Below are 53,375 nucleotides of genomic sequence, written 5' to 3' on the forward strand. Positions count from 1 at the left end.
GGGGCATCGCCTCCCGGCTGCTCCGTCACGCCCTGACGGACCTCTTCCCCGACCGCCCCGTCACGGTCACCACGGGCGCGGCCAACACCCCCGCCGTGACCCTGTACACCCGCATGGGCTTCACCCGCGGCCAGGACTTCTCCCCCGCCCCGGGTCTGACCATGGCGTCGTTCACCTCCCGCCCCTCCGGCGTGTGAGGAGCGGGGGCAGCGCCCCCGGCAACGGCGCCGCACCCTAGTCGTCGCCCGGCAGCACGTCCGCAGGATCGAACGCCTCGTCGAGGGACTTCATCAGGCGGTCCCGCTCCACCTCGTCCAGCGGGACCGGGGTCACGTCCGTGGCGTCGGCCAGCCGCCGGAAGCCGCCCCGGCGCTGGAGCCGCCCGCTGACCCGGATCGGCAGGCCCACCAGGTGCGCGTGGCCCGCCACCCGGTACGCCTCCTCGTCGAGCACGGCCCGGACGTACGGGACCTCCGCCCCGGCGAGGACCCGCAGCCGGACCGTGCCCCCGCCGCCCGGGGCCGAGCGGCGCATGCGGACCACGGCGCCCGCGAGCCGGACGGGAACGGCGGGCTCGTCACGGGTGAAGCGGGCCGCCGCCTCCCGGAGCACGGGCAGGTCCCCGGGCGAGAACTCCACCGGCTCCGGCCGGGCCGCGCATCCGGCCGGGACCCCGGCCGCCGGTGCCCAGGCCAGCGCGACCCGGGCCCCCTCCGATCCCCCCACCAGCGCGATCAGCGCGTCGGCCAGCTCCCGGCTGACCCCGGCCTGCACGGCGGCGTCGAAGGCCTCCATCCCGCCCGTGGCCCGCCGGTAGTCCACCGCCTCGCGGGCGGCGTGCAGCGCGTGGTGCAGCCGCGTCACCGTCCCCCGGCCCCCGTCCACCGGGACGTACGCGGTCAGCCGCCGCCCGCCCGGCGAAGGCCCCACCAGCACCCCGTCCAGGGCCCGTTCGGCCTGCTTCCGGTGGCGGGCGCCGTAGTACCCGGCCCTTGCCCGGTCCGCCAGCGCCCCCGCGAGCAGGAGCTGGCGGGCCGCCGAGCGCAGCTGCTCCTGCACAGTCCACGCGGCCTCGCCCCGGAGCCCGTACGGCCCCTCCGGGATCTCCCGCTCCCAGCGGATCTCGTCGCTCGGCACGCTCAGCCCGTAGAGCACCTCCCGCGCGGACGGCAGGGCGCTGCGCGAGAGGGCGGTCAGCGCCTCCTCCAGCAGGTCGGCGCAGTCGGGGAAGGTCCGGCTCTCGGGGACGAGCAGGCTGGTCGCCGGGGTGGTCCCCGGGCGGGCGGCGGGCGGGGTCCAGCGCCCGTACCGCCCGGCGGCGCCGCCCCGGCGGAGCCAGCCGTGCCGGTGCAGGAGCGCGCCCAGCACGGCCGGGTCCACCTGCGCGGGATCGGGCGTGCCGGGGCGGGTGAAGTCCGCGTACCCCAGGGGTTCCTGCGAGGACAGGGGTTCGAGGTCCGGTGAGTGCCAGTGCATCAAGGTGTCCCTCCCGACCCGACCCGGGTCATGATCGCGCACAGCGCCCGGTCGTCGAAGATCCGCGCGGTCGGTATCCGTACGGTGGTCCGGCGGCGGCCCGTGACGGGCTGTCCGGCGAGGTTGGTCCAGTAGCAGCAGTGCCGCAGGTCGAGGCGGTCGTGACCGGCGGACAGCCACTGGTCGCGCTCGCGCGGGACGAGCATCACCACGAGGATCTTGTGGACGGCGACCGGGGTGCGCGCCAGCTTCACGAGGTGCTCGTTGTCGAGGGTGAAGCCGAAGGTGGGTCCGGCCGGTCTCGGCGGTATCTGGTAGGTCGCCTTCAACTGCACCTTGATGGTGACTTCGTCGTCGACGACGTGTTCGGGAGCGCCGTGGCTGACGTGCCAGTCGATGCCGTTGTCCGGGAAGGGCTGGGAGAGCGAGCAGCCGGCCGCGGCGGCGACGGCGTGCAGGTATCCCACTTGAAGGGTCTCCATGCAGGCGGTGGTGGCGAGTGTGCCGCGCAGCGGTCCGCTTCGCGGATCGATCTGCCCCTGCAGCACCCCGCCCTGTTCGGGCTGCGCGAGCGCCATGGCCGGCTCCCCATGCCTTCCGGGCTCTGCCGTGGGTGGTGGGTGGGGTGACGGCCGATCACCTGTGCGGTCCCCCAAGGAAGTTGTCTCCGCAGCCGGGCCCCCGCAAACGGCGTACGGGGCAAACAGCCCGGGTATCACCGAAGCGGGCGAGGGTGGCACGTTCCGAGGCGGCGGCGCCCGGGTGCCCCCATCTGCCGACCGGGGACGAGGAGTTCGCCATGACACGCTGGTACGAGGGCCCGCTGGCCGCATTCGACACGGAGACCACCGGGGTGGACGTGGAACAGGACCGGATCGTGTCCGCCGCGCTCATCGTGCAGGAGTGCGCGGGCGGCCGGGTCCGCTCGACGCGCTGGCTGGTCAACCCCGGGATCCCGGTGCCGCCGGGGGCCACGGAGGTGCACGGCCTCACCGACGAGCACCTCCAGCGGCACGGGCGCTGGCCGGCGCCGGTCGTGGAGGAGATAGCCCGCGCCCTCGGGGAGCAGCAGGTGGCGGGCCGGCCGGTGGTGGTGATGAACGCTCCGTTCGACCTGACCCTGCTGGACCGGGAGTTGCGCCGGCACCGGGCGTCGTCGCTGTCGCGGTACCTGGACAACCGGCCGCTGACCGTGCTGGATCCGCGGGTGCTGGACAAGCACCTGGACCGGTACCGCAAGGGCCGCCGGACACTGACGGACCTGTGCGCGCACTACGGGATCGAGCTGGAGGGCGCGCACGACGCGGCGGCGGACGCGCTGGCCTCGCTGGAGCTCGTACGGGCGGTGGGGCGGCGGTTCGCGGGGCGGCTGGAGCGGCTGACCCCGGCGGAGCTGCACACGCTCCAGCAGGTCTGGCACGCGGCTCAGGCCCGCGGGCTCCAGGCGTGGTTCGCGCGGCAGGGCACCCCGGAGTCGGTGGATCCGCACTGGCCGCTGCGGCCGGACCTGTCGACGGCGGCATGAGCGGCACGGAAAGGCCCCGGAGATGCGGAAGGCCGGTCCGTCATCAGACGGACCGGCCTGTCCCGGTGGGCGATACTGGGATCGAACCAGTGACCCCTTCGGTGTGAACGAAGTGCTCTCCCGCTGAGCTAATCGCCCGGGAACGCACTGAACAATACAGAAGCCCCGGGGCTGGTTCAAACCGCTTCCGGGGAAGCGGCCAGCCGGGCCGCGAGAGCCTGCCGGCCGGCCCGCATCATCAGCGTGTGGTTGAGGCGGAACAGCGGCCGCCCCGGCACCGCGAGCCGCCGCAGCAGGGGCAGGCGCACCTCGACCTCCTGCTCGTACAGCGCGCGTGTGCGCGCCCCGCCGCCGGGTCCGCGGCGGGGGCGTACGGTCCACCGCGCCCAGCCCTCGATGTCGCCGTGGAGCGCCACCTCCAGGACGCCGCGGCGCGGGTCGCGGAGCAGTTCGGTGGCGGTGACGTGGAGGGCGTACGGCAGCACCGACCGGACCAGGGCGGTGCCGCTGCGGCCGTCGACGGCCTCCACCCGGCGGAACTGGGGCCACCAGCGCGGGTACTCCCCCACCCGTTCCAGTACGGCGTAGACGCGGGCGGGCGGCGCGTCGAGGTCCCACACGCTGCGGAAGCGGTAGCGGCTCCAACGGTCCCCGCGGCTCTGGTCCATGGGCCCAGTCTGTCCCCCGGCCCGGCCGCGTACGCCCGGTTCCGCGACACCCGTGCGTACTCAGGGCGGATCTGAGTACGCACGCCCATGTCCTGACCGGGTGACGGGCGCCACACTCCGCATCATGGACAAGTCCCTGCCGCCGGCCGAGGAGCTGGCGCTCATCGACCGCGAACTGGCTCAACTCGACTCCCGGCGGCTGTACCTGCTGGCGCGGCGGGACTGGCTGCTGCGGCTGCTGCACGGGTACGGCCCGGCTCCGGCCGGGTGGGGCGCTGCGGCGGGCCCGGGCGCCCCGGCCGGGTGGGGGGCTCCGCCGCCCGCGAAGGAGACGTCGGCCCCGAGTGCGCAGAACGTGCTGCTCGCCCTGGGCGCGGTGCTGCTGGCGGTGGCCGCGCTGGCCTTCACGCTGGTGAGCTGGGGCTCGCTCGGGATCGGCGGGCGCTCCGCCGTGCTGGCGGCGGTCACGGCGGCCGCGCTGGGCGCGCCCGTGGCGCTGCTGCGGCGGGGGCTGCGGTCGACGGCCGAGTCGGTGGCGGCGGTCGGCCTGCTGCTGACGGTGCTGGACGCGTACGCGCTGTACGCGGTGGCCCTGCCGGACACGGACCCGGTGGGCTACGCGGCGGCCGCGACCGCGGCGGGGGCGGCGCTGTGGGCCGGGTACGGGTGGGCGCTCGCCCTCCGGGCCGGGCCGGAGGGTCCCGCAGGGCGGGTGCCCGCGCTGCGGATCCCGCTGCCCGCTGCGGTGCTGGCGGCCCAGTGGCCGCTGCCGCTGGCGGCGCTGGCCGCCGGGGCCGGGCCGCTGGGCCTGGGCTGGGCGCTGCTGGCGACGGCGGTGCTGGACGCGGCGCTCGCGCTGCGGGTCCGGGCGGGGTGGGCGGTGGCGGCGTGGGTCCCGGCGGCCGTGCTGGGTGCGGGTGCCCTGCTGACCGGGGCCGGCCGGTCGTGGGCGGCGGCCTCGGTGGCCGGCGCGCTGGCCCCGGGGGCGCTGCTGCTCGCGGTGGCCGCGTTCGGGGTGGCGGTGACGTGGTGCCGGCCGCGGCTCCGGGCGGCCGCGTCGGCGGGTGGCCTCGCGGCGGTGGCGGCGCTCGGCGGTGCCGTGCGTCCGGAGCTGGATCCGGGCTGGGTGGTGGTGGCGCACCTGCTGCTGGCGCTGCCGCTGCTGGCGGCCGTACGGGCGGCCGGACTGCCGGAGCCGGTCCGGCGGGGGCTGTGCGGAGCCGGGGCGCTGGTGGCGGCCCTGGCGGCGCTGGCGGCGTGGTCGGCGGTGGTTCCGACGCTGCTGGTCCGGGTCGGGGTGCTGGACGAGGTGTGGGCCGCGTCGACCCCGGCGGCGGATCCGTACTGGCCGGGTGCGGCGGTACCGGTGGTCCTGCTGGTCGCGGCCGGGGCCGCCCGGTGGCTGTCGCGGGCGCTCCCGCGGCCCCTGCTGCCGGTCGTGGCGGTGACGGCGGCCTGGGCCGGTCTGTTCGCGGCCCCGGTACTGCTGGGCTTCCCGGTGGCGGTGGTCCTCGCGGTGCAGTCGGCGGTGACGGCGGGCGCGGGGGCGCTGGCCCTGCGGTCCCGGGCGCGGGGCACGGCGGTCGCGGCGGGCGTCTGCGCGCTGGCGGGGGCCGCGAACGTGTCCCTGGGCGCGCTGGACGGGCGTACGGCGACCTTCGCGGTGTGGGGGCTGCTGGGGGCGGGCTGCGCGGCGGGGGCGGCGTACGGGGCCGCTCCGCGCCTGACCCGGTCCTGGGCGGCGGTGTGCGCCGTCGGGTACGCCACGGCGGTGCTGGTGGCGGTGTGCGCGGCGGTGCCGCTGGCGCCGGGGTGGTGGGCGCTGCCGGTGCTCGCGGTCCCGGCGGCGGTGGCCGCTCTCGGTCCGCGGCTGGGCGGCGTCCGGGTGGCGGCCGAGGGGTCGGCGGCCGTGGCCGGAGGTGTGGCGGTGGCACTGGCCCTGGCGGCCGGGCGGGCGGGGACGGTGGCCCTGGTGCTGGCGCTGGCCGGGGTGATCTGCGCGGGCGCGGCGGTGCGGGCGGACCGGCGGCAGCTGGGCTGGGCCGCGGGGGCGCTGTTCGTCCTGGCCACCTGGGTGCGGCTGGCGGAGGCCTGGGTCACGGCCCCGGAGGCGTACACGCTGCCGGTGACCGTGCCGGCGCTCGCGGTGGGCCTGCTGCGCCGCCGCAGGGATCCGCGCTGCCCGTCCTGGACGGCGTACGGCCCGGGGCTGGCGGCGACGCTGCTGCCGAGCCTGCTCGCTGCCTGGGGGGACCCGCACTGGCTGCGCCCGCTGCTGCTCGGAGCGGCCGCGCTGACGGTGACCCTGATCGGCGCACAGCGGAGGCTGCAGGCCCCGCTGCTGCTGGGCGGCGCCGTGCTGGCCGCGGTGGCCCTGCACGAGCTCGCCCCGTACGTGGTCCAGGTGGTGGGCGTGCTCCCGCGCTGGCTGCCGCCGGCGCTGGCGGGCCTGCTGCTGCTGGCCGTGGGCGCGACGTACGAGAAGCGGCTGCGCGAGGCCCGGCGGCTGCGGGACGCGCTGGGGCGGCTCGGGTGACGCCAGAGGCCCGGAGACTAGAAAGTCTCCGGGCCTCTGGTCCGGGTGGGCGATACTGGGTTCGAACCAGTGACCCCTTCGGTGTGAACGAAGTGCTCTCCCACTGAGCTAATCGCCCGGACGCACCGCAAACATTACCGCATGTCAGCGGCGCTCCCGACCATCACTGGTCCTCGAGGTTCCAGGGCAGCACGAGCCCGTACTTCCACAGGTAGAAGCCGATCAGCGCGCCCGCGACGACGAGCCCGACGGTGGTCAGGACGAGGTTGCGGCGCCGGACCTTGGGATCGAGCGCCTTCTGCGCGGCCTCGGTGACCTTGCGCTTGGTCCAGCGCAGGACGAGGTGGGCCCAGGCGAACTCGGTCGCCCAGATCGCCAGCCCCGCGAAGATGGCGACCCAGCCGGGGCCGGGCAGGACGAGCATGGCGACACCGGCGGCGATCACCGCGAGGCCGACGACGAAGACGCCGACCTGCCAGCTCAGGTGCAGGGTCCGGCGGGCCTTGACGAAGGCGGGTGCCTTCGACACGTGCGGCGTCTCTTCGGCTGCCGACTCGCTGTTGGCGGACTCATTGGTCTCGCGGTCACTCCCCGTATTCATGACTCCGAATCTACCCGAGCCGGATACACGCGCGAACGGTGGTTTGGATCCGCCGTCCGAGGGACCCAGAGGTCCGCAAAACGGTCAGAGGGGTTTACAACGGCACCGTAGGTGGCATGTCGATTTCGCCGACGTGCGAATCCCCGAGCGCACACTGAGCGAAAGGCCCTGGCGCTTATGAACACCACGGTCAGCTGCGAGCTGCACCTGCGCCTCGTTGTGTCGAGCGAGTCCTCACTGCCTGTTCCCGCGGGCCTGCGGTATGACACGGCCGACCCCTACGCCGTGCACGCCACCTTCCACACCGGCGCCGAGGAGACGGTCGAATGGGTATTCGCCCGCGACCTCCTCGCGGAGGGCCTCCACCGGCCCACCGGTACCGGCGACGTCCGCGTCTGGCCGTCCCGCAGCCACGGTCAGGGCGTCGTCTGCATCGCCCTGAGCTCACCGGAGGGAGAAGCACTGCTCGAAGCACCTGCCCGAGCACTCGAGTCGTTCCTCAAGCGGACGGACGCCGCGGTTCCACCAGGGACCGAGCACCGGCACTTCGACCTCGACAAGGAGCTCTCCCACATCCTGGCCGAAAGCTGAGCCAGGCCGACAGCCGCTCGACACCGTCCGACTCGGGGCGACGGTGTGGGCCGGACAACGACATACGGCAGTACCGGCGCTGTTCCCGCGGAAGCCATCCGCGGGGACGGCGCCCGCATGCGTGGGGGCACCCCGTGAAAGGGACCGGCTAGAGTCCTCCCCCAGCGGCGGCACTGGCCCGTCGCCGCAGGCCCGGCCCCTGAGGGAGACCCCGTGCAGATCCCCCACGACACCCGTCGCGCGCTCGACGTCGTCGTCGCGCTGGTGAACACCGCGGCCGAAGCGGACCACCCCGACGGACTGGCGGACATCGGTGCGCTGCGCGCGTTCGTCAGGGAGTACGCGATCAGCGACGTCGGCGAGCTCGGCGCCCGCGACCTGTCCGGGGTCCGCGCGGTGCGCGGCAAGTTCGCCCAGGTCTTCGCAGCACCGAACTCCCGTGCGGCGGCCGGACTGATCAACGAGCTGGTGGCGACGGCCGGAACCACTCCGCAGCTGACCGACCACGACGGCTACGACTGGCACGTGCACTACTTCGCGCCGGGCGCCTCCGTGGGCGACCACCTCGCGGCCGACGGCGGCATGGCCCTGGCCTTCATCGTGGTCTCGGGCGAACAGGAGCGGCTGCGCCGATGCGAGGCCCCGGACTGCCGGCGCGCCTTCGTGGACCTGTCCCGCAACCGGTCCCGGCGCTACTGCGACAGCCGGACCTGCGGGAACCGCCTGCACGTGGCGGCGTACCGGGCCCGGCGCAAGGAAGCCGGCGCCGGGGCGTCAGAGCAGGAAGAGATCGTGCACGGCGGCGAGCAGCAGCAAGGTGCCGATCACTCCTAGGAAGATCATCAACGGCGGCTGGGACAGCGCGAAGAGGCAGCCTCGCGGCTCCTCGGCGACGGGGGCGGGGACCGGCGCGGGAACGGACGGCTCACCCTGCGATGTGTCGAGCATGTCGGGCCGATGATGGCGCAGCGCGCTGCCATCCGTCCCTCAACACGCCAACATCCGGGCGGCAGTTCGCCCGATCTTGTGGGCGGGCCGGTCAGATCCCGTGCTTCTTGAGGATGGCCTCGATGTCGGAGAAGTCCTCCCCGGCGGCCGGGGGGTTCTGCCGGGTGCCCGGACGGGGCCGGGAACCGGCGTCGAGCGAGGGCGCGGAGGCGGCCGGGGCCACGGCCTCCCGGGCGGCCCCCTCGGCCCCCCTGCCGAGGCGGCGCCGTTCCACGACGCGGGTGGTGAGGAGCAGCAGCCAGGCCAGCCCCAGCAGGCCGAAGCCCGCCCAGACCACCGGCTTGAAGACCATCCCGGACACCCACTCCACGACGCCCGTCATCACCAGGCCCACGGGCACCAGTGCGTACGCGGCGATCCGCGTGGCGGCCAGGAAGCGCTTGCGGTAGGCGGTCAGTGCGGCGATGCCCAGGCCCGCCGCGGACACCGCGGAACACATCGTCTCGGCGAGCATGCGGTCCTCCAGAGCTGGGCGGTCCTTCCCTGTCCATCGTGCACCGGCGCCCGCCGTCGCGGCCAGGCCCGGGCCCCTGCGCGGACGGATCTCCGGGACATCTCCGGGTCACGTCTCCTCCCCAGGTCCCAGGCGCCGGGCCACGGGTCCGGGTCGGCCGGGGGACACGGGGCTGGGAGAATGTCCACATGACCGATTCCGTGATCCTCGACGTCTGGTGCGAACTCCAGTGCTCCGACTGCCACAGCGCCCTGGAGGACGTCCGCGCCCTGCGGGCCCGCTACGGCGACCGGCTGGACATCCGGCTGCGCCACTTCCCCCTGGAGAAGCACAAGCACGCCTTCGCGGCGGCGCAGGCCGCCGAGGAGGCCGTGGAGCAGGGGCAGGGCTGGCCGTACGCGGAGGCCGTACTGGCCCGTGCCGCCGAGCTGGGGGAGCGCGGTGAGCCGGTCCTGCTGGACGTGGCGCGCGAACTCGGCCTCGACGTGGAGGAGTTCGACACCGCTCTGATCGACGGGCGGCACATCCTGATCGTCGACGCCGACCAGGCCGAGGGCAAGGCGATCGGTGTGAGCGGCACGCCGACGTACGTGATCGGCGGCGAGCGCCTCGACGGCGGCAAGAGCCAGGAGGGCCTGCGCGCCCGCATCGAGGAGATCGCCGACCGCCTGCTCCCGGCCTGACCGGCGGGACGTTCACGGACCCCCCTACAGCAGGTCCTTGGCGTAGTTGACGTTCGTGGGCCGGTAGCCGAGGGACTCGTACAGGCGCAGGGCCGGGGTGTTGCCCGCGAAGACGTGGAGACCGAGGACGCGGTCGCCCGCCGCGAGGGCCGTGCGCTCCGCGAGGAGCATCAGGTCCCGGCCGTACCCCCGTCCGCGGTGCGCTGCGTCGACCGCGACGTCGAAGACGTACGACCCCTCCCCGGACGGTGCGACCCACAGGTGCCCGACGGGGCCGGCAGCCGCCTCCAGGACGGCGAAGGTGACGTTCGGGGTGGCCAGGCCCTGGGGCAGCCGGCCGGCGTGGTCGGCCTCCGACTTGGCCCGGGCGGCCTCCTGCGGCATACCCCGGGCGATCCAGTCCTCGGCGTAGCCCCGGACGGCCTCGACGCGCCAGGCCTCGAACTCGGCCCCCGTCATCGGGCGGCCCCGGACGCCCTCGGACAGTGCGGGGGGATCCTCGGGGAGCTCCTTGGCCATGTGGCGGCTGTACTCGGTGTAGCCGAGGGAGCGGGCCAGGCGCAGGCCGGCGGCCGAGTCCGCCGGGACCGAGACCCGGACCCGGCGGCAGCCCCAGCCGCGCAGCACCTCCTCGGCGGCGAGCGCGGCCACCGTGGCCCGGCCCCGGCGGCGGTCGGGTTCGTCGACGCCGAGGTCGCGGATCTCCCCGACGGCCGGCCCGAAGGGGGTGTCCGCGGCGATCAGCAAGGAGCCGACGCGCCTGCTGTTGACCCGGATCTCGTACGGCCGGGTCCGCGCCCCGCCGTCGCTCTGCTGAAGCGGCCCGGACGGCCGCAGGGTGGTGGTCATCGTCCGAGTTCTACCCGCCCGGAGGGCCGTGGCGACAGGGTCACGGGTCGATGTCCTGCGCGGAGCGGGCTGCGAAGACCCGCATCGCCTCGGCGGTGACCGGCCCCGGACCGGATCCGAGCTCACGGCCGTCGATCCGTACGACCGCCTGGACGTCGCGCAGCGAGGAGGTCAGGAAGATCTCCTCGGCCTGCTCCAGCGCCTCGAGGGGCAGGTCGGTCTCCTTGGCCCCGGCCCAGTCCGCGACGAGCGCCCGGGTGATGCCGGCCAGGCAGCCGGAGGCGACGGGCGGGGTGTGCAGTTCCCCGTCGAGCACGACGAACACGTTGGAGCCGGTGCCCTCGCAGAGGCGGCCCAGGGTGTTGGCGAAGAGTGCCTCGGAGGCCCCGGCCCGGTGGGCGGCGGCCAGCGCGACGACGTTCTCGGCGTACGAGGTGGTCTTCAGCCCCGCCACCGCGCTGCGCTCGTTGCGCACCCAGGGCACCGTGACGGCGGCGGTGGTGTCCGGACGGCGGGTGGTCTCCGCGACGGCGGCGATCAGGGTCGGGCCGGCGTCGCCGCGGTCGGAACCGAGCGGGGAGATGCCGCCGGTGCAGGTGACCCGCAGCCGGCCGAGCGGCATCGGGTTGGCCTCCAGTACGGCCGCGCAGGCCCGGCGCACCTCGTCGAGGTCGGGGTCGGGGAGGCCGAGGCCGCGGGCCGAGCGGGTCAGCCGCTCCAGGTGGCGGGTGAGCCCGAAGGCCCGGCCCCGTTCCGCCTTGAGCGTCTCGAAGACGCCGTCACCCACGGTCAGCCCGTGGTCGAACACGGACACCTTCGCCGCGTCCGCGTCCCGCAGCGCTCCGTCGAGCCAGATCCTCACCGTGCTGTCCTTCCGTAGTCCCGCGCGTCCCCTACGCCCTGTACGTCCCGTGGGCGCCGGGCGCCTCGTGGATGCCCGACGCTACCCGGAGGAGGCGTGCCGCCTTCAGCTCGGTCTCGGCCCATTCGCGGTCGGGGTCGGAGCCCCAGGTGATGCCCGCCCCGGTACCGAAGAGCAGGCGGGGGCCGCCGGGGGCCTCCCGGTCGATCCAGAAGGTGCGGATGCCGACGGCCAGCTCGGCGGTGCCCTGGTCGGCGTCGACCCAGCCGATGCCTCCGCAGTAGGGGCCGCGCGGGGCGGTCTCCAGCGATTCGATGATCCGCAGGGCGGAGGACTTCGGGGCGCCGGTGACGGAGCCGGGCGGGAAGGTCGCGGCGAGCAGCTCGGGCCAGCCGGCGCCGTCGGCCAGCTCGCCGCTGACGGTGGAGACGAGGTGGACCAGGCCGGGGTGCTCCTCCACGGCACACAGCTCGGGCACCGCGACGGAGCCGGTGGCGCAGACCCGGCCGAGGTCGTTGCGTACGAGGTCCACGATCATGACGTTCTCGGCGTGGTCCTTGGGCAGCAGGTCGGCGACCGTACGGCCGGTGCCCTTGATCGGGCCCGACTCGACGTGGCGGCCGGCCCGGCGCAGGAACAGCTCGGGCGAGGCGGTGGCGATCTCGACGCCGTGGGCGGGGAGCCGAATCGTTCCTGCATAGGGTGCCGGGTTGCCGCGCGCGAGGAGTGCGGTGAGCGCGTCGACATCGGCTCCGGCCGGGTCGGCCAGCGGCGCCGACATCACCCTGCAGAGGTTGGCCTGGTACACCTCACCTGCGGCGATGAACTCGCGGATGCGGCGTACGCCGGAGGTGTAGGCGGCGCGGTCGAGGGAGGAGGTCCACTCGTCGGCGTCCGGTCCGCGCCAGGCGCCGGGGACGGGTGCGGGGACCGGATCGGGGCGTATGTCCCCGAAGCGCGCGCAGACGAGCCGCCCTTCGAAGTCCGCGGCCACCGCCCAGAACCCGGTGGAGTCGAGGGCGGCGGGATCACTGGTGACGTCTCGGAGGTCGGTCGCGAGGAGGCCGCCGAAGCGGGCCAGAGGAGGCAGGTCGTGCACGGCTGCGAGTCTATGACCGGTGACGCGGCGGCGCCGGTGGGGTGACGGCCGGGTGACCCGTGGTGATCGAGCGGCAGCACGCTGCGGAAACGCGTTTTTGAGCTGGCCCGGGAATCCGCTAGAGTTCAACACGTCGCCAGGGAGCGAAGGGGGGAACCCCCGGAGCGAACACGGTGACCTGCGGACGTAGCTCAGTTGGTAGAGCACCACCTTGCCAAGGTGGATGTCGCGAGTTCGAGTCTCGTCGTCCGCTCGACGTGGGGGATTTCTTCCCGAGAACCCCTGCAGCTCCATGGTGGAGTGGCCGAGAGGCGAGGCAACGGCCTGCAAAGCCGTCTACACGGGTTCAAATCCCGTCTCCACCTCCAAGGACGATTAGCTCAGCGGGAGAGCGCTTCCCTGACACGGAAGAGGTCACTGGTTCAATCCCAGTATCGTCCACTGGTCCGCAAGGGCCCCCGCGCGATTAGCTCAGCGGGAGAGCGCTTCCCTGACACGGAAGAGGTCACTGGTTCAATCCCAGTATCGCGCACGCAGTACCACGCACCACCTGTTCGACCTGCGGCTTCCCAGCCGTGGAGCCCGCGCGATTAGCTCAGCGGGAGAGCGCTTCCCTGACACGGAAGAGGTCACTGGTTCAATCCCAGTATCGCGCACAGCCCGGAAGCCCCGGCCGTCTCGACGGCCGGGGCTTCCTGCGTACCTGCCCTGCGCGGGACGCGTCAGGAGGAGAAGAGCATCCGGCCGAAGCCGCCGCGGTGGTGGCCGTGGTGCCCGTGGCCGCCGTGGTGCGGGGCGCCCCAGGCGGGAGCCGGGGCCGCGTGCGGGGCGGGGTAGGGGGCCGGGGGCGCGGCCGGCGGAGGGACCTGGCCGTACTGCTGGGCGGTGTACTGGGACTCCAGGCGGGTCAGCGCCTCCAGCTCGCCGTAGTCGAGGAAGATCCCGCGGCAGCCGCTGCACTGCTCTATCTGGACACCGTTGCGGTTGTACGTGTGCATCGCCGCGTGACACTTCGGACACTGCATGACCGGATCAACTCCTCACCGTGGACGCCGCCATCGGATGCATGCCCGGTGGCGGGAGACTCACCCTACGACGGGGACCCGGAGTTCAAGTCGGCCGGGAGCCCGGCGATTCGGCCGCAGGCGTCCACCATCAGCCGCTCCACCTCCTCCAGTCGGCGGCCCGCGCGTACCGCCCTGGCCAGGGCCAGGGCCGCCGTCTGCACGGTGAGCGCGCGGGCGGCGAGGTCCAGTTCCGGCCACGGGTCGCAGCCCGGCGGACCGGCCGCCGGTCCCCCGGCCGCCCGGTAGGCGTCCAGGAAGCGGAGCCAGGTCGCCGTGTCCAGCAGCCCGGCCGCGTACCAGGCGGCCGGGCGGGCGAGGTCCCAGGCGGGGGCGCCGAGGCCGAGGTCGTCGACGTCGATGAGCAGCCAGGGGCCGTCCGGGGCGGGGTACCGCACCAGCTGGCCGAGGTGCAGGTCCCCGTGGCAGAGCAGCCCGCCGGGCGGTGGCTCCGCCTCGCCCCGCGCCCAGGCGGGCAGGGTCCGCGCGGCGGCCCGTACGGCGCGCGCGCCGGCGTCCGCCCCGGCGCCTGCCTCCGCGTCCGCTCCCGCGTGCGCCCGGCCGTCCGCACCCGCGTCCGCGCGGCGGGGCGCCGGCGGGGGCGCGGCCTGCGCGCCCGCGGGCCGGGAGGGGTCCGGCACGGCCCGCGCCAGGCGGTCCAGGGCGCGGGCGACCTTCGCCGGGCCGCGCATCGGGGGGAGCGGACCGGGGAGGCTGCCGGGCGGGATCCGGTGCAGGGCGGCCAGGAGCCCGGCGGCGGCCTCCCACGGGGCGGCCTCGGGGCGCTCCGGGTCGACCGGGGTCCCGTACGGCCACAGGGACGCGGGCCTGCCGTGCACGGAGCCGGTGCGCAGCGGGGGCAGCAGCACCCCGCCGAGCGCCGGGGCCCCCGCGATCCGCAGCCGGGCCGCCAGGGCCGCGCGGTCGCTGTCCGCCGCGTGCGCCTTGGCGACGGTGTCCCCGCGGCGTACGAGGGTCCCGTCGGCCCGGTCGGCGAGCACCCGGTACGCACCGGGGTGTGCGGTGTCGGCCGGCCCTGGCGCGGCCTGGCCGGCAGGGCGCCCGGCACGGCCCGGGCCGGCCCAGGCGGCGAGGGCGGCGGGCAGGGCGGCGGGGCTCAGGGCCCGGCCCCGTCGAGGACCGGCGCGGGGGCGAACCTGCCGTGGCGCCGGGGGAGATCGGCCCCGGCGGGCGTGATGGCGCCCGGTGGGGCGTCGCGGCGCATCGGCCGCCAGGTGGTGCTTGCGGCCGTCACGGGCCCTCCCCTCGCGCGGCACGAGCCTACGCGCAGGACGGCGGCCGGCACGAGGAGCACATCGAAAAGGGTGCTGCCCGTCCGACTCCCCAGTCGTACGGGCAGCACCCTTCACCTGCCGTCCGTCGCACCCCCGTCCCCACGGGGCTACAGGCCGATGTCCCGACCCGGTCCGCTCTACCGGGTCCGGGGCGCCGCTCAGCGCCCCAGCATCACACCCACGGACGACGCCTGCGCCGCCACCTGCTCGAAGCCTCCGAAGAGGAAGAGCAGGACCGCGGCCAGGGGGAGCACCATGGCCGCGGCCACCAGCGGGTGGCGCGTGCCGGACTCATGGCCGTTGAACGCGAATGCCTTGCGTCCCTGCCGTGCGATGTCCGCCATGGTCCTCTCCCTGTCGTCTGGCAGCGGCGGGCTTGTGACCTCGGGGGACGAGTGCTCCACCCGCCGCTTGTCCTCAACACTAGGCGCGTGGAGGGTCCCTGGCCTCATGCCCTCGTACCCTTTGCCGGGCCTCCGGGAGGATGACGGGGCCACTCCCGTGTACTCCCCTGGGTGGAGACCGGTCCCCCGCCGTCGGGGTCTTCCCGGAGGGGATGACCGGAGGGTAGTGACTTCACTCACTTCCGTCACTCCCTGTTCACGCGTGTCTCCGTGCGGTCTCCCCACAAGATCCATCCGGGGCCCGCGGCCCCAGACCCCCTGCCCGGCCCGCGCAATCGGCGGGCGCAGGCGTCAAGAGCCTTGCGCCGAAGGGTGTTTGGCCACCGGACCCGGTCCCTCGCCAGTATCCTCCGGGGCACTTGAGGATCCCTGGAGGGGACGGCCCCGCACTGACTAGCGAATCCCCCGGCGAGGGCGCGGCCTCTGAGCGCGCGTGCCGGATCGTCCGTAAGCTGTGCCACGTCAACAGGACGACCGGTCAGCGGGGTGGACATGGCGATGATGCGGCTCCGGCGCGAGGACCCGCGTGTCGTCGGCTCGTTCAGACTGCACCGACGGCTCGGCGCCGGCGGGATGGGCGTGGTCTACCTGGGATCGGACCGGCGCGGGCAGCGGGTCGCGCTCAAGGTCATCCGGCCGGATCTGGCCGAGGACCAGGAGTTCCGCTCGCGGTTCGCGCGCGAGGTGTCGGCGGCCCGGCGGATCCGGGGCGGGTGCACCGCCCGCCTGGTGGCGGCGGACCTGGAGGCCGAGCGGCCCTGGTTCGCCACCCAGTACGTCCCCGGCCCCTCCCTGCACGACAAGGTGGCCGAGGAAGGCCCCCTGTCGGCCGCGCAGATCGCCGCCGTCGGCGCCGCGCTCTCCGAGGGGCTGGTCGCCGTGCACGAGGCGGGCGTCGTCCACCGGGACCTCAAGCCCTCGAACATCCTGCTGTCCCCCAAGGGCCCGCGCATCATCGACTTCGGGATCGCCTGGGCCACCGGGGCGAGCACCCTCACCCACGTGGGGACGGCCGTGGGCTCCCCCGGCTTCCTGGCTCCCGAACAGGTGCGCGGCGCCGTGGTCACCCCCGCCACCGACGTGTTCGCCCTCGGCGCCACCCTCGCCTACGCGGCGACCGCCGACTCCCCCTTCGGCCACGGCAGTTCCGAGGTCATGCTGTACCGCGTCGTGCACGAGGAGCCCCACCTGGTGGGGGTCCCGGACGCGCTCGCGCCGCTCGTACGGGCCTGCCTGGCCAAGGACCCCGAGGAGCGGCCCAGCACCCTCCAGCTGTCGATGCGGCTGAAGGAGATCGCGGCACGCGAGGCCCAGGGGCTCTCCGACGGGCGCCCGCCGGCGCAGCGGGTCCGCGCGGAGCGGCCCACCGGACGCCTCCCCGAGGGGGCGGACCCGTACGCGGAACAGCAGACGGAGCGGCGCCCCGGCACGGCTTCGACGCCGCGTGCGCAGGGCCCGCAGAGCGGACCGCACTCGCGGCCCTCCTCCCCGCGCAACCCCCGCAGCCCCGGCGGTCCGTCCTCGCGGCCGACCGCGGGGCGTACGGGCGGCCGCCCGGCCCCTCGTACGACGGGTGCGGGGCGACGGCCCTCGCGGCCGGACCCGAGGCTGATGCGGCAGCGGCTGATCGTGTTCGTCGTGGTGACGCTGATCGTGGCGCTGGGCATCGCGGCGGCCCAGAAGCTCTGACCGGCCGGGGCGACCGCCCCGGCCGGCGGGGCATCCTACAGGGTGGGGCGGCCCTGGGCGACCGCGTAGAAGGCGACGGCCGCGGCCGCGCCCACGTTCAGCGAGTCCACTCCGTGCGCCATGGGGATGCGCACCCACTCGTCGGCGGCGACCAGTGCCTGGGTGGACAGGCCGTCGCCCTCCGCCCCCAGCATCAGCGCGACCCGCTCCAGGGACTGCGGGGCGGCCACGTCGATCGGCGAGGCCTTCTGGTGCGGGGTGAGGGCGAGCAGCTTGAAGCCGGCCTCACGGACCCGGTCCAGGCTCTTGGGCCAGGCGTCCAGGCGCGCGTAGGGGACGGAGAAGACCGCTCCCATCGAGACCTTCACGGAGCGGCGGTAGAGCGGGTCCGCGCAGTCCGGCGACAGCAGCACCGCATCCATGCCGAGGGCGGCGGCGCTGCGGAAGATGGCGCCGATGTTGGTGTGGTCGTTGACGGCTTCCATGATGACCACGCGCCGCGTGGTGGCCAGGAGTTCCTCGGCCGTGGGCAGCTGCTTGCGCTGCATGGAGGCGAGGGCGCCGCGGTGCACGTGGTAACCGGTGACGCGTTCGGCGAGTTCCGGGCTGACGGCGTACACCGGGGCCGGCAGCTCGTCGATGACGTCGCGCATCACGTCGACCCACTTGGCGGAGAGCAGCATGGAGCGCATCTCGTACCCGGCGTCCTTGGCGCGTCTGATGACCTTCTCGCCCTCGGCGATGAACAGGCCTTCGGCGGGCTCGCGCCGGCGCCGCAGTTCGACGTCGGTCAGGCCCGTGTAGTCGCGCAGGCGCGGGTCGTCGGGGTCCTCGACGGTGATGAGATCAGCCACAGGGTGATACTGCCTTGTCCTGGGTGTGGTGCCAACGGCCTGTCAGGCGGTGGTGGTGGGAAGGCTCGGGGTGCCGACGCGGACGACCTCGCCGATGACGATGACCGCGGGCGGGCGGACCTCCTGGGCGCGGACCGTCTCGCCGACGGTGGCGAGGGTGGCGTCGACGCGGCGCTGGGCGGCGGTGGTGCCCTCCTGGACCACCGCGACCGGGGTGTCGGCGGCGCGTCCGTGGCGGACCAGGGCCTCGGCGATCAGGCCGATCTTGTCGACGCCCATGAGGATCACCAGGGTGCCGGTGAGCTTGGCGAGCGCGGCCCAGTCGACGAGCGAGCGCGGGTCGTCGGGACCGACGTGTCCGCTGACCACGGTGAACTCGTGGGCCACGCCGCGGTGCGTGACCGGGATGCCGGCGGCTCCGGGCACCGAGATGGAGCTGGAGATGCCCGGGACGACGGTGCAGGGGATGCCCGCCTCGGCGAGGGCCTGGAGCTCCTCCATGCCGCGGCCGAAGACGTAGGGGTCCCCGCCCTTGAGCCGGACCACGGCCTTGCCGGCCTTGGCGTGCTCGATGAGGGCGTTGTTGATGGCCTCCTGGGCCATGAAGCGGCCGTACGGGATCTTCGCCGCGTCGATGACCTCGACGTGGGGCGGGAGTTCGTCGAGCAGGTCGCGCGGGCCGAGGCGGTCGGCGATGACGACGTCGGCCTCGGCGAGCAGGCGGCGCCCGCGGACGGTGATCAGGTCGGGGTCGCCGGGGCCGCCGCCGACGAGGGAGACGCCGGGGGCGTGGGCGCGGCGGTGCGCGGGCGCGGTGAGGGTGCCCTCGCGCAGGCCCTCGACGACGGCGTCGCGGACGGCGGCGGAGCGGCGCGGGTCGTTGCCCGTGAGCACGGCGATGGTGACGCCCTCGCTGCGGCCGGTGGCGGGGGTCCAGGCGGTGGCGGCGGAGGCGTCGTCGGCGCGGACGCACCAGACGCGCTCGCGCTCGGCCTCGGCGGAGGCCCGCTCGTTGTCCTCGCGGTTCTGGGTGGCGATCAACGCGTACCAGGCTCCGGCGAGGTCGCCCTCCTGGTAGCGGCGGCGCTCCCAGCGGATCTCGCCGGTCTCCGCCATGGCGTCCACGGACGGGGTGGCGGAGGGGGAGATGAGCAGGACGTCGGCGCCGGCCGCGATGAGCGCGGGGAGGCGCCGCTGGGCGACCTGGCCGCCGCCGATGACGACGACGCGGCGGCCGGCGAGTCGGAGACCGACGGGGTACGCGGGGTGTTCGGCCATGGCGGTGCGGCTCCTGGTGCGGCGGTCGTGCTGTCTTGCCGCTGCGGCGCTGGAGCGGCGGGGTGCGTGCGAGGGGTGCGGGGGCTGTGCTGACGTGCGACTCCTCGTGCGGGTCCACGATACGGCCCGGCCGGGACGGGGGCGCGGGGCGGTCCCGCCCCGGCGGGACACCGTCCCGGCCCCGTCGCCGCACCCGCCGGCGGGGCCGGACCGCGCCCGAGGCCGTCCGGCGCCGGTGTCGGGGGCGCGGGTCCGGGCCAGAGGCCCGGGACCGTGGCCCGCAGGCTACTTCTCGGTGACGCCCGCCGAGTCGAAGGTGGCCACCTCGTGCATGGCGCGGGCGGCACTCTGGACCAGCGGGAGGGCCAGCAGGGCCCCTGTGCCCTCGCCGAGGCGCAGGTCCAGGTCGACCAGGGGGCGCAGGCCGAGCTTGTTCAGGGCCGCCACGTGGCCCGGCTCCGCGCTGCGGTGACCCGCGATGCACGCCGACAGGGATTCCGGGGCGATGGCCCGCGCCACCAGGGCGGCCGCGCCGGCGCTGACTCCGTCGAGGATGACCGGGGTGCGCAGCGAGGCCCCGCCGAGCAGCAGGCCCACGATCGCCGCGTGCTCCAGGCCGCCGATCGCCGCCAGGACCCCGACCGGGTCCGCCGGGTCCGGCTGGTGGAGGTCCAGGGCACGGCGTACGACCTCGACCTTGCGGGCGTGGGTCTCGTCGTTGATGCCGGTGCCGCGACCGGTGACCTCCGCCGGGTCGACGCCGGTGAAGACCGAGATCAGCGCTGCGGACACCGTCGTGTTCGCGATGCCCATCTCGCCGGTGAGCAGGGCCTTGTTGCCCGCCGCCACCAGGTCGCGGGCCGTCTCGATGCCCACCTCGATGGCCGCGACGGCCTCCTCGCGGGTCATCGCGGGGCCCACCGAGAGGTCGGCGGTGCCCGGGCGGACCTTGCGCGGGAGCAGGCCCGGGGTGGGCGGCAGGTCCCCCGCAACGCCTACGTCGATCACGCACACCTCGGCGCCGACCTGGTTCGCGAAGGCGTTGCAGACCGCGCCGCCGCCCAGGAAGTTGGCCACCATCTGGGTGGTGACCTCCTGCGGCCAGGGGGTGACGCCCTGGGCGTGCACCCCGTGGTCCCCGGCGAAGATCGCCACGGCGGCGGGCTCCGGGATCGGCGGCGGGCAGACCCGCGACAGGCCCGCCAGCTGCGCGGAGATGATCTCCAGCATGCCGAGGGCCCCCGCGGGCTTGGTCATGCGCTTCTGCCGCTCCCATGCCTCGCCGAGCGCCTTCGCGTCCAGCGGGCGGATGCTGGCGACCGTCTCCGAGAGCAGGTCGTGCGGTTCCTCGCCGGGCAGGGCGCGGCGGCCGTAGGTCTCCTCGTGCACGACCCACGACAGCGGGCGGCGCTGGGACCATCCGGCCTGGGCCAGCTCGGGCTCCTCGGGGAACTCGTCGACGTACCCGACGCACAGGTACGCCACGACCTCCAGGTGCTCCGGCAGGCCCAGCTCGCGAACCATCTCGCGCTCGTCGAAGAAGCTGACCCAGCCGACGCCGAGCCCTTCGGCGCGGGCGGCGAGCCAGAGGTTCTCGACGGCGAGGGCCGAGGAGTACGGGGCCATCTGCGGCTGGGTGTGGCGGCCGAGGGTGTGGCGCCCGCCCCGGGTGGGGTCGGCGGTGACGACGATGTTCACCGGGGTGTCGAGGATGGCCTCGATCTTGAGTTCCTTGAACTGCTTGGCCCGTCCCTTGGGCAGCGACTTCGCGTAGGCCTCGCGCTGGCGCTGGGCGAGCTCGTGCATCGTGCGGCGGGTCTCGGCCGATCGGATGACGACGAAGTCCCAGGGCTGCGAGTGGCCGACGCTGGGCGCGGTGTGGGCCGCCTCCAGGACGCGGAGCAGCACCTCGTGCGGGATGGGGTCGGTACGGAAGCCCTTGCGGATGTCACGGCGCTCGCGCATGACGCGCAGGACGGCTTCGCGCTCGGCGTCGTCGTAGCCGGGAGCCGGGTCGCCCACGGCCTGCTCGGCCGCCGGCTCGGGCCAGGCTCCGGCGGCCACCTCGGCGGCGACGGGCTCGGCCGCCGGGTCGGCGGCGTCGGGGTCGGCTTCGGCGCCGGGCTCGGTCACCTCGGCGGCCTGCGCGGGCTCCGCCACCGGGGGCTCGGTGACGAGCGGCTCCGGCTGCGGCCCGGGCTCCGCCGCGCTCTGCGGCTGTCCGGCCGCCGGCTCGGCGGATTCGGCTGCCACCGGCGCGGCCTCGGCCACCAGGGCCTCGGCGGGCTGGGCCTCCACCGGTACCACCGGCTGGGCCTCCTCGGGCGCGGTCTCCGCGACCGGGGCGGCGGGGGCGGGCTCGGCCGACTCGGCGGCGACGGCCTCCGGCTCCGCCGCGGCGGGCGCGACCTCGGCGGCCGGCAGCTCGGCCGGGAGGGGCTCGGCCTGCACGGGCTCGCCGGTCACGGGCTCCGCGGGCACGGGCTCGGCCGCCACGGGCTCGGTCGGCACCGGGCCGGCGGACTCGGCGGCCACCGGGAGCTCCTGCGCCGGGACGGGCTGCGCCACCCCGGCCGGGTCGGCCGCTGCGGCCACGGCGTCCGCCGAGGCTTCTTCGGCCTGGACGGGGTGCGGCGGTGCCAAGACGGGCTCGGCGGGCTCGGCCGCGACGGGCTCGGCCGCCTCGGGGGCGGCCGCGGCCACCACGGGCTCCGGCTGGGGCTCCGGCTGTGCGGGCTGGGCCGCCGCTTCCGCGGGGACCGGCTCGGGCTGCGCCGGGAGCTGCTCGGGCCCGGCGGCGAACTGCGGGGCCTCGAACGCCCCGAGGGCCTCCGGCGCGGCCTCGCCGGGCTGCGGCGGGGCGGGCGGCGCGGCCGCCGGAGCCTGCTCCGGAACCGGCTCCTGTGCCCACGGCTCGCCGGCCTGCGGCGGGACCTCGCCGGGCTGCGGCGCGGCGGCCGCCTGGGCCTCGGCCTGCGGGATGTCGAGGTACTCGGGACCGGTGGTGGGCGGACCCGCCTGGCGCAGCGGGACCGGCGCCACCGGGGAGTCCGGCGGCGGCACGGCGGGGCCGCCGTGGGCGGGGGCCGTGGCCGGGGCCGCGGCGGCGGGACCGCGGTCCGCGAGGGAGCGTACGACCCCGCCGGTGGCGTCGGGCACCGGCGGGCCCATGTGCAGCGGGCGGCGGGCCGGGGCGGGCGCGGGGGCCGCCTGCGCGGCGGGGACCGCCTGCGGGGGGACCAGGCCGCCGAGGTCGAGGGCCCCGGAGTCACGGCCGCCCGCCTCGTGGGCGCCGGCCGTGTAGGAGGCGTCGGGGAAGTGCTGCTGCGGGAAGCCGGCGTACGGGGCGGGTTCGGCGTACGCCGCCGGGGCCTCGGGGTACGCGGGCTCGGCGCCGTAGGGCGCGTCCGCGTAGTTCGGGAGCTCGCCCAGCGGGTGCTCGACCGGGTACGCGGGGGCCGGCGGGACGATCTGCGGGTCGCTCCAGGCTCCCTGGCCGCTGGGCATCAGCAGCAGTTCCTCGTCCTCCGGCTCGGCCGGGTCGTCCACGAGGTCCTGGAAGGCGTAGCCGGCAGGAAGCGGCGGCGGCATCTGGACGGGTGCGGGGATGCCCTGCTGATCCACCATGCCCGCGTTGTCCGGGTGACCCTCGCCCGGGACCTGGCCGGTGTCAGTCATGCGTACCCCTCGCCCATCGGTGTTGCTCTTCGGTCGCCCGGCGCCCACGGGGCCGTCGAGCGCAGTTGCGGTGCGGGGTCGCCGTGAGACGCGTTCGCCTCGCATGCGCCGCACGACAACCAGTAAGCATTGTCGCGCCCGTCAGCCACCGTGGCGGCCATTACCGACACGGTCTGCTGTGGACTGCGCCACGTCGCGCGGCCCGGCGTCGTCGCGGTGCCCGGATCGTCAGGGGCGGTACGACGATCGGCCAGCCTACCCCGGCCCCCGTCTCAGCGGCTCGGGGGGCGTTCCGCTGCCAGCAGGAACACGACAGAACGGTCCTGTTCGGCCCAGGTGCGGGTGTCGAGGCCGACGGACTGGAGCAGGGCGCACTCGACTGCGTACCCGTGTTCGGTGAGTACCCGGCCGATGGCCTCCGCCTCGTCACGCGTGGAGGCGTGGCTGACGATCCGTTCGGGGCGGCGGTCGGCGACGGCCGCGACGACCTCGGCTCCGCCGCCTCCGACGCGTACGACGTCGGGTTCGGGCAGGTTCTCCAGCACGTGCGGGGCGCGCCCGGTGACGACCTGGAGCTGCACTCCGCGCTTGCGGGCGGCGGCCGTTACGCGTTCACCGGCGTGCGGGTCGGCGTCCACCGCGATGACGGCGGCTCCGAAGGCCGCGGCGTCGACGGCGAACGCGCCGGAGCCGGTGCCGATGTCCCAGACGAGGTCGCCGGTGCGGGGGCCGAGCCGGGCGAGCTGTGCGGCGCGCAGGTGCGCGAACTCTCCCTCGCCGCCCGGGTCGGGCCGTGGCCTCGCCCAGCCGCGTCCGGCCGAGTGGGCCGGGCCCTGGCCGAGCAGCCAGCCCGGGTCGGCGGTGGCGGCGTGAGCGCCGCCACCGATGACGATGACGACGTTCGGGTCGCGCCAGCTGTGGTCGGCGGCCTTGTCCGAGGTGAGGACGCTGACCTGTTCCCGGTCGGTGCCGAGCTCCTCGCAGATGACGAAGGTGCGGTGGACTCCGTCGAGGAGCAGGGCCAGTTCGGCGGGGCCGGCGCCGGGCGAGGTGAGGACGGCGACCTTGCCGTGGGCGCGGCAGACGTTGACGGCGCGGCGCAGCGTGCGGGGGTGGGCGACGACCACCTGGGCGTCGTCCCAGGGCATCCCGGCGCGGGCGAAGGCGGCGGCCACGGAGGAGACGGCGGGGACGACTTCGACCTCCAGCCCGTGCTCGGGGGCGCGCAGCGTGCGTACGACGCCGAAGAACCCGGGGTCCCCGTCGGCGAGGACGACGGCGGTGCCGCGGTGGCCGGCGATGCGGCGGGCGGCGAGGCCCGGGCTGCCGAGACGGATGCGTTCGGCCGTGGGCGGGACTTCGGGTAGTTCGAGGTGGTGGCCCGCGCCGGCCACCAGGGTGGCGGCGGAGAGCGCGGACCGGGCGGCCGCGGTCAGGGGGGAGCCGTCCCAGCCGATCACCGTGACCCGGTCGGCCATCGTCGTCAGTCTCCTGGGGTGGGGGCAGCCGAAGCTTCGTCGGGGGCGGGCACGGTGAGACTACCTGGTCATCGGTTCAGCTCCGGTCGGCCCCGACGGGGCGGCCGTGCGCGTCGGCCCGCTGCGGGTAGGAGTACTCGTCCTCGAAGTCCTCGTAGCCGTCGTAGCCGGGACCGTCCTCCAGGTCCTCGGGGACGAGGCTCCAGACGATGAGGTCGGTACGGGTGTCGGTCCAGGTGCCGTCGGCCGTCTGGACGCGCACTATCCACGCGTTGCGCAGGACGCCCTCGCTGATGCAGCCGATCTTCTGGGCCACCTGCTGGGAGGCGGTGTTGTCGGCGGCGGTGCGCAGTTCGAGGCGTTCGAAGCCCTGGTCGCGGAAGAGCCAGCGGGCGACGGCGAGTACGGACTCGCTGGCGTATCCCTCGCCCCGGGCCCAGGGGGCGGTGACGTACGCGGCCTCGGTCGCGCGGGTGCGCCAGTTGGTGTTCTGGAGGTGGACGATGCCGACGAGGCGCTGGGTGAGGAACTCGGTGACGGCGAAGACGATGCCGCGGCCCTCGGTGCGTTCGGCGTGGGCGGCGCGGGTGGCCCAGCCGTGGGCGTGGGCGCGGGTGTAGGGGTGGGGCGCGCTGGTCCAGGCGGTGACGTGCTCGTCGTTCATCATCTCGGCGAGCGCGGTGACGTCCTCCTCCTCGAAGGGGCGCAGCACCAGCCGGTCCGTGCTGATGGTGACGTCCGGGAAGGTGGTAGTCATGCGCAGCTCCAAGCCTGGGACCGTGGTGCGACCGTGTTGCGTGCGACAGCGGTGCGGAACCGTTCGTGCGGGACCGTCTCCGCGGGTCGTAGGCCACAGCATGCAGCATCGGCCGCGGGATGTGCAGGGCCGGGCTGCCCGGAAGCGGGCAGAGCGCGGCCCCGCACGCCGGAGGGGGCGTACGGGGCCGCGCGGGCCCGTACCGGGGCCGGAAGGCCCGCGCGGGGCGGGCCCGGTGGTTCAGGAGGCGGGGGTGCCGAAGGCCGGGACGACCGAGCCCTGGTACTTCTCCTCGATGAACTTCTTGACGTCGTCGGAGTTCAGCAGCTTGGCGAGCTTCTGGATCCGCGGGTCGTCCTGGTTGCCGTCCTTGACGGCCAGGAAGTTGGCGTACGGGTTGCCCTCGGCCTTCTCCAGGACCAGCGCGTCCTTGGCGGGCGAGAGCTTGGCCTCGAGGGCGTAGTTGCCGTTGATGACGGCGGCGTCCACGTCGTTCAGGGCGCGCGGGACCGTGGCGGCCTCCAGCTCCTTGAACTCCAGGCCCTTCTTGTCGGTGATGTCGGACAGCTTGGCGCTGGTGCCGACGCCCTCCTTGAGGGTGATCAGGTTGTTCGCGGCCAGCAGCTGGAGCGCGCGGCCCTCGTTGGTGGTGTCGTTGGGCACGGCGACGGTCTGGCCGGGCTTGAGGTCGGTGAGGGCCTTGACCTTCTTGGAGTAGAGGCCCAGGGGCTCCAGGTGCACGTTCGCGACGGGCACGACGTGGGTGCTGTTCTTCTTGTTGAAGTCGTCGAGGTACGGCTTGTGCTGGAAGTAGTTGGCGTCGACCTGGCCCTGCTCGGTGGCGGTGTTCGGCAGGACGTAGTCCGTGAACTCCCGGACCTCGAGGGCGAGGCCCTCCTTCGCCGCGAGCTTGTCCTTGACGAAGTTCAGGATGTCGGCGTGCGGGCTCGGGGAGGCCGCGACGACGAGCGCCTTGCTCTCGTCGGTCTTGCCGCCGTCGGCCTTGGTGGAGCCGGGGTCCGAGGAGGTGCCGCAGGCGGTGAGGCCGAGGGCGAGCGCGGAGGCGGTGGCGGCGAGGACGGTGAGCTTGCTGTTCTTACGCACGAAGAGTGCCTTTCTTGCTGAACAAGTACCTGTGACTTGCTGGTGACGGCCCAAGCACGACAAGTGCGGGCGCTGCGGGGGAAACTCGGGGGGCGGGCCGGCGGGGGCCCGTTCAGACGGTCCGGCCGCGCCGGGCGAGGAGGCGGACCACGCCGTCGCCGATCAGCTGGATCACCGTGACGATCACGACGAGGACCACGACGGTGGCGACCATGAAGCCGGTCTCGAAGCGCTGGAAGCCGTAGGTGATGGCCTTGGAGCCGAGCCCTTCGCCGCCGACGGCGCCCGCCATGGCGGAGTAGCCGACCAGGGTGATGACGGTGGTCGTCACGCCGGCGACCAGGGAGGGCAGGGCCTGCGGGAGGAGCACCTTGCCGACCAGGGTGGGCACGGAGCCGCCCATGGACTCGACGGCCTCGACGAGGCCGTGGTCCACCTCGCGGACGGCGGTCTCGACCAGCCGGGCGAAGAAGGGGATGGCGCCGATCGCGAGCGGCACGATCATGGCGGTGGGGCCGATGAAGGTGCCGACGATCGCGGTGGTGACCGGGATCAGGAAGATCAGCAGGATGATGAACGGCAGCGAGCGGCCTATGTTCACGATCACGCCGAGGACCTTGTTGAGCGGCTGGTTCTGCAGGAGGCCGCCCTTGTCGGTGAGGACCAGCAGGATGCCGATGGGCAGTCCGCCGAGGACGGTCACCAGGGTGGACCACAGCACCATGTAGAGGGTGTCGAAGGTGCCCTGGCTGAGCAGGGGCTCCATCTCGGACCAGGTCACTTGGCACCATCCTTGACCAGTGCGGCGATTTCGGTGTCGAGGTCAGCGATGTCGTCGACGACGTCGACCTGGAGGCCCTGCTCGCGCAGGAAGCCGACGGGGACGACGTTGTCCTCGTACCGGCCGGGGAGCTCGATGCGCATCCGGCCGATCTGCCGGCCCGCGACGGTGTCCATCGCGGCCCCGAGGATCGAGATGTCGATGTTGTACGTCCGCGACAGCTGGGAGACGACCGGCTGGGTAGCGGCGTCACCGTGGAAGGTGACGTCCAGGACCGTGCGGTCGGGGCCGGTGGCGGAGCCGCTGACGGGGAAGAGTTCGCCGGCCAGCTCGGAACCGGGGGTGGCGAGCAGTTCGGCGACCGTGCCGGACTCGACGACCCGGCCGTTCCTCATCAGGGCGGCCGAGTCGCAGACGGACTTGACCACGTCCATCTCGTGCGTGATGAGCAGGACGGTCAGGCCGAGCTGCTGGTTCAGGTCGCGCAGGAGCTGGAGGATGGAGCGGGTGGTCTCGGGGTCCAGGGCGCTGGTTGCTTCGTCGGAGAGCAGCACCTTGGGGTCGCCGGCCAGGGCGCGGGCGATGCCGACGCGCTGCTTCTGGCCGCCGGAGAGCTGGGCGGGGTAGGCCTTGGCCTTGTCGGCGAGCCCGACGAGGTCGAGGAGTTCCAGGGCCTTGCGGGAGCGTTCGCGTCCGGAGACCCCGAGGATCTCCAGGGGCAGCTCGATGTTGCTCTGGACGGTGCGCGAGGACAGCAGGTTGAAGTGCTGGAAGACCATGCCGATGCGGCTGCGGGCCTCGCGGAGCTCCTTGCCGGCGCGCCGGCCCCGACCGGCGAGCGCGGTGAGGTCGACTCCGTCGACCGTCACGGTGCCGGTGGTGGGGCGCTCCAGCAGGTTCACGCAGCGGATCAGGGAGGACTTGCCGGCGCCGCTCTGGCCGATGACTCCGTAGACCTCGCCCTCACGGACGTGGAGATCGACGCCGTCCAGGGCGGTGACCTCGCGGCCACGGGACTGGTAGACCTTCGTGAGGCCCGATGTGGTGATCACAGGATTTCCGTCGCTGTCGAGTGCACGGCGCAGCGGGTGCCGGGCACGGGGCAAACATCTGGGGACGCGGTACGGGTCGAGGCCGTCACACCGTGCGGGACGGGGTCGGTGACGCCGCGGACGCGTGCGCGGGGCAGGAGCAGGTCCGCACTGCTGGGCAGCTGGTGACGGAGAGGCTCGGCAAGGTCTCGCTTCGGGGCGCGAGACGCAGGGAAGGGGCCCTCAGAAGGCGCACATTCGACACATACAACGAGCACCGGGCGTCATCGTCGCCTCGGTCGCAAGGGTGCGGCTGCTCGTCGTGGTCATGGGCCCCAGTAAACCAGACCCGGTCGCTGGGCGATCAATACTGTCCGCATAGCGGACGAACCGGGACCGCATCCCGGACACCCACCGTCCGCTCAGCCATGCGTCCGGACCGCCGGCCCGGCATCGGTGACCTGCACGGACATGGCCGACAGGTCCCGTACGACCACATCTGCGCCGAGCTGGGAGGAGGGGTGGGTTGTGGTCAAGGCCACGGTTCACAGGCCGGGCGGCCGCCGGCAGTGCGGAGAGCAGCGGTGCACCGATTCCATGGAGGGGACGCGTGTGCCGTCGTCGTCGAGCAGCAGGGCTTCGGCATGCACTCCGTGCCGTCCAGCAAAGCCCGGTACCAGGGGTGCGCGCATCGGGTCTTCAGACCCGTAATACCCTCGCTGCATGCTCGATGCCCTGACGGTCGCCATCGGTGTGGCCTCGCTCGCCCTCGCCGCCTGGTGCGGCCATGCCGCCTGGCGGGATCAGCCGACCAAGGACTGGCACTTCATCGGCATGGCCGTGGTGACCCTGCTGGTGCTGGCGCAGCTGGTGGTCGGCGTGGTCGAGCTGGCCGGGGGCGGGGAACCCGACGAGGGTTCCGTGATCTTCGTGGCCTATCTGGTGGGTGCGCTCGCGGCGATCCCGGCGGCCGGGCTGCTCTCGCTGACGGAGCGGACCAGGTGGGGTTCGGTGACGGTGGCCGCGGCCGCGGTCGTCCTCGCCGTCCTGGAAGTGCGGCTCCATGACATCTGGGGAACCACCGGTGCCTGACCCGACGACCGCCACTCCGGCCGGGCGCAAGCGGCTGGTCTCGGGGCCAGGACTGCTGCTGGTCTGGCTGTACGGGGTGATGGTGGTGGGTGCGGTGTCGCGCTCGGCCTACCAGATCGCCACCGAGTTCGACCGGGCCCCGCTGGCCTACGCGCTGTCCGCGGCGGCGGCGCTGGCCTACGCCTTCATCACGTACTCGCTGGTGCGCGGAGGGGAGCGGGCCCGCAAGGCGGCGCTGCTGTGCTGCGCCGCCGAGCTGGCCGGCGTGCTGGTGGTGGGCACCTGGACCCTGGTGCGCCCCGAGGCCTTCCCCGACGCGACCGTGTGGTCCGAGTTCGGGATGGGCTACCTCTTCATCCCGGTGATCCTGCCGGTCACCGGGATCCTCTGGCTGCGCACCAAGCGCTGAGCGGTGGGCGCAGGCGCCAGGCGCTAGGCGCTGACGGCGAACTGGGTCGGGTCCTTGGCGTCCTTCTCCAGGATCACCAGCTGGACGCCGTCGGAGGCGGTGCGCCCGCCGACCTTCGTGTAACCCGCCTTCCGGTACAGCCGCAGGTTGGACTCGCTCTTGTGCCCGGTGTGCAGGCGGAATCGGGTCGTCCCGCCGTGACCGGCGAGGGCCTCCTCGACGGCGCGCAGCAGCCGGGCGCCGAGCCCGTGGCCCTGCAGGCGCGGGTGGACGCAGAGCTTGGCGATCTTCCCGGTGCCGTCCTCGTCGACGCTGCCGCGGACGGTGCCCACGACCTCGTCGCCGAGGCGCGCCACGAGCACGGTGTCCGTCGCGAGCTCCTCCTTGAGGGAGGCCAGGGACTGGGTGAGCGGCTGGATCAGGTAGTTGCCGTACAGCTCGGCCTCGCGCTGGAAGGCCAGGTACTGCAGTTTGAAGATCTGCTCAGCGTCCTCGGCAGCCGCCGCCGAAATGGTCACGCTCATGCCCATGTGCGCATGCCTCCCGCTCGCCTGGTGGCCCGTTGGTCTACCGCTCCTTTCCCCGCAGGCCAGGAGCTGCAACCTCTGCAGCCAGCATTCTGCGCAGACATCCCAGGCAACGGGAACGGACGGGCCCCAAACTTCCTTGTGAGATACCCAACTCTCCTGCGATTTCACGGTAAGTGAGGTCTCTGGGCGAAAGAAGTGCCTTCATCAGCTCCGGACAGCGCCCGGGCAACCGGGCGACCGCCGAGCGGAGCGCCCGCCTCTCCTCGCCGTGCAGGAGGGCGTCCTCCGGTTCCGCGGCTCCCCCGCCGTGCGCGGCGCCGGGCCGGCGGTGGGCCTCCGCCGAGGGGTGGCGGCGGGCATCCGCGGAGGGGTGGCGGTCGTCGCCCGCGGAGTGATGACGGTAGTCGTCCACGGAGTGATGACGGTAGTCATACGCCACCTCGCGGCGGGCGCGGCGGCGGGCCCGGCGGGCCTCGGCGCGCACCGCCCGCCGCAGCCAGCGGGCCGGTTCCGCCGGGTCGGCGGTGTCCGGGGTGCGCCCGTCGCCCTCCAGCAGCCTGACCCAGACGGCTTGTTCCAGGTCGGCCGCGTCCACGCCGGCGCCCGGGGCCTCCGCGGCCGCCTCGGCGGAGAGCAGCGGGCCCAGTTCGTTCATGAGGTCGGGGTCCTTCAGCAGGTCCATGACGGGCGGGACGCGGGGGCCGTGCCCGGCGGTTTCCCCGCCGGGGTCCGGACACCCGTACGACGGGTTCCCCGCTACGGGTTGACGGGGCGACGGCCCGGACGGAAGGCCTCCGCCGCGAGCAGTCCGGTGTCCGGGTTGTCGGTGAAGATCCCGTCGATGCCCTGTTCGAAGTAGGTGCGGAAGGCGGCGAAGGCGTCGCCGTACGCGGCCGGGTCCGTGCCCTTGCGGAAATCGGCCGGAAGGAAACTGTTCTCGTTGCGCGCGGTGTAGGGGTGCAGCACCAGCCCGCGGGCGTGGGCGTCCTTCACCAGAGTGGTCGGCGTGCCGAGCCGGCCCGCCGCGTCGCGCGGGATGACCAGGTCCATCGTCGGGCCGATGCCCTGGGCGAAGCCGGCGATCCACTTCAGGCCCTCGGGCGTGACCAGGTCCGCGACGGTGCGCGGGTCCCCGGCCTGCTCGAAGTCCCAGGGCCGGGTGTCCGCGGCGGAGAGCAGGACCACGCGCGGGGCGGAGACCAGCCGGGCGAGCCGCTGGATGCTGGAGGGCTCGAAGGACTGGAGGAAGACGGCCGCGCCCCGGCCGTCGCGCCCGTAGCGGCGCAGGAGCCGGGCGAGGGGCTCCTCCAGGCCGAGGCCGAGGGAGCGGAAGTACGTGGGGTGCTTGGTCTCGACGTGCAGCCAGACCTTCCTGCCGCGCCGCCGCCCCTCGTCGTCGGCCCAGCGCAGGACCTCTTCGAAGGTGGGGACGGCCCACCGGCCGTCGTACAGGGTGTTGCGCTGGCGGACGGCGGGGATGCGTTCCTTCGCTCGCAGGGTCTTCAGCTCGGCGAGGGTGAAGTCCTCGGTGAACCAGCCGGTGACCGGGACGCCGTCGACGGACTTGGTGGTGCGCCGGGAGGCGAACGCGGGGTGGTCGGCCACGTCCGTGGTGCCGCCGATCTCGTTCTCGTGGCGGCACACCAGGTGGCCGTCCCGGGTCGGGACCAGATCCTGCTCGACGACGTCGGCGCCGAGGTCGAGGGCGAGCCGGTAGGAGCCGAGGGTGTGTTCCGGCCGGTATCCGCTCGCGCCCCGGTGGCCGATCACCGTCGGTACGGGGAGGTCCCGGAAGCCCCCGCCGCCGCCCCGTCCGCTCTCGGCGGCCGAGGCGGATCCGGCCATGATTCCGGCCATGCCGGTGCCCGCCGCCAGGGCCGCCGCCCCCAGGACCGTTCGCCGTGCTGCCCCACCCTGCGTCATGAGTGCCACTCCTCGTACTGAAGGGGGTCAGGGACCCGGGGGCTCGGATGTCCCGGTGTCGTACAAGCCCCGTTTCGGCGTGGCGATCGTAGGCACCGGCTCGTGTCCGGTACATGAGACGTCGGGGAACATGGCGGAAACACGCGTCAACACCGCGTATCCACCGCGTGAACCCGATGTGCGATCAGAGCTGACCCGCGAGTATCGTCCTCACCTGCACTACCGGTGTAGTGCGAAACCCGCTTTTCGATGCCGGAGGGCTCACGTTGTTCCGTACCGCGCTCATCAAAGCCACTGTCGGACCCGTCATGCGCATGATGTTCCGCACCCGCGTAGAGGGCATCGAGAACATTCCGGGCACCGGGCCGGTGATTTTGGCGGGCAACCACCTCACCTTCATCGACTCGATGATCCTTCCGCTGGTGTGCGACCGCACGGTCCACTTCATCGGCAAGGACGAGTACGTGACGGGCAAGGGCCTCAAGGGCCGCCTCATGGCGTGGTTCTTCACGGGTTCCGGAATGATCCCGGTCGACCGGGACGGGGCCAACGGCGGGGTCGCCGCCCTGATGACGGGCCGCCGCATCCTCGAAGAGGGCAAGGTCTTCGGCATCTACCCCGAGGGCACCCGCTCCCCCGACGGCCGCCTGTACCGCGGCCGCACCGGCATCGCCCGCCTGACCCTGATGACGGGCGCCCCGGTGGTCCCGTTCGCGGTGATCGGCACCGACAAGCTGCAGCCCGGCGGCGCCGGCATGCCGCGCCCGGGCCGGGTCACCATCCGCTTCGGCGAGCCGATGGAGTTCTCCCGCTACGAGGGCATGGACCGCGACCGCTACGTGCTGCGCGCCGTCACGGACTCCGTGATGGCCGAGGTCATGCGGCTCTCCGGCCAGGAGTACGTCGACATGTACGCCACCAAGGCGAAGGCGGCCTGACCGCTACTGGCGCTGCAGTGACCGGCTGACGCCCGCCGCCGTCGTGGTGGCGAGGATCCAGCCGGTCACGATCAGCAGGTACGACAGCCACTGGTAGCCGCCGCTCGGCGCGAAGGCCGACTCCTGGCCGAAGCCGACGATCGGCAGCATCAGGTCGATCGTGTAGAACACCGGGTTGAAGTCCGGCGCCTCCCCCGCCTTCAGGGCGCGCGGCGGATGCGTCCCGTAGGCGATCGATCCGGTCAGCAGCAGCGCCAGCAGCCAGCCCGCCGCGCGCAGCGGCCGGAAGCCGTAGCCGACGGTGGTGTCCTGGAGCAACCCCCAGAGCCGGGCGTGCCGGGGCAGGGTGCGCCGGTGCCGGCGCAGCTTGGCGAGCAGGACGGTCCGGGCCCCGGCCTCGTCGCCCGCCGTACGGTAGGACGCCGCGAGCTGTTCGTAGGCGTAGGGGAGATAGCCCGACTCCTCGCGCTCCAGAGCGGGCAGTCTCTCCTCGGCGCGCAGGTGCGGGGCCAGCGTCCGGTAGGTCAGGCCGTCGATGCGGATCCGCCCGGGCCAGGTCTGCGACGGCATGTGCAGCAGGTCGAACTGGGAACGGCGCAGGTTGACCACTCCCTGGATCCGGTCGCAGCCCCGCAGCCACATCTCGCCCACGACGCAGCTGGAGGCCCTGAGCGCGACACCGTCCGGGTTGGCGAACGAGGCGCGGCTGAAGTGGAGCTGACCCGGTATCCGGGACCCGGTGAGGTTGATCATGCCCTGGGCTTCGAGGCGGGCGGCCCTCAGGTCCGTGCCGACGGTCAGGGTCTCCGCGTGCAGGGCGATGCCGCCGGGGGTGAGCAGGCGCGCCCTGTCCAGGCTGACCTGGCCCGCGACCACCGCGCCGTTGAGACGCAGCTGGCCGTGGACGGTGAGGTCGTTGGCGATGATGTCGGTGCCGATCTCGACATGGTTGAGCTGGAGCGGCGGTTCGTGCTCCTCCTCGCCGGCAGAGGGCCCGATCACGGCTCCCTGGAGGAAGAGGCCGCCGGATATCCGGGCCCCGGCCATCCGGACGGGGCCCGTGATGCGGCAGCAGCTCATCCGTACGACGACGTCGACCCGGAGGTTGCCGGCCGTCATGCCCGGCAGGGTCGAGTAGCCGAGGACGAGCGCCCTCAACTGGGCCCCGTACAGCAGTGGTTTGCGTTCGAACCAGCAGTCGCGCAGCCGGATCGGGTGGTCGACGACCGCGTAGCGGAGGTCGAGCTTGCCCACGATCCTGGCGCCCTTGACCTTGAGCCCGGCGACCCGGCCCTCCTCGGGGGGACGGGCGCCGAGCAGGAGGGCCCGCAACACGTCGGCGCGCACGGTGCGTTCGGGGCCCCAGTCGGCTCCGTCGACGGAGCTGTCCTCGGGCCTGGCCCGGAAGTCGACGCCGTCGCCGCGCGGGAAGGCCTCCCATACGCGGCGTTCCGCCGGGGTAAGATCACTGATCTCCATCGCCGGGATGGTGTCCCGCGGCTCCGGGAACTGTCAACACCCGGCGGCAGAGCCCGTCCTGTCGGGACGTCAGTGCTCGACGCCGTCCTGGAGCTTCTGCCCCTTCAGCAGGAACCAGGCGGCCACGGCGGTGGCCAGCAGGACGGCGGCGCCGACGCCGGAGGCCAGCCGCAGCCCGTCCACGAAGGCCTCCTGGGCGGCTCCCACCATCTGCCCGGCGGTCTGCGGGTCCAGGACCTTGGCGGCCTCGACGGCCCCGCCGAGGGATTCGTGCGCGGCGTCCGCGACGGGCGCGGGAACCGAGGCGGGGGCGGTGAAGCCCTGGTAGACGCCGGTGACGATGGAGCCGAGCAGGGCGATGCCGAGGGCGGCGCCGAGTTCGTACGCGGTCTCCGAGACGGCCGAGGCGGATCCGGCCTGCTCCTTGGGAACGCTGGAGAGGATCACGTCGGCGGTGACGGTGAAGGAGAACCCGGCGCCGAGGCCGACGATGAGCAGGGAGGCGCCGAGCAGCGGGTAGCCGGTCTCCTTGTGGATCAGGGTGAGCACGGCCAGCGCCAGGCCGATGGCGGCGAGGCCGCCGGTGACGACGGACCGTACGGAGTACTTGCGGGCGTACCGCCCGGCCATCAGGCCGGTGACCACCGCGCCGACGGCGGCCGGCAGTTCGGCCAGGCCGGCCTCCAGCGGATCGCGGCCCTGGACGAGCTGGAGGAACTGGGAGAGGAAGAAGACCAGCCCGGAGAGGCCGAAGACGGTGAGCAGGTCGGCGAGGACCGCGCCGGAGAAGCCGCGGTGCTTGAAGAGCCGCATGTCGAGCAGCGGGGACGGCAGGCTGAACTGGCGGCGGACGAACATGTACAGGCAGGCGGAACCGAGTACGGCAGCGGTCCAGACGCCCCAGGTCATGCCGTGGGTGGCGAGTTCCTTGACGGCGTAGACCACGCCGATGACGCCGATCAGGGAGAGGGCGACGCTCAGCAGGTCCCAGGGGCCGGCGACCGGGTTCTTGGACTCGGGCAGCAGCTTGATGCCGACGAGGACCAGCGCGATCATGACGGGCAGGTTGATGAGGAAGACCGAGCCCCACCAGAAGTGCTGGAGCAGGGCTCCGCCGACGACGGGACCGACGGCGGCGCCCGCCGAGGCGGTGGCGCCCCAGATGCCGATGGCGAGGCTGCGTTCCTTGGCGTCGTGGAAGATGTTGCGGATCAGGGCGAGGGTGGACGGCATCAGGGTCGCACCGGCCACGCCGAGCAGGGCCCGGGCGACGATCATCATCTCGGGGCTGGTCGCGTAGGCGTTCAGGACCGAGACGGCGCCGAAGGCGGTGGCGCCGACGAGGAGCAGCTTCTTGCGGCCGATGCGGTCGCCGAGGGAGCCCATGGAGACGAGCAGTCCGGCGATGACGAAGGAGTAGATGTCGCCGATCCACAGCAGCTGGGTGCCGGACGGCTTGAGGTCCTCACTGAGGGACGGGGTGGCGAGGCCGAGCACGGTGGCGTCGACGGCGACCAGCAGAACGGCCAGGACGAGTACGGACAGCGCCAGCCAGCGCCCGGGGCTCCTGCCCTCCGCTCCCCTCGTGCGGCTGAGTTCTTCGGTACGGCTCATCACTCCACGCTCCGTCGTGCGCCACCGAGCAGCAGCTCGGTGATCATGTACTGGAAGTCCTTGGCCGCGACCCGGCCGTCCATGACGGCCCAGGCGCAGGTGCCGATGAGGCCGTAGAGGGCCTCGGTGAGCCAGGCGGGGCTCAGGTCGATCCGGATGTCGCCCTCCTGCTGTCCCCGCCGGAACAGCGCGCCGACCCGGGCGTCGAGCCGCGCCCAGCCCTCGTGGACCTGGTCGCCCTCGAAGAGCTGGTTCTCGGTGACGAGGAAGGCCAGCAGCGGGGCGTTGGGCTCCGCCTCGGCGACGAGCCGCTTCAGGGCCTCGACCGCCGTGCCCTCGTCGAGGCGGGCGTTGTCGAAGGCCACCTCGAACTCGCGGATGCCGAGTGCTTCGAGGGCCCGTACGAGGGCGTCCCGCCCGGCGAAGTGCCGGTGCAGGGTCGCGCGGCCGATTCCGGCGGCGCGGGCGACCTCGTCCATCGTGGCGGTCGATTTGCGGGAGAGCAGGGCCGCCGCGTCACGGAGCACCTGGTCACGATCCATGGCCATGAGACAAGCGTACCCCGAATGAGACGCACACGTCTCATTCGATCGGAAAATGAGCTGCCGAGAAACGGCACGGAAGGAATCCTTGCGCGATGAAGTCCACGAAACCGCTGCTGCTGATCGACGTCGACGGACCCCTGAACCCCTACGCCGCCAAGCCCCAGCGCCGCCCCGAGGGCTACAGCACCCACCGGATGCGCCCCACGGGCTGGACGGAGGCCGAGAGCGCCCGCCCGCTGCGGGTCTGGCTCCACCACGGCCACGGCGCGGAGCTGCTCGCACTGGCGGAGACGTACGAACTGGTGTGGGCCACGACCTGGAAGGACGAGGCCAACGACTGGATAGGCCCGCACCTGGGCCTGCCCAGGCTCCCCTTCATCGACTGGCCCGTGATGCACGGCCGGGCGCCGCGCGGCACCTTCTGGAAGACCCAGTACGTCCTGGAGTACGCGGGCCGCCGGCCCTTCGCCTGGATCGACGACGACGTCACCGACGCGGACCGGGAGTACGTCGGGCAGCGCCACCCCGCGCACGCCCTGCTGAGGTACGTCGACGAACGGGTCGGCCTCACCCGGGCCGACTTCGACGCGCTCGCCGCCTGGGCCGCGTAGGAACGCCGAGGGGGCGGCCGGAGCGGCGTGCGCTCCGGCCGCCCCCTCGGGGTGGTGCGGCTACTGCTTGTGAGCGGCCCAGGCGTGCTGGATCACCAGGTCGGCCTTCACCTCGGTGAGCTGGACCGCGACCGCCGACGGGGCGGTGCCGCCGCGGCCGTTGCGGGAGGCCAGCGCGCCCTTGACGTCGAGGACGGTGCGGACCTCGGGGGTCAGGTGCTCCGAGATCTTCGCGAACTGCTCGTCCGTCAGCTCGTCGAGCTCGATCCCGAACGCCTCGCACTCCTTCACGCACTCGCCGGCCACCTCGTGCGCCACCCGGAACGGGACCCCCTGCTTGACCAGCCACTCCGCGATGTCGGTGGCGAGGGAGAAGCCCGCCGGGGCCAGCTCCTCCATCCGCTCCCGGTTGACCGTGAGCGTGGCCATCATCCCGGTGAAGGCCGGCAGCAGGACTTCGAGGGTGTCGCAGGAGTCGAAGACCGGCTCCTTGTCCTCCTGGAGGTCCCGGTTGTAGGCCAGCGGCAGCGCCTTGAGCGTGGCCAGCAGGCCGGTCAGGTTGCCGATGAGGCGGCCGGACTTGCCGCGCGCCAGCTCCGCGATGTCCGGGTTCTTCTTCTGCGGCATGATCGACGACCCGGTGGAGAAGGCGTCGTGCAGGGTCACGAAGGAGAACTCCTTCGTGTTCCAGATGATGATCTCCTCCGCGATCCGGGACAGGTTGATCCCGATCATCGCGGTGACGAAGGCGAACTCGGCGACGAAGTCGCGCGAGGCCGTGCCGTCGATCGAGTTGCCGACCGAGCCGCGCTCGAAGCCCAGGTCGGCGGCGACCGCCTCCGGGTCCAGACCCAGCGAGGAGCCCGCCAGGGCGCCCGAGCCGTACGGGGAGACCGCGGTCCGGGTGTCCCACTGCCGCAGCCGCTCCGCGTCCCGGGACAGGGACTGCACGTGGGCCAGTACGTGGTGGGCGAAGAGCACCGGCTGCGCGTGCTGGAGGTGGGTCCGGCCCGGCATCGCCACGTCCGCGTGGCTCTCGGCGAGGCCGACCAGCGCGTCCTGGAGGTCCGCGACCAGACCGCCGATGATCCGGGCGTGGTCGCGCAGGTACATCCGGAAGAGGGTGGCCACCTGGTCGTTGCGGGACCGGCCGGCCCGCAGCTTGCCGCCGAGGTCGGCGCCGAGCCGCTCCAGCAGCCCCCGCTCCAGGGCGGTGTGCACGTCCTCGTCCGCGATCGTGCCGGTGAAGGAGCCGTCGGCCACGTCGGCCTCCAGCTGGTCCAGGCCGGCGATCATGCGGTCGAGTTCCTCGGCCGTGAGCAGGCCCGCCTTGTGGAGCGCGCGGGCGTGGGCGCGCGAGCCGGCGATGTCGTAGGGCGCGAGGCGCCAGTCGAAGTGGACGGACGCCGACAGCAGGGCCAGCGCCTCCGAAGGGCCGTCGGCGAACCGTCCGCCCCAGAGCCGGACGTCACCGTTGTTGCTGCTCACAGCTACTGCTCCTCAAGACTGCATGGCTTTGACGGCCTGTTGGTTCCGGATGTGCAACGGCCTCCCCGCCGCGGAGGAAACGGGGAGGCCGTCCGTGCTGCTGCACCACTGCGCTGCCGCACTGCTGCGGCGGCGCCTCAGGCCAGGTCGCGGCGGGCCGCGATCTTCGAGGAGAGACCGAAGATCTCGATGAAGCCCTGGGCCTTGGACTGGTCGAAGGTGTCGCCCGAGTCGTAGGTCGCGAGGTTGAAGTCGTACAGCGACTCGTCGGACCGCCGGCCGGTGACGACGGCGCGGCCGCCGTGCAGGGTCATCCGGATGTCACCGGTGACGTGCTGGTTGGCCTCGTTGATGAAGCCGTCCAGGGCGCGCTTGAGGGGGGAGAACCACAGGCCGTCGTAGACCATCTCGCCCCAGCGCTGCTCGACCTGCCGCTTGTAGCGGGCCAGCTCGCGCTCGACGGTGACGTTCTCCAGCTCCTGGTGGGCGGTGATCAGCGCGATCGCGCCCGGGGCCTCGTACACCTCGCGGGACTTGATGCCCACGAGCCGGTCCTCGACGATGTCGATCCGGCCGATGCCGTGGGCTCCGGCGCGGTCGTTGAGCTGCTGGATCGCCTGGAGCACGGTGACGGGCTTGCCGTCGATGGCGACCGGGACGCCCTCCTTGAAGGAGATGACGACCTCGTCGGCCTCGCGCGGCAGGGCCGGGTTCGAGGTGTACTCGTAGATGTCCTCGATCGGCGCGTTCCAGATGTCCTCCAGGAAGCCCGTCTCGACGGCCCGCCCGAAGACGTTCTGGTCGATGGAGTACGGGGACTTCTTGGTGGTCGCGATCGGGAGCTGCTTCTCCTCGCAGAAGGCGATCGCCTTGTCACGGGTCATCGCGTAGTCGCGGACCGGGGCGATGCACTTGAGGTCCGGGGCGAGGGCGACGATGCCGGCCTCGAAGCGGACCTGGTCGTTGCCCTTGCCGGTGCAGCCGTGGGCGACGGTCGTGGCGCCGTGCTTCTTGGCGGCGGCGACCAGGTGCTTGACGATGGCCGGCCGGGAGAGCGCCGAGACCAGCGGGTACCGGTCCATGTAGAGGGCGTTCGCCTTGATCGCCGGGAGGCAGTACTCGTTGGCGAACTCGTCCGAGGCGTCGGCGACCTCGGCCTCGACCGCACCGCAGTCGAGCGCGCGCTTGCGGATGACGTCCAGGTCCTCGCCGCCCTGGCCGACGTCCACGGCAACGGCGATGACCTCGGCGCCCGTCTCCTCGGCGATCCAGCCGATGGCGACGGAGGTGTCCAGGCCGCCCGAGTAGGCGAGTACGACGCGCTCGGTCACGGGTTTCTCCTTACGGTGCATTCAACGACAGGCATAACTATGCACTACTCCGTATGTTTCGTCAATCGACACGGGAAAGGGGGAGGTCAGCGGGGTGTCGCGGTCTGCTCGCCGGACGAGCGCCTGCTGCACGGCAAGGACCCCCGGGGGGCGGAAGGCCGCGCTCGGGGCTGCCGGCGCCGACCGCCCTGCTGGAGGACGCCGACCCGGCGACGCGGCACCCGGCCCTGGCCCTGCCGCGGCGGTGGACTGGAAGGCGACGGCACGCCGGGGCGGCTTCGAACCGACCGAACCGGCGGAGGGGTGGGCGCCGTTCTCGCAGTACAGGGGGAACCCGGCTGGAAGTGGTGAACACCACGGCCCCTTCAGCCACCCGCCGGTCCGATAATCGCACCATGGGAAAGCTCTACGCACGTATAGACGGCCGGCTGCGCACGTTCATCGAGGAGCAGCCGGTCTTCTTCACGGCCACCGCCCCGCTCGCGGGCGACGGCCACGTCAACCTGTCCCCCAAGGGCCGCGCCGGGACCCTCGTCGTCATCGACGAACAGACCCTCGCCTACCTGGACTTCGGCGGCAGCGGCGCCGAGACCATCGCCCACGTCCGCGAGAACGGCCGGATCACCCTGATGTGGTGCGCGTTCAGCGGGCCGCCGAACATCGTGCGCATCCACGGCGACGGCGAGGCCGTCTTCCGCGACGACCCGCGCTGGGCCGAGCTGATCGCCCTGTTCGGCGACGCCGACGGACCCTCCGCGCGGGCCGTCGTCCTCGTCCGGGCCCGCCGGATCGCCGATGTGTGCGGGTACGCGGTCCCCTTGATGGAGTACCAGGGCGAGCGGACCCTCCACGCGGAGTACTTCGGCCGCAAGAGCGACGAGGAGTTCGCGGAGTACTGCGAGAAGAAGGAGTTCATCGGATCGAGTCTCGACGGCCTGCCTGCGCTGCCGCTGCCCCTTCCGCCCCGTACCGTCTGACGTGTGCTGCGTACCGCTCTCGTCACCGGCTCGCTGATCGTCGCCGCCCTGCTGCCGCAGGGCCCCCGCGTCCAGGCCCCGCTGCCCGACCGTCTCGCCGACACCGGCGGCGGCAGCCAGCTGATCACCGCCGTCGCGCCCGCGCCCGGGTCCACGACCGGGCGGCTCACCTGGTGGGACCGGCGGGCGGGCCGCTGGTACGCGGCCGGGAGCGCCGAGGCCCGGTTCGGGGCGAAGGGGCTCACCGAGGGATCCACCCGCACCCAGGGGACCGACACCACGCCGACGGGCCTGTACGCCCTGCCGTACGCCTTCGGGATCCGTCCGGCGCCGGCCGGCACGGCGTACCCGTACCGGCCGGTGACGGAGGGGTCGTGGTGGTGCCAGGACAACGCCTCGGACAGCTACAACCGCTGGGTGGAGCCGCTGCCCGCGGACTGCGCGCCGGGCGAGGCCGAGCACCTGGTGACGTACGAGCAGCAGTACGCGCACGCGATGCTCATCGCCTTCAACTACGACCGGCCCGTGCGCGGCCGGGGCGCGGGCATCTTCCTCCACGTCAACGGCAAGGGGGCGACGGCCGGTTGCGTGTCCGTGCCGGAGCGGGCCATGCGGAAGATCCTGCGCTGGGCGGACCCGGGGCGGGGCCCGCACATCGCGATCGGCACGGAGTCCGGGGAGCTGGCCGTGACCCGCTACTGAAGCCGTGTCCCGGCGGTGCCCGCCGGGACCGGCTCAGCCCTCCTTCTGCGCCAGCCGCAGCAGGTGGTCGGCGAGGGCCTGGCCGCCCGCGGGGTCGCGGCTGATCAGCATCAGGGTGTCGTCGCCCGCGATCGTGCCGAGGATCGCCTGCAGTTCGGCCTGGTCGATGGCGGAGGCGAGGAACTGCGCGGCACCGGGCGGGGTGCGCAGAACCACGAGGTTGGCCGAGGCCTCCGCCGAGATCAGCAGTTCGCCGGAGAGGCGCCGCATGCGCTCCTCCTTCGCCGACTCGCCCAGCGGGGCCTGCGGGGTGCGGAAGCCGCCCTCGCTGGGCACCGCGTAGATCAGCTCGCCGCCGGTGTTGCGGATCTTCACCGCGCCCAGCTCGTCGAGGTCGCGCGAGAGCGTCGCCTGGGTGACGCTCAGCCCGTCGTCGGCGAGCAGTTTGGCCAGCTGGCTCTGGGAGCGGACCGGCTGCCGGTTGAGGATGTCCACGATCCGGCGGTGGCGTGCGGTGCGGGTCTGCGGGACGGCCTGGCCTCCCCCGTGCTCGTTGTCCTGCGCCTGACTCATCGTCGTCTCATTCTCCGGATCCGTCCCCGCTGGCTGCGTCGAGGACGCCGGGCAGTGCCTGGAGGAACGCGTCCGCCTCGGCCTCGGAGAGCACGTACGGGGGCATGAGCCGTACGACGTCGGGGGCGGGCGCGTTGACCAGGAAGCCGGCGTCCTGAGCCGCCTGCTGCACCCGGGGTGCGAGGGGCTCGGTCAGCACGATACCCAGCAGGAGGCCCGCACCACGGACGTGGGAGACGAGCGGATGGCCGTCCGCACCCCCGAGGTTCTCGATTCCGGAGCGCAGCCGCTCCCCCCGGGCCTTGACCTGGTCGAGCAGGCCGTCGGCGGCGATCGTGTCGATCACCGCGAGGCCGGCGGCGCAGGCGACCGGGTTCCCGCCGAAGGTGGTGCCGTGCTGCCCGGGCCGGAGCAGGTCGGCGGCCGGGCCGAAGGCGGCCACGGCGCCGATGGGCAGACCGCCGCCCAGTCCCTTGGCGAGGGTGACGAGATCGGGCTCCACGCCCTCGTGGGCCTGGTGCTCGAACCACTGGCCGCAGCGGCCGATGCCGGTCTGCACCTCGTCGAGGACGAGCAGGGTGCCGGTGGCGCGGGTGATCTCGCGGGCGGCCGTCAGGTAGCCGGCGGGGGGCACGACGACGCCGTTCTCGCCCTGGATCGGCTCGATCACGACGAGCGCGGTCTCCTCGGTGACGGCGGCCCGCAGGGCCTCGACGTCGCCGTAGGGGACGTGGGTGACGTCACCGGGCAGCGGCAGGAAGGGGTCCTGCTTCTTCGGCTGGCCGGTGAGCGCGAGGGCGCCCATGGTCCGGCCGTGGAAGCCGCCTTCGGTGGCGACCATGTGGGTCCGCCCGGTCAGCCGGCCGATCTTGAAGGCGGCCTCGACGGCCTCGGCGCCGGAGTTGCAGAAGAAGACCCGTCCCGGGCGGCCGAAGAGCTGGAGCAGCCGCTCGCCGAGGGCGAGGACCGGCCCGGAGGCGTAGAGGTTGGAGACGTGGCCGAGCGTGGAGATCTGCTCCGTCACCGCGGACACGATCGCGGGGTGCGCGTGGCCGAGGGCGTTGACCGCGATGCCGCCGACGAAATCGGTGTACTGCTTGCCGTCCGCGTCCCAGACCTGCGCGCCCTCGCCGCGTACGAGGGCCAGCGCGGGGGTGCCGTAGTTGTCGGTCAGCGCGCCCTGCCAGCGGGCGGCGTACTCCTGGTTTCCGGTCACTTGGGTTCCCCTCCCTGTGCGTCGGGCACGACCATCGTGCCGATTCCCTCGTCGGTGAAGATCTCCAGCAGGATCGAGTGCTGGACCCGTCCGTCGATCACGCGGGCGGTGCTGACACCGCCGCGCACGGCGTGCAGGCAGCCCTCCATCTTGGGCACCATGCCGCTGGACAGCTCGGGGAGCAGCTTCTCCAGCTCGCTGACGGTGAGCCGGCTGATGACCTCGTCGCTCCTCGGCCAGTCCGCGTACAGGCCCTCGACGTCGGTGAGGACCATCAGCGTCTCGGCGCCGAGTGCGGCGGCGAGCGCCGCGGCCGCCGTGTCGGCGTTCACGTTGTAGACGTGGTGGTCGTCGGCGCTGCGCGCGATGGAGGAGATCACCGGGATACGGCCGTCCGCCAGCAGCGCCTCGATCGCGCCGGTGTCGATGGCGGTGATCTCGCCGACCCGGCCGATGTCGACGAGCTCCCCGTCGATCTCCGGGCTGTGCTTGCTGGCGGTGATGGTGTGGGCGTCCTCGCCGGTCAGGCCGACGGCGAGCGGGCCGTGCTGGTTGAGCAGCCCGACGAGCTCGCGCTGGACGTGGCCCGCCAGGACCATGCGGACGACGTCCATGGCCTCGGGAGTGGTGACGCGCAGGCCCGCCTTGAACTCGCTGACCAGGCCCTGCTTGTCGAGCTGGGCATTGATCTGCGGGCCGCCGCCGTGCACGACGACGGGCCGCAGGCCCGCCTGGCGCAGGAAGACGACGTCCTGGGCGAAGGCGGCCTTGAGCTCCTCGTCGATCATGGCGTTGCCGCCGAACTTGATGACGACGATCTTGCCGTTGTGGCGGGTCAGCCAGGGCAGGGCCTCGATGAGGATCTCGGCCTTGGGGAGCGCGGTGTGCTTGCGTGCCGTGCTCATGAGGAGTACGCGCTGTTCTCGTGGACGTACTCGGCGGTGAGGTCGTTGGCCCAGATGACCGCCGACTCGGAGCCGGTGGCCAGGTCGGCGGTGATGCGGACCTCGCGGTCCTTCATCGACACCAGGTCGCGGTCCTCGCCGACCGAGCCGTTCTTGCAGACCCAGACTCCGTTGATGGCCACGTTGAGCCGGTCCGGGTCGAAGGCGGCCCGGGTGGTGCCGATCGCGGAGAGCACCCGGCCCCAGTTCGGGTCCTCGCCGTGGATGGCGCACTTGAGCAGGTTGTTGCGGGCGATGGACCGGCCGACCTCGACCGCGTCGTCCTCGCTGGCCGCGCCGACGACCTCGATGCGGATGTCCTTGCTGGCGCCTTCGGCGTCGCCGATGAGCTGGCGGGCGAGGTCGTCGCAGACGCTCCGTACGGCCTCGGCGAACTCGGCGTACGCCGGAACCTCGCCGGAGGCTCCCGAGGCGAGCAGCAGCACCGTGTCGTTGGTGGACATGCAGCCGTCGGAGTCGACCCGGTCGAAGGTGGTGCGGGTGGCGGAGCGCAGCGCCCTGTCGAGGGTGGCGCCGTCCACGTCGGCGTCGGTGGTGAGGACCACCAGCATGGTGGCCAGGCCCGGTGCGAGCATGCCCGCACCCTTGGCCATGCCGCCGACGGTCCAGCCGCCCACGCTCACGGCGGCCGTCTTGTGCACGGTGTCGGTGGTCTTGATGGCGATCGCGGCGGCCTCGCCGCCGTCCGCGGACAGGGCTGCCGCGGCGGCCTCGATGCCGGGGAGCAGCTTGTCCATGGGGAGCAGGACGCCGATCAGGCCGGTGGACGCGACGGCGACCTCTCCGGCGTTGTGCGGCTCGCCGAGGGTCTCGGCCACCTTTTCGGCGGTGGCGTGGGTGTCCTGGAAGCCCTTGGGGCCGGTGCAGGCGTTGGCGCCGCCGGAGTTCAGGACGACCGCGCCGACCGAGCCGCCGCGCAGGACCTGCTCGGACCAGTGCACGGGCGCGGCCTTGACGCGGTTGGAGGTGAAGACGCCCGCGGCGGCCAGACGCGGCCCGTGATTGACCACCAGGGCCAGGTCGGGGTTGCCGTTCGCCTTGATCCCGGCGGCGATGCCCGCCGCCGTGAATCCCTGTGCTGCCGTGACGCTCACGGTGCGACTCCGATCGTGGAAAGCCCGAGCTCCTCGGGGAGCCCGAGGGCGATGTTCATGCTCTGCACCGCGCCGCCGGCGGTGCCCTTGGTCAGGTTGTCGATGGCGCTGATGGCGATGATCCGCTGGGCGGACTCGTCGTAGGCCACCTGGAGGTGGACGGCGTTGGAGCCGCAGACGGCCTGGGTGGTCGGCCACTGGCCCTCGGGGAGCAGGCGGACGAAGGGCTCGTCGGCGTACGCCTTCTCGTAGGCGGCGCGGACGGTCTCCGCCGTCGCGCCGGGCAGGGCCTTGGCCGAGCAGTTGGCGAGGATGCCTCGGGGCATGGGCACGAGGTTCGCCGTGAAGGAGACCGAGACGCGCCGCCCGGCGAGCGGGGAGAGGTTCTGCACCATCTCGGGGGTGTGCCGGTGCACGCCGCCGACGCCGTACGGGGTGACGGAGCCCATCACCTCGGAGCCGAGCAGGTGCGGCTTGAGCGCCTTGCCCGCGCCGGAGGTGCCGGTGGCGGCGACGACGACGGCCTCGGGCTCGGCGAGCTGGGCCTGGTAGGCCGGGAACAGGGCGAGGGAGACCGCGGTCGGGAAGCAGCCCGGGACCGCGATGCGCTTGCTCCCCGCCAGCGCGGTGCGCCCGCCGGGGAGCTCGGGGAGTCCGTAGGGCCAGGTGCCGGCGTGCGGGGCGCCGTAGAACCTGTCCCAGTCGGCCGCGTCCTTGAGCCGGTGGTCGGCGCCCATGTCGACGACGAGCACGTCCTCGCCGAGCCGGGCGGCGACGGCGGCGGACTGGCCGTGGGGCAGTGCGAGGAACACGACGTCGTGACCGGCGAGGACCTCGGGCGTGGTCGCCTCCAGGGTCCGGCCCGCGAGCGGCACCAGGTGCGGCTGGAGGGAGCCGAGGAGCTGTCCGGCGTTGGAGTTGCCGGTCAGTGCGCCGATCTCCACTTCGGGGTGCGAGAGCAGCAGGCGCAGGACTTCGCCGCCCGCGTATCCGCTCGCTCCGGCCACCGCTACACGTACTGCCATCGGACCCTCCTCGTCGATGGCATGACTATACGTATCTACGCACGTTTATGCAAAGCCCTTCCTTCCGGACGGCCGCCCCTCCCAGTGTGACGGGTTCCGGACCGGACGACGGGGCCCAGGGCCGCCCGGCCCTACGCCGGCGGATGCCGGACCCAGACGTTCGGCTCCACGTAGACGGCGTGGCCCTGCTCCGGCTCGCAGTGGACCGGCGTGAGGGCACCCGGGACCAGGACCGGCCCCGGTGCGTCGAAGGGAAGACCGGTCCACTCCCGCCATTCGGCGAGCGATCCGGTGATCGTCATCGACAGCGGGGCCACCGAGTCGATCACCCCGCCCGCGCGGACGTGGACGCGCAGCCACGGGTCGCAGGGCAGGCCGTCCTCCCGGGTGCGGTACGCGTAGGCGTGGATCGGGGTGTCCGGCTCGGCGTGCTTCGCGCTGGGCCGGACCGGGGCGACGACCTCGGCGAAGCCGCGGGCACGGGCGTTCTCGCGCAGGGCGGCCAGCATCAGCCCGGACAGGCCCTCGCCCTGCCGGCCGGTGGCGACGCTGATCTCGACGGCGCTCACCGTGTCGGGCCGGACCCCTCGCCGCAGGTCGGAGAAGGTCCACAGGAGGACCTGGTCCCAGCCCCGGGCGGGCAGCACCCCGTCCCGCCCCGGCGCGTGCTGCGCGAAGGGGACGCTGAACCCGCGCGCCACGACCGCGTCGCCGTCGGTGGCGACCAGTACGTACTCCGGCAGCTCGGCCACCATCCGCGGATACAGCAGCCAGGCCAGCGGGTCGTGGCCGGCGAACTCCGGCCACGAGTCCGTCATGTCCCAGAGGCGGCCTGCCAGTTCGGGCCGCTCGGCAAGGGTGGTGATCACTGTTCCGGTCATCCCCGCAGGCTAGACAGGGGCCCGGGGTGACTCAACCGGTTTGCGCCGCCTGCAGGGAGAGGTACCAGCGGCCCGACCATCCGGTCAGCGTCACGGTGGACAGCGGCCGGACGTCGACGTTCCAGTACGTCTGCGGGGGCGCGTTCAGCGCGTAGACCAGGGCCGCCCGGACCACCGAGGGCTCGGCGACCGCCACGATCGCGCCCCCGTCGTCGGCCGGCCGGGTGTCCAGCCAGCCTCCGATGCGGGAGATGAAGGCGAGCAGGGACTCCCCTCCGTGCGGGGCGGCCCGGGGGTCGGCGAGCCAGAGCTCCACGGACCCGGGTTCGCGGGCGGCCACCTCGGCCAGGGTCAGCCCCCGCCAGCGGCCCATGTCGCACTCGCGCAGCGCGGGCTGGGCCATCGGCGCGTACCCGAGGGCCTGACCGGTCGCCCGGCTGCGCGGGGTCGGGGAGCAGTAGCGCAGCCCGGCCGCGCCCAGCGGTACGAGCCCCCGGGCGGCCAGCTCCACCGACCGCAGGCCGGTCCCGTCCAGCGGGCGGTCGTCGTCGAAGCGCTCGGCGAGCAGCGAGCAACTACGGGCTGCGGCAACGAGCGAGACCCGAACATGCATGCGGCGATGGTGAGCCGTCGGCCGCGCGGGGTCAAGCGTCCGGACCGACGCCGCGGGGGAGCCCGGCCTTCAGCCGCCGCACCGCCTCCACCAGCTCCGCGGGGCCCGAGACCCCGGCGAAACCCATGCGCACGTAGGCGGCCGGCGGTTCCGCGCAGAAGTACGGACGGCCGGGCGCGACCGCGACCCCGGCGCGCAGGGCGGCGGCCGCGAAGGCGGTGTCGTCGCCCGCTCCCCCGGTACGGACCCACAACTGGTAGCCGCCGGAGGGCAGGTGGGGCAGCTCCAGCCCGGGCAGCTCCCGTCGCAGGGCGCCGGCGAGCACCTCCCGCCGGTGCCGGAGCTCGGCGGCCACGGCCCGCAGGTGGCGCGGCCAGGCGGGAGCGCCGACCAGCTCCAGGGCCGCCTCCTGGAGGGGCCGGGGCACGAAGAAGCTGTCCACGACCTGGATGGCGCGCAGCCGGTCCACGACCGGGCCGCGGGCCGCGATGGCACCCACCCGCAGGCTGGGGGAGGTCACCTTGGTCAGCGACCTGACGTGCACCACCAGCCCGGACTCCACGGCGTCGTCCTCGGCGGCCAGTGTCGGGGGCAGCCGGCCAGCGTCCTCGTGGGCCAGGGACCGGGCGTAGTCGTCCTCGACCACGAAGGCACCGGCCGCCCGGGCGATCCGCAGCACCTCGGCCCGCCGCCCGGGGGCCAGTACCGCCCCGGTCGGGTTCTGGAAGAGCGGCTGGCACACGAAGACCCGCGCCCCGGTCGCTTCGAAGGCGGCGGCCAGCAGTTCCGGCCGGACCCCCTCGGCGTCCACCGGGACGGGCACGGGACGGCAGCCCGAGGCGCGGGCGATCGCCAGCAGGCCGGGATAGGTCGGGGACTCGACCAGGATCGGCGCCCCGGGCGGGGCCAGTGCGCGCAGGGCGGTGGTCAGGGCGCTCTGCCCGCCCGCGGTGACGAGGACGTCGGAGGCGGTGACGGCTCCGCCGATCTCCCGGGCGAACCAGTCGCGCAGCTCGGGCAGCCCTTCGACGGGCGGCCGCCCCCAGGCTCCGGGCCGCCGGCCGGCCCGGGCCAGTGCGGCCGCCATGGCCCGCTCGGGCTGGAGCGAGGGGTGCAGGTACCCGCCGTTGAGCTCGACGACGCCGGCCGGGGGCGCGGTGAGCGAACTCAGCACCCCGGTGGCGTCGACGGAACGCGGGATGACCTCCCCGGCCCCCTCCGCACTGAGGGCGACCTCCTGCCAGGAGGTGTCCCCGGTCACGGGGGCCTCGGCCCGGGGCCGGGCCCGGAAGACGCCGGCGCCGGGCCGGGTGACCACGAGGCCCTCGGCGGCGAGCTGCGCGAGGGCCCGGGACACCGTGACGGGGCTGACCCGGAAGCGCTCGACCAGAGCCCTGCTCGACGGGAGCTTTCCACCTACCGAGTAGCGGACGAGCTCGGTCCTCAGGGATTCTGCCAGCTCCGCCACGCTGCTACGCTCGTACATGACAGCACAGAATAGCGCTACTCTCCCATCGACGATAGCGGTCGAGGATTCCGCGGGCCGGGCCGCGGGTCCGGCCGCCACCCGGGGCACCCTCCTCGCCTCGCTCGGAGTCATCGCCTTCTCGCTGACCTTCCCGGCCACCGCCTGGGGCCTGGAGAGCTTCGGGCCGTGGTCCCTGGTGGCCCTGCGCAGCGTCCTCGCCGCCGTCATCGCCGGGGGCTTCCTGCTGGCCCGGCGGGCCCCGCTGCCCGGCCGCGAGCACTGGGCGGGCCTGGCCGTGGTCGCCGGCGGGGTGGTCGTCGGCTTCCCCCTGCTCACCACCCTCGCGCTGCAGACCTCCACCACCTCGCACGCCGCCGTCGTCGTGGGCCTGCTCCCGCTGACCACGGCCGCGCTCTCCGCGCTCCGTACCGGGGCCCGGCCCTCGCGCACCTTCTGGGGTGCGGCGGGGGCCGGGGCGGCGGTGGTCCTCGGGTTCACCGTGGCGCAGAGCGGCGGCGCCCTCTCGGCGGGCGACGCCTACCTCTTCGCCGCCCTGCTGGTGTGCGCCGCCGGATACACCGAGGGCGGGCGCCTCGCGCGGGTGCTGCCCGGCTGGCAGGTGGTCGGCTGGGCCCTGGTGCTGTGCCTGCCGCTCAGCGTGGCCGGCTCGGCGCTCGGGCTCGCGTACGAGCCGGTGCACCTCACCGGCCACGGGCTGGCCGGCCTGGTCTGGGCGGCGGCCGGCTCCACCTTCCTCGGCCTGTACGTCTGGTACCGGGGGATGGCGGAGATCGGCGCGCCCCGGGCCAGCCAGCTCCAGCTCGCCCAGCCGCTGCTCACCCTGGTCTGGTCGGTGGCGCTGCTGGGCGAGCACCTCTCCCCCGCCGTACCGGCGGCCGCCTGCGCGGTGCTGCTCTGCATTGCGGTGACCCAACGGGTCAAATAGCCGCGTTCCGACCTAAACTGCTAGCACCGGATCGGACCGCCACGGAGGAGGTCAGTTATGCGCGCGACCGAAGGCGACCAGCTGGTGCAGCACGGCAGGATCGTCGGACAGCACGACAAGGTGGGCGAGATCACCCAGGTGCTGGGCGAGAACGGCACTCCCCCGTACCGGGTCCGTTTCCAGGACGGGCACGAGGCTCTGATGGCTCCCGGACCCGACTGCACGGTCCGCCACCCCGAAGAGCCCGAGCACTGACTCAGCGCGGGGGCACGGCCGAGCCGTAGTGGTCGGCGACGACCCTGGCCATCGCCCCGTTGGGATCCGCGGCCACCTGCTTCGCGGAGAAGTAGACGTGGCCGCGGACCTCTTCGAGGTCCCGGGCGAAGCTGACGTGCCGCGACAGCTCCGCTGGGTCGCGCCAGGCCGCGGTCGGGCTGTCGGCGTCGCAGCGGTACAGCGCCTCCCCCACGTACAGGTCCACGCCGGTGCCCTGCACGGTGTGCGCCCACCAGGGGACGACGTCGGCGTAGTCGGCGACCGGATGGCCGATGTGCCAGTACGCCTGGGGCACGACGTAGTCGACCCAGCCCTCCCTGACCCACCTGCGGGTGTCCGCGTACAGGTCGTCGTACGTGGCGAGGCTGCCGTCCGTCGGTGAGCCCAGCGGGTCCCGCCCGGCGTTGCGCCAGACCGCGAACGGGCTGATGCCGAACCGCGCCTGCGGGCGGACCTCCTTGACCCGCACGGACATCTCGCTGACCAGGGTGTCGGTGTTGTGGCGGCGCCAGGCGGCGCGCGAGGCGAAGCCGGAGCCGTGCTCCTCGTAGGCGGCGTCGTCGTCGAAGTACTCGCCTTCCACGGGGTAGGGGTAGAAGTAGTCGTCCCAGTGCACCGCGTCCACGGCGTAGCGGCCAACGGCGTCGATCATGGCGTCCTGGACGAAGTGGCGCACCTCGGGCAGGCCGGGGTTGTAGTAGAGCTTGCCGCCGTACGCGACCGTCCAGCCGGGGTTGCGCCGGGCCGGGTGCCCGGACACCAGCCGCCCGGGGTCGGTGTGGTGGGCGACCCGGTACGGGTTGAACCAGGCGTGCAGTTCCAGGCCGCGGGCGTGCGCCTCGGTGACGGCGGTGCCCAGCGGATCCCACCCGGGATCCGTGCCCTGCTTCCCGGTCAGCCACTGCGACCACGGCTCCAGCGGCGAGGGCCACAGCGCGTCGGCCGCCGGCCGGACCTGGAGGATCACCGCGTTCAGCCGGCGCTCGACGGCGGCGTCGAGGAGGCCGAGCAGTTCGCGCCGCTGCTCCGCGGCCGGGAGCCCGCTCCTGGAGGGCCAGTCCACGTTCGACACGGTCGCGATCCACATCCCGCGGAATTCCGGGGCAGCCGCGGCCCACGACGGCCCCGGTTCCGCCGGACTCCCGGCCGCGGCCGGCCGGTGCGGCGCTCCCCGCCCCCCGGGGGCGACGGCCGCTCCGGCCGTCCCCGTCTGCCCCGCGGCGGCCGTGACCAGCGCGCCTGCCGCCCCCGCCAGCAGCCCTCGCCGCCCGATGTGCGCCATGTGACGACTCCGTTCCTGTGCGTGAAGTTGATCTGCTGCGCACAGCATGCCGCCCCGGCCCGCCACCTCGGGCAAGGTCGGGGGTAACGTCGTGGGGCGTGGCGGGCGCCGGAATGCAGTTACCACTGACAAGCACGGGGGACCCGCGATGGATGAGCAGCGAAAGGCACGATGTGACGGACCTCTCTACCCTCCCGACCGACATCGCACGGGTCGGCGTAGTGGGCTGCGGCCAGATGGGCGCGGGCATCGCCGAGGTGTGCGCCCGCAGCGGCCTTGAGGTGAAGGTCGCCGAGACCACGGGCGAGGCCCTGGAGATCGGGCGCACCCGGCTGCACAACTCCCTGATGAAGGCCGCCGAACGCGGCAAGATCAGCGAGGAGGAGCGGGACGCGACCCTGGCCCGCCTCACCTTCACCACCGACCTCGGCGAATTCGCCGACCGTGACCTCGTCATCGAGGCCGTCGTCGAGAACGAGCAGGTCAAGACGGAGATCTTCCAGGTCCTCGACCAAGTGGTCACCCGGCCGGACGCGATCCTGGCCTCGAACACCTCCTCCATTCCCCTGGTCAAGCTGGCCGTCTCCACCTCGCGCCCCGACCAGGTCATCGGCATCCACTTCTTCAACCCGGCGCCGGTGCAGCAGCTCGTCGAGCTGATCCCCGCGCTGACCACCGGTGAGGAGACGGTCAAGCGGGCCGATGCCCTGGTGCGGGACGTGCTGGGCAAGCACGCGATCCGCGCCCAGGACCGTTCCGGCTTCGTGGTCAACGCGCTCCTCATCCCGTACCTGCTGTCCGCGATCCGGATGTTCGAGTCGGGCATCGCGAGCCGCGAGGACATCGACAACGGCATGGAGCTGGGCTGCGCCCACCCGATGGGCCCGCTGAAGCTGGCGGACCTGATCGGCCTGGACACCGTGGCCTCGGTCGCCGACTCCATGTACGCCGAGTACAAGGAGCCGCTGTACGCCGCCCCGCCGCTGCTCCAGCGGATGGTCGACGCGGGCCGCCTCGGCCGCAAGACCGGCTCGGGCTTCTACCCGTACGGATGACCTAGCCGAGCCGCAGATGGTGCAGGAGCAGGAGCCCGGCCGCCATGTTGGCGGCCGGGATCTCCCCGCGCGCGATCATCTGGGGGACGAGCCCGAGCGGCACCCACTCGCGGCGTGAGGACTCGAAGTCGTCCTCGGGATGGCCGGTCCAGGTGGCCCCGTCCGCCCAGTACAGGTGGTGGCGGGCGTCCGTCAGCCCGTTGGAGGGCTCGACGGTCATCAGGTGGTGGAGCGGGCCGGGCCGCCAGCCCGACTCCTCCTCCATCTCCCGGGCCGCGGCGGCGGCGATGTCCTCGCCGTCCTCGACCACCCCGGCGGGCAGTTCCCAGCCCCAGCTGTCGGTGATGAAGCGGTGCCGCCACAGCAGCAGCACCTCGTCCGCCGCGTTGACGGCCGTGGCGACGGCGACGGGACGGAGCCGGATCACGAAGTGGTCCAGGTGCCGCCCGTCGGGCAGTTCCACGTCGGCGAGATTCACGTCGAACCAGCGGTTCTTGTACACAGTCTGCTCACTGAGGTTCGTCCACTGCACGGCTGTGCCACCTTCCGATCGAGTTGGTGGCAACATGGCAGCAGT

Annotated in this window: 55 protein-coding genes and 7 tRNA genes (1 of these 62 running past the window's edge); 21 read left to right on the top strand and 41 right to left on the bottom strand. The window is 73.5% G+C overall.

Features of this window, described 5'->3' with window-relative positions; translation table 11 throughout:
- Window positions 1-197 carry the 3' portion of a GNAT family N-acetyltransferase gene (locus tag ACFWUZ_RS21605; RefSeq protein WP_384375117.1) on the top strand. It extends 274 nt beyond the left edge of the window, so the window shows 197 of its 471 coding nt (coding positions 275-471); its start codon lies beyond the left edge, outside the window; the stop codon is at window positions 195-197.
- 37 nt (window positions 198-234) lie between these two features.
- Here the strand turns inward: ACFWUZ_RS21605 and ACFWUZ_RS21610 are convergent, their stop codons facing one another.
- Together ACFWUZ_RS21610 and ACFWUZ_RS21615 are read right to left on the bottom strand one after the other, a co-directional pair.
- The gene (locus tag ACFWUZ_RS21610; protein WP_384375120.1) at window positions 235-1,476 is read right to left on the bottom strand and encodes a hypothetical protein; all 1,242 of its coding nucleotides are present in this window, start codon (window positions 1,474-1,476) and stop codon (window positions 235-237) included.
- Window positions 1,476-2,054, bottom strand: coding sequence for a DUF4365 domain-containing protein (locus ACFWUZ_RS21615; protein ID WP_384375123.1), 579 nt, complete (start codon window positions 2,052-2,054; stop codon window positions 1,476-1,478). Before ACFWUZ_RS21615 ends, ACFWUZ_RS21610 begins: the two co-directional genes overlap by 1 nt.
- A gap of 221 nt (window positions 2,055-2,275) precedes the next feature.
- Between ACFWUZ_RS21615 and ACFWUZ_RS21620 the strand changes: the two genes are divergently transcribed.
- Window positions 2,276-3,001, top strand: coding sequence for a 3'-5' exonuclease (locus ACFWUZ_RS21620; protein ID WP_384375126.1), 726 nt, complete (start codon window positions 2,276-2,278; stop codon window positions 2,999-3,001).
- A gap of 66 nt (window positions 3,002-3,067) precedes the next feature.
- On the opposite strand, the gene ACFWUZ_RS21625 is transcribed toward ACFWUZ_RS21620, so the two are convergent.
- Together ACFWUZ_RS21625 and ACFWUZ_RS21630 are read right to left on the bottom strand one after the other, a co-directional pair.
- Window positions 3,068-3,139, bottom strand: a tRNA-Val gene (locus tag ACFWUZ_RS21625).
- Window positions 3,140-3,177: 38 nt separating this feature from the next.
- Window positions 3,178-3,669, bottom strand: coding sequence for an SRPBCC family protein (locus ACFWUZ_RS21630; protein ID WP_384375129.1), 492 nt, complete (start codon window positions 3,667-3,669; stop codon window positions 3,178-3,180).
- A gap of 124 nt (window positions 3,670-3,793) precedes the next feature.
- On the opposite strand from ACFWUZ_RS21630, the gene ACFWUZ_RS21635 reads away from it, so the two are divergent.
- Window positions 3,794-6,205 carry an SCO7613 C-terminal domain-containing membrane protein gene (locus ACFWUZ_RS21635; RefSeq protein ID WP_384375132.1) on the top strand — a complete coding sequence of 804 codons (2,412 nt, stop codon included), beginning with the start codon at window positions 3,794-3,796 and terminating at the stop codon, window positions 6,203-6,205.
- A 46-nt stretch (window positions 6,206-6,251) separates the two neighbouring features.
- Here ACFWUZ_RS21635 and ACFWUZ_RS21640 read toward each other — a convergent pair.
- Together ACFWUZ_RS21640 and ACFWUZ_RS21645 are read right to left on the bottom strand one after the other, a co-directional pair.
- A tRNA-Val gene (locus ACFWUZ_RS21640) sits at window positions 6,252-6,323 on the bottom strand.
- A 45-nt stretch (window positions 6,324-6,368) separates the two neighbouring features.
- Window positions 6,369-6,806 (bottom strand): TIGR02611 family protein, encoded by a 438-nt coding sequence (locus ACFWUZ_RS21645; protein WP_384375135.1) that lies wholly within the window; start codon window positions 6,804-6,806, stop codon window positions 6,369-6,371.
- Between the two features lie 177 nt (window positions 6,807-6,983).
- Here ACFWUZ_RS21645 and ACFWUZ_RS21650 point away from each other — a divergent pair, with 177 nt between their 5' ends.
- Complete coding sequence (locus ACFWUZ_RS21650; protein WP_030011909.1) at window positions 6,984-7,397, top strand: SsgA family sporulation/cell division regulator; 414 nt, start codon at window positions 6,984-6,986, stop codon at window positions 7,395-7,397.
- Between the two features lie 213 nt (window positions 7,398-7,610).
- Entirely contained in the window at window positions 7,611-8,231 is a 621-nt protein-coding gene (locus ACFWUZ_RS21655; protein ID WP_384375138.1) for a CGNR zinc finger domain-containing protein, read from the top strand.
- Here the strand turns inward: ACFWUZ_RS21655 and ACFWUZ_RS21660 are convergent.
- Together ACFWUZ_RS21660 and ACFWUZ_RS21665 are read right to left on the bottom strand one after the other, a co-directional pair.
- Window positions 8,172-8,345 (bottom strand): hypothetical protein, encoded by a 174-nt coding sequence (locus ACFWUZ_RS21660; protein WP_362056320.1) that lies wholly within the window; start codon window positions 8,343-8,345, stop codon window positions 8,172-8,174. The genes ACFWUZ_RS21655 and ACFWUZ_RS21660 overlap by 60 nt on opposite strands.
- A 91-nt stretch (window positions 8,346-8,436) precedes the next feature.
- Window positions 8,437-8,859, bottom strand: coding sequence for a hypothetical protein (locus ACFWUZ_RS21665; protein ID WP_384375142.1), 423 nt, complete (start codon window positions 8,857-8,859; stop codon window positions 8,437-8,439).
- Between the two features lie 188 nt (window positions 8,860-9,047).
- On the opposite strand from ACFWUZ_RS21665, the gene ACFWUZ_RS21670 reads away from it, so the two are divergent.
- Entirely contained in the window at window positions 9,048-9,542 is a 495-nt protein-coding gene (locus tag ACFWUZ_RS21670) for a DsbA family protein (RefSeq protein WP_384375145.1), read from the top strand.
- Between the two features lie 24 nt (window positions 9,543-9,566).
- On the opposite strand, the gene ACFWUZ_RS21675 is transcribed toward ACFWUZ_RS21670, so the two are convergent.
- The 3 genes from ACFWUZ_RS21675 to ACFWUZ_RS21685 are packed head-to-tail and all read right to left on the bottom strand — an operon-like array spanning window position 9,567 to window position 12,352.
- Complete coding sequence (locus ACFWUZ_RS21675) at window positions 9,567-10,391, bottom strand: GNAT family N-acetyltransferase (RefSeq protein ID WP_384375147.1); 825 nt, start codon at window positions 10,389-10,391, stop codon at window positions 9,567-9,569.
- Between the two features lie 40 nt (window positions 10,392-10,431).
- On the bottom strand, window positions 10,432-11,253 hold the full coding sequence (locus ACFWUZ_RS21680; RefSeq protein ID WP_384375150.1) for an aminotransferase class IV: 822 nt from the start codon (window positions 11,251-11,253) through the stop codon (window positions 10,432-10,434).
- A gap of 31 nt (window positions 11,254-11,284) precedes the next feature.
- Entirely contained in the window at window positions 11,285-12,352 is a 1,068-nt protein-coding gene (locus tag ACFWUZ_RS21685; RefSeq protein WP_384375153.1) for a chorismate-binding protein, read from the bottom strand.
- Between the two features lie 180 nt (window positions 12,353-12,532).
- Here ACFWUZ_RS21685 and ACFWUZ_RS21690 point away from each other — a divergent pair.
- The 5 genes from ACFWUZ_RS21690 (at window position 12,533) to ACFWUZ_RS21710 (ending at window position 13,008) form a co-directional block, all read left to right on the top strand.
- Window positions 12,533-12,605: transfer RNA gene (locus ACFWUZ_RS21690), tRNA-Gly, on the top strand.
- Window positions 12,606-12,646: 41 nt separating this feature from the next.
- Window positions 12,647-12,720, top strand: a tRNA-Cys gene (locus tag ACFWUZ_RS21695).
- Between the two features lies 1 nt (window position 12,721).
- A tRNA-Val gene (locus ACFWUZ_RS21700) sits at window positions 12,722-12,793 on the top strand.
- Window positions 12,794-12,812: 19 nt separating this feature from the next.
- A tRNA-Val gene (locus ACFWUZ_RS21705) sits at window positions 12,813-12,884 on the top strand.
- Between the two features lie 52 nt (window positions 12,885-12,936).
- Window positions 12,937-13,008: transfer RNA gene (locus ACFWUZ_RS21710), tRNA-Val, on the top strand.
- Window positions 13,009-13,074: 66 nt separating this feature from the next.
- Here ACFWUZ_RS21710 and ACFWUZ_RS21715 read toward each other — a convergent pair.
- The 4 genes from ACFWUZ_RS21715 to ACFWUZ_RS21730 form a co-directional block, all read right to left on the bottom strand.
- Window positions 13,075-13,377: a zf-TFIIB domain-containing protein gene (locus ACFWUZ_RS21715; RefSeq protein ID WP_272256337.1), complete on the bottom strand. Its 303-nt coding sequence runs from the start codon at window positions 13,375-13,377 to the stop codon at window positions 13,075-13,077.
- Between the two features lie 65 nt (window positions 13,378-13,442).
- Window positions 13,443-14,417, bottom strand: coding sequence for a phosphotransferase family protein (locus ACFWUZ_RS21720; RefSeq protein ID WP_384375156.1), 975 nt, complete (start codon window positions 14,415-14,417; stop codon window positions 13,443-13,445).
- Between the two features lie 116 nt (window positions 14,418-14,533).
- Window positions 14,534-14,671, bottom strand: a complete 138-nt coding sequence (locus tag ACFWUZ_RS21725) for a hypothetical protein (RefSeq protein WP_384375160.1) — start codon at window positions 14,669-14,671, stop codon at window positions 14,534-14,536.
- A 198-nt stretch (window positions 14,672-14,869) separates the two neighbouring features.
- The gene (locus ACFWUZ_RS21730) at window positions 14,870-15,079 is read right to left on the bottom strand and encodes a hypothetical protein (protein WP_384375295.1); all 210 of its coding nucleotides are present in this window, start codon (window positions 15,077-15,079) and stop codon (window positions 14,870-14,872) included.
- 528 nt (window positions 15,080-15,607) lie between these two features.
- Between ACFWUZ_RS21730 and ACFWUZ_RS21735 the strand changes: the two genes are divergently transcribed.
- Window positions 15,608-16,804, top strand: coding sequence for a protein kinase (locus ACFWUZ_RS21735; protein ID WP_384375163.1), 1,197 nt, complete (start codon window positions 15,608-15,610; stop codon window positions 16,802-16,804).
- 35 nt (window positions 16,805-16,839) lie between these two features.
- Here the strand turns inward: ACFWUZ_RS21735 and ACFWUZ_RS21740 are convergent, their stop codons facing one another.
- The 8 genes from ACFWUZ_RS21740 to ACFWUZ_RS21775 all read right to left on the bottom strand — a co-directional run bounded on the left by ACFWUZ_RS21740 (window position 16,840) and on the right by ACFWUZ_RS21775 (window position 27,786).
- On the bottom strand, window positions 16,840-17,658 hold the full coding sequence (locus ACFWUZ_RS21740) for a TrmH family RNA methyltransferase (protein ID WP_384375167.1): 819 nt from the start codon (window positions 17,656-17,658) through the stop codon (window positions 16,840-16,842).
- A gap of 42 nt (window positions 17,659-17,700) precedes the next feature.
- On the bottom strand, window positions 17,701-18,936 hold the full coding sequence (gene cobA, locus ACFWUZ_RS21745; RefSeq protein ID WP_384375170.1) for a uroporphyrinogen-III C-methyltransferase: 1,236 nt from the start codon (window positions 18,934-18,936) through the stop codon (window positions 17,701-17,703).
- Between the two features lie 285 nt (window positions 18,937-19,221).
- Window positions 19,222-22,614 (bottom strand): nicotinate-nucleotide--dimethylbenzimidazole phosphoribosyltransferase, encoded by a 3,393-nt coding sequence (cobT, locus tag ACFWUZ_RS21750; RefSeq protein ID WP_384375173.1) that lies wholly within the window; start codon window positions 22,612-22,614, stop codon window positions 19,222-19,224.
- A 272-nt stretch (window positions 22,615-22,886) separates the two neighbouring features.
- Window positions 22,887-24,092 (bottom strand): precorrin-6y C5,15-methyltransferase (decarboxylating) subunit CbiE, encoded by a 1,206-nt coding sequence (gene cbiE, locus ACFWUZ_RS21755; protein WP_384375177.1) that lies wholly within the window; start codon window positions 24,090-24,092, stop codon window positions 22,887-22,889.
- Window positions 24,093-24,168: 76 nt separating this feature from the next.
- Window positions 24,169-24,849 (bottom strand): GNAT family N-acetyltransferase, encoded by a 681-nt coding sequence (locus tag ACFWUZ_RS21760; RefSeq protein ID WP_384375180.1) that lies wholly within the window; start codon window positions 24,847-24,849, stop codon window positions 24,169-24,171.
- 240 nt (window positions 24,850-25,089) lie between these two features.
- Entirely contained in the window at window positions 25,090-25,953 is an 864-nt protein-coding gene (locus ACFWUZ_RS21765) for a MetQ/NlpA family ABC transporter substrate-binding protein (protein WP_384375183.1), read from the bottom strand.
- 112 nt (window positions 25,954-26,065) lie between these two features.
- Window positions 26,066-26,734 (bottom strand): methionine ABC transporter permease, encoded by a 669-nt coding sequence (locus ACFWUZ_RS21770; RefSeq protein ID WP_384375186.1) that lies wholly within the window; start codon window positions 26,732-26,734, stop codon window positions 26,066-26,068.
- A complete protein-coding gene (locus ACFWUZ_RS21775) occupies window positions 26,731-27,786 on the bottom strand; it encodes a methionine ABC transporter ATP-binding protein (RefSeq protein ID WP_384375189.1) in 1,056 nt (351 codons plus the stop codon). The genes ACFWUZ_RS21770 and ACFWUZ_RS21775 overlap by 4 nt, the downstream gene beginning before the upstream one ends.
- Window positions 27,787-28,488: 702 nt before the next feature.
- On the opposite strand from ACFWUZ_RS21775, the gene ACFWUZ_RS21780 reads away from it, so the two are divergent.
- Entirely contained in the window at window positions 28,489-28,857 is a 369-nt protein-coding gene (locus ACFWUZ_RS21780; protein WP_384375193.1) for a hypothetical protein, read from the top strand.
- Entirely contained in the window at window positions 28,829-29,266 is a 438-nt protein-coding gene (locus ACFWUZ_RS21785) for a hypothetical protein (protein ID WP_384375196.1), read from the top strand. The genes ACFWUZ_RS21780 and ACFWUZ_RS21785 overlap by 29 nt, the downstream gene beginning before the upstream one ends.
- Before the next feature lie 23 nt (window positions 29,267-29,289).
- Here ACFWUZ_RS21785 and ACFWUZ_RS21790 read toward each other — a convergent pair whose 3' ends face one another.
- From ACFWUZ_RS21790 to ACFWUZ_RS21800, 3 genes are all read right to left on the bottom strand, one after another.
- A complete protein-coding gene (locus ACFWUZ_RS21790; protein ID WP_384375199.1) occupies window positions 29,290-29,796 on the bottom strand; it encodes a GNAT family N-acetyltransferase in 507 nt (168 codons plus the stop codon).
- Between the two features lie 37 nt (window positions 29,797-29,833).
- Entirely contained in the window at window positions 29,834-30,478 is a 645-nt protein-coding gene (locus ACFWUZ_RS21795) for a sigma-70 family RNA polymerase sigma factor (protein ID WP_384375202.1), read from the bottom strand.
- 74 nt (window positions 30,479-30,552) lie between these two features.
- Entirely contained in the window at window positions 30,553-31,719 is a 1,167-nt protein-coding gene (locus tag ACFWUZ_RS21800; RefSeq protein WP_384375205.1) for a glycerophosphodiester phosphodiesterase, read from the bottom strand.
- 308 nt (window positions 31,720-32,027) lie between these two features.
- On the opposite strand from ACFWUZ_RS21800, the gene ACFWUZ_RS21805 reads away from it, so the two are divergent.
- A complete protein-coding gene (locus tag ACFWUZ_RS21805) occupies window positions 32,028-32,657 on the top strand; it encodes a lysophospholipid acyltransferase family protein (RefSeq protein ID WP_384375208.1) in 630 nt (209 codons plus the stop codon).
- A gap of 3 nt (window positions 32,658-32,660) precedes the next feature.
- On the opposite strand, the gene ACFWUZ_RS21810 is transcribed toward ACFWUZ_RS21805, so the two are convergent.
- The 3 genes from ACFWUZ_RS21810 to ACFWUZ_RS21820 form a co-directional block, all read right to left on the bottom strand.
- Complete coding sequence (locus ACFWUZ_RS21810; RefSeq protein ID WP_384375211.1) at window positions 32,661-34,136, bottom strand: membrane-associated oxidoreductase; 1,476 nt, start codon at window positions 34,134-34,136, stop codon at window positions 32,661-32,663.
- A 69-nt stretch (window positions 34,137-34,205) separates the two neighbouring features.
- Window positions 34,206-35,750, bottom strand: coding sequence for an MFS transporter (locus ACFWUZ_RS21815; protein WP_384375214.1), 1,545 nt, complete (start codon window positions 35,748-35,750; stop codon window positions 34,206-34,208).
- Window positions 35,750-36,298: a TetR/AcrR family transcriptional regulator gene (locus tag ACFWUZ_RS21820; RefSeq protein WP_384375217.1), complete on the bottom strand. Its 549-nt coding sequence runs from the start codon at window positions 36,296-36,298 to the stop codon at window positions 35,750-35,752. Before ACFWUZ_RS21820 ends, ACFWUZ_RS21815 begins: the two co-directional genes overlap by 1 nt.
- An 89-nt stretch (window positions 36,299-36,387) precedes the next feature.
- Here ACFWUZ_RS21820 and ACFWUZ_RS21825 point away from each other — a divergent pair, with 89 nt between their 5' ends.
- Window positions 36,388-36,906: an HAD domain-containing protein gene (locus tag ACFWUZ_RS21825; RefSeq protein WP_384375219.1), complete on the top strand. Its 519-nt coding sequence runs from the start codon at window positions 36,388-36,390 to the stop codon at window positions 36,904-36,906.
- A gap of 60 nt (window positions 36,907-36,966) precedes the next feature.
- Here the strand turns inward: ACFWUZ_RS21825 and argH are convergent, their stop codons facing one another.
- Both argH and ACFWUZ_RS21835 read right to left on the bottom strand, forming a co-directional pair.
- Window positions 36,967-38,394: an argininosuccinate lyase gene (gene argH / locus ACFWUZ_RS21830; protein ID WP_384375222.1), complete on the bottom strand. Its 1,428-nt coding sequence runs from the start codon at window positions 38,392-38,394 to the stop codon at window positions 36,967-36,969.
- A gap of 137 nt (window positions 38,395-38,531) precedes the next feature.
- Entirely contained in the window at window positions 38,532-39,725 is a 1,194-nt protein-coding gene (locus ACFWUZ_RS21835) for an argininosuccinate synthase (RefSeq protein ID WP_327412965.1), read from the bottom strand.
- Window positions 39,726-40,120: 395 nt separating this feature from the next.
- On the opposite strand from ACFWUZ_RS21835, the gene ACFWUZ_RS21840 reads away from it, so the two are divergent.
- Together ACFWUZ_RS21840 and ACFWUZ_RS21845 are read left to right on the top strand one after the other, a co-directional pair.
- Window positions 40,121-40,702, top strand: a complete 582-nt coding sequence (locus ACFWUZ_RS21840) for a pyridoxamine 5'-phosphate oxidase family protein (protein WP_384375225.1) — start codon at window positions 40,121-40,123, stop codon at window positions 40,700-40,702.
- Between the two features lie 6 nt (window positions 40,703-40,708).
- A complete protein-coding gene (locus tag ACFWUZ_RS21845; protein ID WP_384375298.1) occupies window positions 40,709-41,404 on the top strand; it encodes a L,D-transpeptidase in 696 nt (231 codons plus the stop codon).
- Window positions 41,405-41,437: 33 nt separating this feature from the next.
- On the opposite strand, the gene ACFWUZ_RS21850 is transcribed toward ACFWUZ_RS21845, so the two are convergent.
- The 8 genes from ACFWUZ_RS21850 to ACFWUZ_RS21885 form a co-directional block, all read right to left on the bottom strand.
- On the bottom strand, window positions 41,438-41,977 hold the full coding sequence (locus ACFWUZ_RS21850) for an arginine repressor (protein WP_384375228.1): 540 nt from the start codon (window positions 41,975-41,977) through the stop codon (window positions 41,438-41,440).
- A gap of 7 nt (window positions 41,978-41,984) precedes the next feature.
- Complete coding sequence (locus ACFWUZ_RS21855; RefSeq protein ID WP_384375231.1) at window positions 41,985-43,193, bottom strand: acetylornithine transaminase; 1,209 nt, start codon at window positions 43,191-43,193, stop codon at window positions 41,985-41,987.
- Window positions 43,190-44,098, bottom strand: coding sequence for an acetylglutamate kinase (gene argB, locus ACFWUZ_RS21860; RefSeq protein ID WP_384375234.1), 909 nt, complete (start codon window positions 44,096-44,098; stop codon window positions 43,190-43,192). Before argB ends, ACFWUZ_RS21855 begins: the two co-directional genes overlap by 4 nt.
- Complete coding sequence (gene argJ / locus ACFWUZ_RS21865; RefSeq protein WP_384375237.1) at window positions 44,095-45,252, bottom strand: bifunctional glutamate N-acetyltransferase/amino-acid acetyltransferase ArgJ; 1,158 nt, start codon at window positions 45,250-45,252, stop codon at window positions 44,095-44,097. Before argJ ends, argB begins: the two co-directional genes overlap by 4 nt.
- A complete protein-coding gene (gene argC, locus ACFWUZ_RS21870; RefSeq protein ID WP_384375240.1) occupies window positions 45,249-46,277 on the bottom strand; it encodes an N-acetyl-gamma-glutamyl-phosphate reductase in 1,029 nt (342 codons plus the stop codon). Before argC ends, argJ begins: the two co-directional genes overlap by 4 nt.
- 131 nt (window positions 46,278-46,408) lie before the next feature.
- Window positions 46,409-47,158, bottom strand: a complete 750-nt coding sequence (locus ACFWUZ_RS21875; RefSeq protein ID WP_384375243.1) for an N-acetyltransferase — start codon at window positions 47,156-47,158, stop codon at window positions 46,409-46,411.
- 31 nt (window positions 47,159-47,189) lie between these two features.
- Window positions 47,190-47,771, bottom strand: a complete 582-nt coding sequence (locus tag ACFWUZ_RS21880; protein ID WP_384375246.1) for a histidine phosphatase family protein — start codon at window positions 47,769-47,771, stop codon at window positions 47,190-47,192.
- Window positions 47,772-47,802: 31 nt separating this feature from the next.
- On the bottom strand, window positions 47,803-49,257 hold the full coding sequence (locus ACFWUZ_RS21885) for a PLP-dependent aminotransferase family protein (RefSeq protein ID WP_384375249.1): 1,455 nt from the start codon (window positions 49,255-49,257) through the stop codon (window positions 47,803-47,805).
- Between ACFWUZ_RS21885 and ACFWUZ_RS21890 the strand changes: the two genes are divergently transcribed.
- Entirely contained in the window at window positions 49,256-50,185 is a 930-nt protein-coding gene (locus ACFWUZ_RS21890) for a DMT family transporter (protein WP_384375253.1), read from the top strand. The genes ACFWUZ_RS21885 and ACFWUZ_RS21890 overlap by 2 nt on opposite strands.
- A gap of 57 nt (window positions 50,186-50,242) precedes the next feature.
- The gene (locus ACFWUZ_RS21895; protein ID WP_266937789.1) at window positions 50,243-50,440 is read left to right on the top strand and encodes a DUF1918 domain-containing protein; all 198 of its coding nucleotides are present in this window, start codon (window positions 50,243-50,245) and stop codon (window positions 50,438-50,440) included.
- 1 nt (window position 50,441) lies between these two features.
- Here ACFWUZ_RS21895 and ACFWUZ_RS21900 read toward each other — a convergent pair whose 3' ends face one another.
- Window positions 50,442-51,743: a glycoside hydrolase family 10 protein gene (locus ACFWUZ_RS21900; RefSeq protein ID WP_384375256.1), complete on the bottom strand. Its 1,302-nt coding sequence runs from the start codon at window positions 51,741-51,743 to the stop codon at window positions 50,442-50,444.
- A 152-nt stretch (window positions 51,744-51,895) separates the two neighbouring features.
- Here ACFWUZ_RS21900 and ACFWUZ_RS21905 point away from each other — a divergent pair, with 152 nt between their 5' ends.
- Complete coding sequence (locus ACFWUZ_RS21905) at window positions 51,896-52,798, top strand: 3-hydroxybutyryl-CoA dehydrogenase (RefSeq protein WP_384375259.1); 903 nt, start codon at window positions 51,896-51,898, stop codon at window positions 52,796-52,798.
- Between the two features lies 1 nt (window position 52,799).
- On the opposite strand, the gene ACFWUZ_RS21910 is transcribed toward ACFWUZ_RS21905, so the two are convergent.
- Window positions 52,800-53,330, bottom strand: coding sequence for an NUDIX hydrolase (locus tag ACFWUZ_RS21910; protein WP_384375262.1), 531 nt, complete (start codon window positions 53,328-53,330; stop codon window positions 52,800-52,802).
- Window positions 53,331-53,375 lie beyond the last annotated feature (45 nt).

The sequence above is a fragment of the Streptomyces sp. NPDC058646 genome (assembly GCF_042716875.1).
Taxonomy (GTDB): Bacteria; Actinomycetota; Actinomycetes; order Streptomycetales; family Streptomycetaceae; genus Streptomyces.

Excerpts from the sequence above, each read along its gene's own strand:
- ACFWUZ_RS21610 (WP_384375120.1), bottom strand. The coding sequence starts at position 1,476 with ATGCACTGGCACTCACCGGACCTCGAACCCCTGTCCTCGCAGGAACCC.
- ACFWUZ_RS21615 (WP_384375123.1), bottom strand. The coding sequence starts at position 2,054 with ATGGCGCTCGCGCAGCCCGAACAGGGCGGGGTGCTGCAGGGGCAGATC.
- ACFWUZ_RS21620 (WP_384375126.1), top strand. The coding sequence starts at position 2,276 with ATGACACGCTGGTACGAGGGCCCGCTGGCCGCATTCGACACGGAGACC.
- ACFWUZ_RS21630 (WP_384375129.1), bottom strand. The coding sequence starts at position 3,669 with ATGGACCAGAGCCGCGGGGACCGTTGGAGCCGCTACCGCTTCCGCAGC.
- ACFWUZ_RS21635 (WP_384375132.1), top strand. The coding sequence starts at position 3,794 with ATGGACAAGTCCCTGCCGCCGGCCGAGGAGCTGGCGCTCATCGACCGC.
- ACFWUZ_RS21645 (WP_384375135.1), bottom strand. The coding sequence starts at position 6,806 with ATGAATACGGGGAGTGACCGCGAGACCAATGAGTCCGCCAACAGCGAG.
- ACFWUZ_RS21650 (WP_030011909.1), top strand. The coding sequence starts at position 6,984 with ATGAACACCACGGTCAGCTGCGAGCTGCACCTGCGCCTCGTTGTGTCG.
- ACFWUZ_RS21660 (WP_362056320.1), bottom strand. The coding sequence starts at position 8,345 with ATGCTCGACACATCGCAGGGTGAGCCGTCCGTTCCCGCGCCGGTCCCC.
- ACFWUZ_RS21665 (WP_384375142.1), bottom strand. The coding sequence starts at position 8,859 with ATGCTCGCCGAGACGATGTGTTCCGCGGTGTCCGCGGCGGGCCTGGGC.
- ACFWUZ_RS21670 (WP_384375145.1), top strand. The coding sequence starts at position 9,048 with ATGACCGATTCCGTGATCCTCGACGTCTGGTGCGAACTCCAGTGCTCC.
- ACFWUZ_RS21675 (WP_384375147.1), bottom strand. The coding sequence starts at position 10,391 with ATGACCACCACCCTGCGGCCGTCCGGGCCGCTTCAGCAGAGCGACGGC.
- ACFWUZ_RS21715 (WP_272256337.1), bottom strand. The coding sequence starts at position 13,377 with ATGCAGTGTCCGAAGTGTCACGCGGCGATGCACACGTACAACCGCAAC.
- ACFWUZ_RS21735 (WP_384375163.1), top strand. The coding sequence starts at position 15,608 with ATGGCGATGATGCGGCTCCGGCGCGAGGACCCGCGTGTCGTCGGCTCG.
- cobA (WP_384375170.1), bottom strand. The coding sequence starts at position 18,936 with ATGGCCGAACACCCCGCGTACCCCGTCGGTCTCCGACTCGCCGGCCGC.
- cobT (WP_384375173.1), bottom strand. The coding sequence starts at position 22,614 with ATGACTGACACCGGCCAGGTCCCGGGCGAGGGTCACCCGGACAACGCG.
- cbiE (WP_384375177.1), bottom strand. The coding sequence starts at position 24,092 with ATGGCCGACCGGGTCACGGTGATCGGCTGGGACGGCTCCCCCCTGACC.
- ACFWUZ_RS21760 (WP_384375180.1), bottom strand. The coding sequence starts at position 24,849 with ATGACTACCACCTTCCCGGACGTCACCATCAGCACGGACCGGCTGGTG.
- ACFWUZ_RS21780 (WP_384375193.1), top strand. The coding sequence starts at position 28,489 with ATGCTCGATGCCCTGACGGTCGCCATCGGTGTGGCCTCGCTCGCCCTC.
- ACFWUZ_RS21785 (WP_384375196.1), top strand. The coding sequence starts at position 28,829 with ATGACATCTGGGGAACCACCGGTGCCTGACCCGACGACCGCCACTCCG.
- ACFWUZ_RS21790 (WP_384375199.1), bottom strand. The coding sequence starts at position 29,796 with ATGGGCATGAGCGTGACCATTTCGGCGGCGGCTGCCGAGGACGCTGAG.
- ACFWUZ_RS21795 (WP_384375202.1), bottom strand. The coding sequence starts at position 30,478 with ATGGACCTGCTGAAGGACCCCGACCTCATGAACGAACTGGGCCCGCTG.
- ACFWUZ_RS21800 (WP_384375205.1), bottom strand. The coding sequence starts at position 31,719 with ATGACGCAGGGTGGGGCAGCACGGCGAACGGTCCTGGGGGCGGCGGCC.
- ACFWUZ_RS21805 (WP_384375208.1), top strand. The coding sequence starts at position 32,028 with ATGCGCATGATGTTCCGCACCCGCGTAGAGGGCATCGAGAACATTCCG.
- ACFWUZ_RS21810 (WP_384375211.1), bottom strand. The coding sequence starts at position 34,136 with ATGGAGATCAGTGATCTTACCCCGGCGGAACGCCGCGTATGGGAGGCC.
- ACFWUZ_RS21815 (WP_384375214.1), bottom strand. The coding sequence starts at position 35,750 with ATGAGCCGTACCGAAGAACTCAGCCGCACGAGGGGAGCGGAGGGCAGG.
- ACFWUZ_RS21820 (WP_384375217.1), bottom strand. The coding sequence starts at position 36,298 with ATGGCCATGGATCGTGACCAGGTGCTCCGTGACGCGGCGGCCCTGCTC.
- ACFWUZ_RS21825 (WP_384375219.1), top strand. The coding sequence starts at position 36,388 with ATGAAGTCCACGAAACCGCTGCTGCTGATCGACGTCGACGGACCCCTG.
- ACFWUZ_RS21840 (WP_384375225.1), top strand. The coding sequence starts at position 40,121 with ATGGGAAAGCTCTACGCACGTATAGACGGCCGGCTGCGCACGTTCATC.
- ACFWUZ_RS21850 (WP_384375228.1), bottom strand. The coding sequence starts at position 41,977 with ATGAGTCAGGCGCAGGACAACGAGCACGGGGGAGGCCAGGCCGTCCCG.
- argB (WP_384375234.1), bottom strand. The coding sequence starts at position 44,098 with ATGAGCACGGCACGCAAGCACACCGCGCTCCCCAAGGCCGAGATCCTC.
- argC (WP_384375240.1), bottom strand. The coding sequence starts at position 46,277 with ATGGCAGTACGTGTAGCGGTGGCCGGAGCGAGCGGATACGCGGGCGGC.
- ACFWUZ_RS21875 (WP_384375243.1), bottom strand. The coding sequence starts at position 47,158 with ATGACCGGAACAGTGATCACCACCCTTGCCGAGCGGCCCGAACTGGCA.
- ACFWUZ_RS21880 (WP_384375246.1), bottom strand. The coding sequence starts at position 47,771 with ATGCATGTTCGGGTCTCGCTCGTTGCCGCAGCCCGTAGTTGCTCGCTG.
- ACFWUZ_RS21890 (WP_384375253.1), top strand. The coding sequence starts at position 49,256 with ATGACAGCACAGAATAGCGCTACTCTCCCATCGACGATAGCGGTCGAG.
- ACFWUZ_RS21885 (WP_384375249.1), bottom strand. The coding sequence starts at position 49,257 with ATGTACGAGCGTAGCAGCGTGGCGGAGCTGGCAGAATCCCTGAGGACC.
- ACFWUZ_RS21895 (WP_266937789.1), top strand. The coding sequence starts at position 50,243 with ATGCGCGCGACCGAAGGCGACCAGCTGGTGCAGCACGGCAGGATCGTC.
- ACFWUZ_RS21900 (WP_384375256.1), bottom strand. The coding sequence starts at position 51,743 with ATGGCGCACATCGGGCGGCGAGGGCTGCTGGCGGGGGCGGCAGGCGCG.
- ACFWUZ_RS21905 (WP_384375259.1), top strand. The coding sequence starts at position 51,896 with ATGAGCAGCGAAAGGCACGATGTGACGGACCTCTCTACCCTCCCGACC.